The organism is Pseudomonas sp. GW460-LB5, from assembly GCF_059423245.1.
The window spans coordinates 1-50,091 of record NZ_JBWKXT010000005.1 but is presented as its reverse complement, the minus strand read 5'-3'; the positions used below and the strand labels follow the sequence as shown (position 1 = coordinate 50,091).

Genomic DNA, 50,091 nt, shown 5'->3' with positions numbered 1-50,091 from the left:
GCTGAACATCGCGACACAGGGCCGCTCCTTCAGGTGGCCGTGACCCCGTGTGAGAGCAGGCCGAGAAGGAGATGGCCGTGTTCCTGAAGAAACTCTACAAGGCCTGAGATTGCCGGGGCTGCTTTGCAGCCCATTCGCGGGGCAAGCCCGCTCCCACAGAGATAGCGTGACCTTGTGGGCTGTGCTGAACATCGCGACACAGGGCCGCTCCTTCAGGTGGCCGTGACCCCGTGTGAGAGCAGGCCGAGAAGGAGATGGCCGTGTTCCTGAAGAAACTCTACAAGGCCTGAGATTGCCGGGGCTGCTTTGCAGCCCATTCGCGGGGCAAGCCCGCTCCCACAGAGATAGCGTGACCTTGTGGGCTGTGCTGAACATCGCGACACAAGCCCGCTCCTTCAGGTGACCGCGATCCCATGTGGGAGCGGGCTTGTCCCGCGAAAGGGGCGCAAAGCGCCCCCAGAAATCTCAGTACCAGCGCGGCTCGCCAGCCGGGCGCTTCTTGAAGCGTTTCATGCTCCACATGTACTGGCTGGGGTACTCGCGCACATAGCGCTCGACCACCTTGCTCATCGCCGCCGCCGATTCGGTCACATCGGTGCTGTACATCGCTTCCGGCGCTGCCTCCAGAATCACCCGAAAGCCCGAACCATCCGGCAGCCGCAGCGCATGCAGGAACACACCCACCGCCTTGCCACCCGCCAACATGTTCGGCACGAACTTGCTGGTCAGCGCCTGGGTGCCCAGGAACGGCACAAACACCCCTGCCGATTCGGCCGGCTCCGGGTCGGCAGGAATACCCACCTGGCCACCGCGGCGCACTTCCTTGATCACGCTGAGAATGCCTTCCTTGGTCGAAGGCGCCACGCGGTTGCCCATCTGCACACGCTGCTCGCGCAACAGGTCATCCACCGCTTTGAGCTTCGGCGGGCGATAGAAGATGATCGGTTTGCACTGGTTACAGTAAAAGTGGTTCAGTACTTCCCAGTTGCCCAGGTGGCTGGTGATCCCCACCACGCCCTTGCCCGAGGCCAGAGCCTGCTCAAGCACTTCCAGGCCGTGCACTTCCTTGACCAGCTCCAGCGAACGCTGCGGCGGCCAGATCCAGGCACAGGCACTTTCGACAAAGGATTTGCCAATATCCCGCAGCGCCTGGCCAACCAGCTGCTCACGGGCAACCGGGTCCATCTCCGGAAAACACTTGGCCAGGTTGATCCGCACCACGTTGCGCGAACCATTGGGCACTTTCCACATCAGCCAACCGATACCCGCGCCGACGCGCTGTACAGCGCCCCAGGGCAGCTTGGCAAACAGGCGCAGCACCCCGACCATCAGGGCGCCCTTGAACTTTTCCACAGGCGAATTCCTTATTTCAGCAAGGCGCGCATTGTAACCCCTCAGCGCAACAAGGCGGCGTAGCGATCGCAATCGGTGGTGTGGTCCATGACCATGCCGGTGGCCTGCATGAAGGCGTAGCAGATGGTCGGGCCGACAAAGGTGAAGCCGGCTTTCTGCAGGGCCTTGCTCATGGCCTTGGCTTCGTCGGTAACAGCCGGCACGTCGCCGCGCCCGTTGAAGTGGTTGATCTTCGGCTCGCCACCAACGAACGACCACAGCCATTCGGCCGGGTTATCCACAGCCCGCCAGGCCTGGGCATTGCGCCGTGCAGCCTTGAGCTTGAGGCGGTTGCGGATGATACCCGCATCCTGCATCAGTTCTTCGATACGCTCGTCGCTCATGGCGGCCAGCTTTTCCGGGTCGAAGCCGTACAGCACCTCGCGATAACGCCCGCGTTTGCGCAAAACGGTTATCCACGAAAGCCCGGCCTGGAACCCTTCGAGCAAAAGCATCTCGAAGAGCAACGCCGGGTCACGCTGTGGCGTTCCCCATTCCTGGTCATGGTAGGCCTGGTACAACGGATCGTCGGTACACCAAAAGCAGCGTGGCATAAGGCTCCAATGAGTAGAGGGCGAGGCGAATCAGGTTATACTCCCGCTCTTTACATCCGCATCCCCAGATACAGGTGAATTTCGTGAGCCAGCCTACGCCAGCCGTGCGTACCTTCCAAGACCTGATCCTCGCCCTGCAGAACTACTGGGCAGCTCAAGGTTGTGTGGTGCTTCAGCCCTACGATATGGAAGTAGGCGCCGGCACTTTCCATACCGCCACGTTCCTGCGCGCCGTCGGCCCAGAAACCTGGAACGCCGCCTACGTGCAGCCTAGCCGTCGCCCTGCCGACGGGCGGTATGGCGAAAACCCAAACCGCCTGCAGCACTACTACCAGTTCCAGGTCGTGCTCAAGCCCAACCCGGCCAACTTCCAGGAGCTGTACCTCGGCTCGCTGAAAGCCATCGGCCTGGATCCGCTGGTGCACGACATCCGCTTCGTCGAAGACAACTGGGAATCGCCGACCCTCGGCGCCTGGGGTCTGGGCTGGGAAATCTGGCTCAACGGGATGGAAGTCACCCAGTTCACCTACTTCCAGCAGGTAGGCGGTATCGAGTGCTACCCGGTCACCGGTGAAATCACCTACGGCCTGGAGCGCCTGGCCATGTACATCCAGGGCGTCGACTCGGTGTACGACCTGGTGTGGGCCGACGGCCCGTTTGGCAAAGTCACCTATGGCGACGTGTTCCACCAGAATGAGGTGGAGCAGTCGACCTACAACTTCGAGCACGCCAATGTCGACAAGCTGTTCGAACTGTTCGACTTCTACGAAAGCGAAGCCAACCGCCTGATCAAGCTGGATCTGCCGTTGCCGACCTATGAAATGGTCCTGAAGGCCTCGCACACCTTCAACCTGCTGGACGCCCGCCGCGCCATCTCGGTAACCGAGCGCCAGCGTTACATCTTGCGTGTACGTACCCTGGCCCGGGACGTGGCGCAAAGCTATCTGCAAGCCCGCGCACGCCTGGGCTTCCCGATGGCCACCCCTGAATTGCGTGACGAAGTGTTGGCTAAGCTGGAGGCTGCACAATGAGTGCTCAAGATTTCCTGGTAGAACTGGGCACCGAAGAGCTGCCACCCAAGGCCCTCGCCACCCTCGGCGACGCCTTCCTGGCCGGCATCGAGAAAGGCCTGCAGGCCGCTGGCCTGAACTACACCGGCAAGCAGGTGTACGCCGCGCCGCGCCGCCTGGCCGTGCTGATCCGCCAGCTGGACGTGCAGCAGCCTGACCGCAGCATCAATATCGACGGCCCGCCCCTGCAGGCTGCTTTCAAAGACGGCGAGCCGACCCAGGCTGCTCTTGGCTTTGCCAAGAAATGCGGTGTAGATCTGTCGGAAATCGACCAGAGCGGCGCCAAGCTGCGCTTCTCCCAGCATATCCCAGGCAAGGCCACCGCCGGCTTGCTGCCAACCATCGTCGAAGATTCGCTCAACGACCTGCCGATTCCCAAGCGCATGCGCTGGGCGGCCAGCCGTGAAGAGTTCGTACGCCCGACGCAATGGCTGGTGATGCTGCTGGGCGACCAGGTGGTCGACTGCACCATCCTGTCGCAGAAAGCCGGCCGTGAATCCCGTGGCCACCGCTTCCACCACCCGGAAAACGTCGTCATCACCACCCCGGCCAACTACGTCGAAGACCTGCGCAAAGCCTACGTGCTGGCCGACTTCGCCGAGCGCCGCGAGCTGATCAGCAAGCGTACCGCCGAGCTGGCCATGCAGCAGGAAGGCACCGCCATCGTGCCGCCTGCGCTGCTGGACGAAGTGACTGCCCTGGTCGAGTGGCCAGTGCCGCTGGTGTGCTCGTTCGAGGAGCGTTTCCTTGAAGTGCCACAGGAAGCCCTGATCACCACCATGCAGGACAACCAGAAGTACTTCTGCCTGCTGGACAGCGAAGGCAAGCTGCTGCCGCGCTTCATCACCGTGGCCAACGTCGAGAGCCGCGACCCGAAGCAGATCGTGCAAGGCAACGAGAAGGTCGTGCGCCCACGCCTGACCGACGCCGAGTTCTTCTTCAAGCAGGACAAGAAGCAGCCGCTGGAAACCTTCAACGAGCGCCTGAAAAACGTGGTGTTCCAGGCGCAGCTGGGCACTGTGTACGACAAGGCCGAGCGTGTTTCCAAACTGGCTGCGTTCATTGCCCCGCTGATCGGCGGCGACGCCCAGCGCGCCGGCCGTGCCGGCCTGCTGTCCAAGTGCGACCTGGCCACCGAGATGGTCGGCGAGTTCCCCGAAATGCAGGGTGTTGCCGGTTACTACTACGCGCTCAACGACGGTGAGCCGCAGGACGTCGCCCTGGCTTTGAACGAGCAGTACATGCCGCGCGGTGCTGGCGCCGAGCTGCCGCAGACCCTCACCGGTGCTGCCGTGGCCATCGCCGACAAACTCGACACCCTGGTTGGCATCTTCGGCATCGGCATGCTGCCTACCGGGAGCAAGGACCCGTACGCCCTGCGCCGTGCTGCCTTGGGCGTGCTGCGCATTCTGATCGAGAAGCAGCTCGACCTGAACCTGACCGGTGCGGTCGAGTTCGCAGTCAAGCAGTTCGGCGCCAAGGTCAAGGCCGCTGGCCTGGCCGAACAGGTACTGGAATTCATCTTCGACCGCCTGCGTGCGCGTTACGAAGACGAAGGCATCGACGTGGCCACCTACCTGTCGGTGCGTGCCCTGCAGCCAGGCTCGGCCCTGGACTTCGACCAGCGTGTGCAAGCTGTGCAGGCCTTCCGCAAGCTGCCGGAAGCCGAAGCCCTGGCCGCGGTGAACAAGCGTGTATCGAACTTGCTGAGCAAGGCCGAAGGCGCCATCGCCGAACAGGTCGAACCAAAGTACTTCGACAACGCCAACGAGTTCTCCCTGTACTCGGCCATCCAGCAGGCCGACCAGGCCGTGCAGCCGATGGCTGCTGCACGCCAGTACAGTGAATCGCTGGCCCGCCTGGCGGCCCTGCGTGACCCGGTCGACGCCTTCTTCGAAGCGGTGATGGTCAACGCTGAAGATGCCAAGGTACGCGCCAACCGTTATGCCCTGCTCAGCCGCCTGCGCGGCCTGTTCCTGGGCGTGGCCGATATTTCGCTGCTGGGGTAAGCCTTGAAACTGCTGATTCTCGACCGTGACGGGGTCATCAACCATGACTCCGACGCCTACATCAAGACGCTGGAAGAATGGGTGCCGATCCCTGGCTCGGTCGAGGCCATCGCGCAGTTGAGCAAAGCCGGCTGGACGGTGGCCGTGGCCACCAACCAGTCCGGCATTGCCCGTGGCTACTACACACTGGCAACCCTGGAAGCCATGCACGCACGCCTGCGCGAGCTGGTGGCGGAGCAGGGGGGCGAGGTGGGCCATATCGTGTATTGCCCGCACGGGCCGGACGATGGCTGCGATTGCCGCAAGCCAAAGCCTGGCATGCTGGTGGCGATTGCCGAGCATTACCGGGTCGCCCTGCAAGGCGTCTGGTTCGTCGGCGACAGCAAAGGTGACCTGGAGGCCGCCCTGGCCGTCGGTGCACAACCCGTGTTGGTAAAAACTGGCAAGGGCGAGCGGACCCTGGAAAAAAGTGTCCCTGAAACTACACTGATTTTCGACGATCTGGCAGCTATCGCCAGAGAACTAATTTAAACAGTGCGCCTCGGGCGCATTTTTCTCAGGCGGGCATGCCCCGCAATGGTACAAGCCACTATGTCGATCCTGCAGGCGATCAGAATCTTTCTTTTTTACCTGCTGCTGGGCACCAGTTCACTGCTGTGGTGCTCGCTGAGCTTCTTCATCGCGCCGTTCCTGTCGTTCCCCAAGCGCTACAGGTTCATCAACGTGTATTGGTGTCGCTGCGCGCTGTTCCTGGTGCGCACCATTCTCGGCATCGACTACAAGGTCACCGGCGCCGAAAACGTGCCGAAAGAGCCCTGTGTGATCCTGTCCAACCACCAAAGCACTTGGGAAACCTTCTTCCTTTCCCAGTACTTTTCGCCGCTGAGCCAAGTGCTCAAGCGCGAGCTGCTGTACGTGCCGTTTTTCGGCTGGGCCATGGCCATGCTGCGGCCGATCGCGATCAACCGCGACAACCCAAAGGAAGCGTTGCGCCAGGTGGCGAGCAAAGGCGACGAGCTGCTCAAGCAGAAGACTTGGGTGCTGATCTTCCCGGAAGGCACCCGCGTGCCCTTCGGCACCGTGGGCAAGTTCTCCCGCGGCGGTACTGCGCTGGCCGTGAATGCCGGGCTGCCGGTGCTGCCGATTGCCCACAATGCCGGCAAGTTCTGGCCGAAGACAGGTTGGGGCAAGCGTGCCGGTACCATCGAAGTGGTGATTGGCGAGCCGATGTACGCCAATGGCACCGGGCCACGTGCCATCGCCGAACTCAATGACCGCGCAGCGGCGTGGAACGAAGCGACTCAACGGGCCTTGGGTTCGCTGCCGCCAGCTGATGAAAAACCCCAACAGCAGATGGCCTGATCATCTGTGGATAACTTGTGAGCAGTTTTTCGATCAAATGCTTGAAATGATCGCTAAGTACTTGAATTAGAAGTTTATTTCTACTTATGAATTTTTTCTGAAAAGCGTGCATAAGTTTTTCCGCGGCATAAAAAAACCGGCTTTTACAGCCGGTTTTTTTATGCCGGATGAACAGGGTCAGACCTTGTCGAGATCCACATCCTTGGTTTCTTTAAGGCAGAAAATCCCCACCACCAGGCTGATCCCGGTCACCAGCACCGGGTACCACAATCCGTAGAAGATATCCCCGGTATACACCACCAGCGCGAACGATACCGTTGGCAGGAAACCGCCGAACCAGCCATTACCAATATGGTAGGGCAGGGACATTGAGGTGTAGCGGATACGGGTCGGGAACAGCTCGACCATTACCGCTGCCAGCGGGCCATAGGTCATGGTCGCGATCAGGATCATCGCCACGATCAGCACCACCACCATTACCTGGTTGACCTGCCCTGGGTCGGCCTTGGCCGGGTAGCCCGCCTGCTCCACTGCGCTGCGCATGGCCGCTTCGTCGTAGCCATTGATGGTCTTTTCACCAATATTGACTACCACATCGCTGCCGGCCACGTTCACTGAGCTATACGGCAGGCCCTGCTTCACCAGGAATGTCTTGACCTTGTCGCACGGGCTGTCAAAACGAGCCTTGCCCACCGGGTCGAACTGGAAGGTGCAATTTTGTGGGTCGGCCGTAACCACGATAGGCGCCTGCCGGCTGGCTGCGTCGATCTGAGGGTTGGCGTAATGGCTTAGCGCCTTGAACAGCGGGAAGTACAGCACCGTGGCCAACAGCAGGCCGAGCATCAGGATCGGCTTGCGGCCAATACGGTCCGACAGCCAACCGAAAAACACGAAGAACGGCGCACCGATCACCACACTGATGATCAGCAGCGTGTTGGCCTGGGCAGGGTCCATCTTCAGCATTTGGGTCATGAAGAACAACACATAGAACTGCGCCGTATAGAAGGTCACGGCTTGCCCGGCGTTGATGCTGAACAAGGCGGTCAGCACCACTTTCAGGTTAGGCCAAGAGGTGAACGACTCACGAATAGGCGACTTGCTGACCTTGCCCTGGGCCTTCATTTTCACGAAGGCCGGCGACTCGTGCATGCTCATGCGGATCCAGGTGGAGATGGCCAGCAGCACGATCGACAACAGGAACGGCAGGCGCCAGCCCCAGGTTTCGAACTGGTCGCCACTGATGTAGCGGCTGCCCAGCACCACCAGCAGCGACAACAACAGGCCAAGGGTGGCCGTAGACTGGATGAAACCGGTGTAAAAGCCCCGTTTGCCATGGGGCGCATGCTCGGCCACATAGGTGGCAGCACCGCCGTACTCCCCCCCCAGCGCCAGCCCTTGGAGCATGCGCAGGATCACCAGGATGATCGGTGCGGCAATGCCGATACTGGCATAAGTGGGCAGCAACCCCACGGCGAAGGTGGACAAACCCATCAGCACGATGGTGACCAGGAAGGTGTACTTGCGCCCGATCATGTCGCCCAGGCGGCCGAACACCAATGCACCGAACGGCCGCACCAGAAAGCCGGCGGCGAAGGCCATGAGGGCGAAGATGAATGCGGTGGTGTCGTTCACCCCAGCAAAGAACTGCTTGCTGATGACCGCTGCCAGCGCACCATAGAGAAAAAAGTCATACCACTCGAAAACCGTCCCGAGGGATGACGCGAAAATGATCTTGCGTTCTTCACGGCGGCTGGAGCTGCTGGCCGCCGCACCCTGTTCCTGGATGTAATCCGACATCGTTGCTGTCCTCGGCCCGCAGGCCACAGTGATTATTCTTTTTGTTCCACTGTCGGCGGCTTCTGACCGCGAGCCACCGGTGTTGCACGCACCCGGGTCAGGGGGTCGGTATCGCGTCTTCGTTCATGTAGGTCTGGGTAGCAGCTCCTTTGAGGATCAGTTGCGCCGCCTTCTCGGCGATCATCAGGGTCGGTGAACAGGTATTACCGGAGGTGATCTGCGGCATGATCGAGGCATCGGCCACACGCAAACCGGGGATGCCGTGCACGCGCAACTGGTTATCCACAACGTCCAGGGCACCGCTGCCCATACGGCAGGTACCGACCGGGTGGAAGATGGTGGTGCCAATTTTGCCGGCTGCCTCAAACAGCTCTTGCTCGGTTTGCAGGGCTGGGCCTGGCAGGTATTCCTTGGGGTCGAACGCTGCAAGGGCAGGGGCCTGCACGATGCGCCGGGTGAGGCGGATGGCATCGGCGGCCACGCGCAGGTCCTGTGGCTCGCTGAGGTAGTTGGGGTCGATCAGCGGCGTGCTGTTCATGTCGGTGCTGCTGATATCGATACGCCCGCGGCTTACCGGGCGCACGTTGCACACCGATGCGGTAAAGGCCGGGAACGAATGCAGCGGCTCACCGAAGCGCTCCAGTGAAAGCGGCTGAACGTGATACTGCAGGTTGGCGGTGGCCTGGTCCGGGCTCGAGCGCACGAACGCGCCCAGCTGGCTCGGCGCCATCGCCAGTGGGCCGCTGCGGTCATAAAGGTAGCGCAGGCCCATGCCCATCTTGCCCCAGAGGCTATTGGCCATCTGGTTCAAGGTGCGGGTATTGCGGATCTGGTAGATCAGGCGCAGTTGCAGGTGGTCCTGAAGGTTGCCCCCCACGCCCGGCATATCGTGGCGTACACCAATGCCCAGGCTTTCCAGCAGCTGGCGCGGGCCGATGCCGGAGCGTTGCAGAATACCGGGTGAACCAACAGCGCCGGCGCAGAGGATGATTTCGCGACGCGACGCAAACTCGTGCCAGGCGCCTTGCCAAAATGCTTTCACGGCCCGCGCCCGGGTGTTGTTGAGCAGTACCTGGTCAACCTGAACGCCGGTCAGCACAGTGAGGTTGGCGCGGTCCTTTATCGGCCTCAGGAAAGCTTTGGAGGCGTTCCAGCGTACGCCGCTGCGCTGGTTGACCTGAAAGTATCCACAGCCCTGGTTGTCGCCGGTGTTGAAGTCGTCGACCTTGCCGATGCCGCTTTGCTCGGCGGCATCACGGAAAGCATCGAGGATTGGCCAGCTGTAGCGCTGGCGCTCGACCCGCCATTCGCCGTCACCGCCGTGGTGCTCACTGGCGCCGGCGAAGTGGTTTTCGCTGGCCTTGAACAGCGGCAGCACGTCCTTCCAGGCCCAGCCGTCATTGCCTTGCTCGGCCCAGCGGTCATAGTCCGCCGCCTGGCCACGCATGTAGATCATGCCGTTGATTGAAGAACAGCCACCGAGCACCTTGCCGCGTGGGTAGCCCAGTGCGCGCCCCCCCAGGCCTGGCTGCGCCTCGGTCTTGAAGCACCAGTCAGTGCGCGGGTTGCCGATGCAATAGAGATAGCCGACGGGGATGTGAATCCAGGGATAGTTGTCGCGGCCACCTGCTTCCAGCAGCAAAACGCGGCAGGATGGGTCGGCGGACAAACGGTTGGCCAGAAGGCAACCGGCGGGACCGGCCCCTACGACCACGTAGTCGAAGACAGAATCGGCTGATGGCATGTGCAACCTCGCGCCCGTTTTTTATTCTTGTCCCGATCCATCTTAGTGCGTAATTTCGTGAGTGAAACACGAGATTTCGCGCAGCCGTTGTGCGTTTTAGCACAGGGGTAAGCCTATACCGGCCTCTTCGCGGGTAAACCCGCTCCCACAGGTTCGACGCTGCTTCTGAAGGCGGCGCGGTCCCTGTGAGAGCGGGTTTACCCGCGAAAGGGCCGGACGAACAGCCACAAGGATCAGCATGTTCGACTGGAACGATCTGCGGTTTTTCCTCGAGTTGCAGCGCAGCGGCCGCCTGCTTACCGCCGCCAAGCGCCTCAACACAACCCACAGCACGGTGGCCCGGCATATCGAGAGCATCGAGCAAAGCCTGGGCACCGCGCTGTTTGTACAACATGCCCAGGGCTACGAGCTGACCCCCTCGGGCCAAGCCCTGCTCAAGCATGCCGAGGCCATGGAGAACGTCGCGCTGTTGGCGCAGGAAGAAATCACCCAGGCCATCACCCCGTTGGGCAAAATTCGCCTGGGGGTGACCGAAGGCATCGGCATCATGTTCTTCACACCACGCATGAACGCGTTGTTCGAGCGCTACCCGGGCCTGGAGGTGGAACTGGTGGCGGTGCCGCGCTTTGTCAGCATCCTCAACCGCGAAGCGGAGATCAGCATTCACCTGGAACGCCCCAACGCCGACCTGCTGATAACCCGCAAGCTCACCGACTACCGCCTGGCGCTGTACGCCAGCCAGGACTACCTGGACCGGGCACCGCCGTTGCGCAACCGTGAGGACCTGGCCCGGCACAACTGGATCGGCTACGTCGACGACCTGCTGTTCAGCCAGGAACTGCTGTTTCTCAACAGTTTCTGCCGGGCACCGACCGTGGTGTTTCGCAGCACCAGCGTCATTGCCCAACAGGCTGCCGCCCGCGCCGGGCTGGGCATCGCCGTACTGCCCAACTACATGGCTCACGACGACCCGACGCTGGTGCGCGTACTGCCTGGCGAAACCATCCAGCGCAGCTACTGGATCTGCACCCGCCGCGAGCTGCACAAGTCAGTGCGCCTGCGGGTGGTGTGGGACTACCTGCTGGCGCTGTGCGCCGCAGAACAGGACGCGCTGCTAGCCCAATAGTGCCTTGCCAGCCAGCAGCAATGCCGCCGTCCAACCGGCCACCGCAAACATCTGCTGCAAACGCGGCCCGGCCAGCCTGGCCGCCAATGGCCGCGCCAGCAGCAGGCCGAGCACCGCGCCTGATGCAAACGGGGCTCCAACCTGCCAATGCATCACACCCGCCAGGCTGGCGCTGACCACACTGCCGGTGGACACCAGTGCGATCACCGCCAGCGAGGTGGACACGATGCTGGCCATGCGCAGGTTGGTATAGCGGTTCAGGGCCGGGATGATGACGAAACCACCGCCAACCCCCAGCAGACCAGACAGCAACCCAGACAAGGCACCGGTAAATGCCAGGGCACGCGCGCATGGCAGGGTCCAGCGCAAGCGACCTTGCAACGGGTTCAGCACACAGGGTTCGATATAGCGATGGGCGTCATTGGCTTCACCGCGCAGGTCTTTGGCCGCCTTGCGCCAGATACGCAGGCAGGCGTACACCAGCACCCCGGCAAACACCAACTGCAAAGGTGTATTCGGCAAGCGGTGCGCCAGCATCAGCCCGAACGGCGCCGCTGCTACGCCGATCAGTGCGATAAACAGCGCCGCCCGATAACGCACCAACCCCTGACGCAAACCCAGCACTGCGCCAACCGCCGCCGCCATGCCTACGGCCAACAGGCCGACCGGTGCAGCCTCGACCATCGACAGCCCCAGGCCGAACACCAGCAAGGGCACAGCAAGAATGCCACCGCCGGCGCCGGTCAACGCCAGCACCGCACCGATGATCGCGCCCAGGCCCGCCCCCAACAATTGATGTTCGATCACTGCCCACCCTCGGCTACCAACTGCGGGCGCGCCAGCCACTCGCGGCCCTTGAGCATGCCTTGCCAGTACAGCGGCGGCAGCGCCTGCGCCTTGAGCAACCAGGCCAGACGCGTCGGCTTGCGGCCATCCAGCAACCAACTGGGAAAGCTCGGTGCCAGTTTGCCGCCATAGGTGAACTCGGCCAAGACGATCTTCCCGCGCTCTACCGTCAGCGGGCACGAGCCATAGCCATCGTACTGGGCGAGGGTGGGCAGCCGGCCCAGTGCCACCAGCACGTTGTTGGCCACTACCGGCGCCTGCTTGCGGGCCGCTGCGGCGGTCTTGGCATTGCTGGTATTGGCCACGTCACCCAGGGCATGGATGTTGGTGTACTTGCGATGGCGCAGGGTATGCGGATCGACATCGACCCAGCCGGCGTTATCGGCCAACGGGCTTTCGCGAATAAAAGCCGGCGCCACCTGTGGCGGTACCACGTGGAGCATGTCGAACGCCTCGATGCGCGTTTCACTGCTGCCATCGGGCAGCGTGCGTACGAAGGTGGCGCGCTTGTTCGGACCGTCCACAGCGACCAACCTGTGGGAAAAATTGAGGTCCACAGCGTATTTTTCGATGTACTTCATCAACGCAGGCACGTAGTCCGCCACACCGAACAACACTGCCCCGGCATTGAAGAAGCTGGCTTTAACCGCCCCCAGATGGCCGTTGCGCAGCCAATGATCGCAAGACAGGTACAGCGCCTTCTGCGGTGCGCCCGCACATTTGATCGGCATGGGCGGCTGGCTGAATACGGCACGGCCTTGCTTGAGTTTCTGCACCAGCTCCCACGTGTAGGGCGCCAGGTCATAACGGTAATTGGAGGTGACCCCGTTGCGGCCCAAGGTTTCACAGAGCCCCTCAATTGCCGCCCAGTCCAGCGTGAGGCCAGGGCACACTATCAGCTGTTCATAGCTGATAGCACGACCGCCCTCGAGCATGACCAACTGGCCCAGAGGGTCGAAACCCTGCACCCGCGCCTTGACCCAGCGCACACCACGCGGGATGGTCGAAGCCATGGTGCGGGCGGTGCTCGGTGGCTTGAACACACCGGCCCCGACCATGGTCCAGCCGGGTTGGTAGTAATGCACATCGGCGGGGTCGATCAAGGCAACGTCCAGCGACGGGTCACGGCTGATCAGGCTGGAAGCGGTGGCGATACCAGCGGCACCGGCACCGACGATGACCACCTTGTGGTGGTCGGTATTGGCAGGGGACAACAAGGCAGGCATGGCGGTAAATCCTGGAAATCTGATTATGGGGCAGGGCGGTTACAGCTTGTTCAGCGGGATTTTCAGATAGCTCACGCCGTTCTCTTCCGGCGCGGGGAAGTGCCCGCTGCGCATGTTCACCTGCACCGAAGGCAGGATCAGCACGGGCATGTCGAGGGTCTTGTCACGGGCTTCGCGCATGGCGACGAAACTGTCCTCGTCGACACCCTGATGAATATGAATGTTGCTGGCGCGCTGCTCGGCCACGGTGGTGACGTACTGCATGTCGCGGCCACCTGGCAGGTAGTCGTGGCACATGAACAGCTGGGTATGGTCAGGGAAAGCCAGAAGACGACGGATCGAACGGTACAGGGTACGGGCATCGGCCCCAGGGAAATCGCAGCGGGCAGTACCGTAGTCGGGCATGAACAGGGTGTCACCGACGAACACTGCAATCTCGCCCGCATCTTCAATCATGAAACTCATGCACGCGGGGGTGTGCCCAGGTGTGTGAAGTGCCCGGGCGTGCAGGTTGCCGATGCGCAAGCCTTCCTCGTCTTCGAGCAGCACGTCGAACTGGCTGCCATCACGGGCGAAGCCAGGCTCTGCATTGAACAAGGCGCCGAATACTTTCTGTACCTGGGTGATGTGAGCGCCGATCGCGGTATGGCCACCCAGCTTTTCCTTCAGGTAGGCGGCCGCTGAAAGATGGTCGGCGTGTACATGAGTTTCCAGCACCCAGCGCACGCTGGCGTTCAGCTCGGTCACGCGCTCGATCAGGCGATCCGCCGAAGCGCTGCAGGTGCGCCCGGACTTGGGGTCGTAATCCAGCACACTGTCGATCAATGCACATTGCCGGGTTTCACGGTCCATGACCAGGTAGCTGATGGTCGAGGTCGCCTCGTCGTAAAAGGCGTCCACGTGAAGGTTGTTGCCGATGATCATCACGTTCTCCAATTTATCTGCCCCGCCTTGCAAGGCGTAGGCAGTGCCAGGAGGTGTATCAAGATGCATGCCAGGCCTTTTACCGCGCTTGCGCCAATGAAACCGGCCCGGTCGAGACGACTGGCAGCGATACTGGCAAGGCAGGTGGCAGTCGACTGTCAGCCAATGGCAGTGTTTGGCAGTCCTTGTTACGCTGCGCCGTTCATCCAAACGGTGCCGTCATGCCTGAAGCCCATCCCCTCATCCTAGCTCTGGTTTCCTACCTTGAGCACGATGCCCTGCCGGCCATCGTGCTGGATACCGACTACAACATCCTGGCCGCCAATGCCGCCTATCGCCGCCAGTTCGGTCAGCATGATCAGGCGCCGCTGGGTGAAAAATGCCACAAGGTCTCGCACCACTATGCCGTACCGTGCGACCAGGCCGGCGAGCATTGCCCAATGCGCAAGGCGTGGGACAGCAAGGTGCCCGAGCGAGTGCTGCATGTGCATCACACACCACGCGGCCCCGAGCATGTGGATGTCGAGCTGCGCCCGATTCTGGATGAGCAGGGCAGGGTGGTGGCGTTTGTCGAACGCCTGACCACCATCACTCTCGCGTCAGCGCAACCTCAGGAGCAGGGCCTGGTGGGCCGCGCACCAGCCTTCAAGGCTGCCTTGGCCAGCCTGCAACGTGCAGCGCCAGCGCAGATCCCGGTGCTGCTGCAGGGTGAGTCCGGTAGCGGTAAAGAGCTGTTCGCGCGTGCAGTGCACATGGGCAGCCCCCGAGCAAACGGCCCGTTGGTGGTAGTCGACTGCACCGGGTTGACCGAGTCGTTGTTCGAAAGCGAGTTGTTCGGTTATGAGAAAGGTGCGTTCACCGGTGCCCACCAGCGCAAGATCGGCCTGGCTGAGGCGGCACATGGCGGTACCCTGTTTCTCGACGAAATCGGCGAAGTACCGCTGGCGATGCAGGTAAAACTGCTACGCCTGATCGAGTCCGGCAGCTTCCGCCCGGTGGGTAGCCTGCGCACAGTGCATTCAGATTTTCGCCTGGTATCCGCTACCCATAAGCCGCTCAAGCAGATGGTTGCGCAGGGCTCCTTCCGTGAAGACCTGTACTACCGCATCAGCGGCTTTCCGATTCGCCTGCCGGCATTGCGCGAGCGGGTAGAAGACCTGCCGCTGCTCGCGCAAAGCCTGCTGCAGCGCATGGCCACGGCCGGTAAACCAACGCCCACGCTGAGTGACGATGCCTTGCAGCAACTTGGGTTGCATCCGTTTCCGGGCAATATCCGCGAGCTGCGCAACATCCTGGAGAGGGCGCGGCTGTTCGCCGATGACGGGCTGATCCGCCCTGAACACTTGCCGGAAGATATCGGGCCGGTGGCAGCGAACACGGCAGGTGGCCGTCGCACCCACCTGGGTGAGCTGGCGCAGGCGCTGGAAGAGTTCAAGGGCTCGCGTAGCGAACTGGCCAGCCATCTTGGCATGAGTGAACGTACACTGTATCGCCGCTTGAAGGCACTCGGACTGAACTGAATAGGCGGCAGACTTTACCGGACCTTTACCTGCGCCCTGACATTAAACGTAAAAAATCGTGGTCTGATCAGTTAACCGCATCTGGCAGTCAGCACTGGCCAGACGATAACAGGCAGAGGACCGCAGCAAATGAAGAAAACCCTAACCGTGATCTGCGCCGCGCTCATGCTCAGCGCACCGTTGGCCGGCTTCGCGCAGCCGGGCCCACCCGATCGACATGATGGCGGTCCATCGCACCAAGGCAACCCGCCACATGGCCAGCCCAAGCAACAGGGCCGACATGACAATGGCCGCGGCCCTGCTTACCGTGACTCGAACTTCCGCCCACAGCCAGGTATGCCTGTACCGCACCAGCAATGGCAGCGTGGTCATGCAGTTGATCCACATTACCGTGGTGACCGTTACTGGGTGACCGACTGGAAAGCCCGCCACCTGTATGCGCCACCGCGTGACCACCGTTGGCTGTACGTGAACGGCGACTATGTGTTGATGTCGATCGCCAGTGGCAGGATCGTGAACATTCTTACCGGCTACTGATTTTTTGCAGACACTAAAAAGCCCGCATCAGCGGGCTTTTTAGTGTCTGGCGAATTACACCTGATCAGAAGTCCAGGTTCGACACAGACAGCGCGTTGCTTTCGATGAACTCACGACGCGGCTCGACTGCATCACCCATCAAGGTGTTGAAGATCTGGTCAGCAGCGATCGCATCTTCAATCGTGACTTTGAGCATACGGCGAACGGTCGGGTCCATGGTGGTTTCCCACAGCTGGTCCGGGTTCATCTCACCCAGCCCTTTGTATCGCTGGATGGTGTGACGCTTGGTGGTCTCATTCATCAGCCAGTCCAGGCCTTCCTTGAACTCGACGATTGCCTTGCGGCGTTCACCACGTTGTACATAAGCGCCTTCACCCAACAGGCTGGAAAGCTTGGCACCAATGTTGACGACGGTCCGGTAGTCATTGCTGCCGAAGAAGTCACGGTTGAACGTGATATAGCTAGCCAGGCCGTGGGAGGTGATTTCCACTTCCGGCAGCCATACATTGCGCTCTTTATCTTCACGCAGGCTGGCGTTGTATGCCAGGCCAGACTTCTGGCTAGAGTTCAGACGCCCCTGAAGCTTGGCCAGCCAGGCCTGCATCACCGCGTGGTCACCCAACTGCTCCAGAGTCACCTCAGGCAGGTAAACGAAGTGCTCGGTCAGCTCTTCCGGGTACAAACGCGACAGGCGCTTGAGGGTCTTCATGACACTACGGAACTCGTTCACCAGGCTTTCCAGTTGCACACCAGAAACCGCTGGGGCTGACTCGTCCAGGTGCAGGCTTGCGTCTTCCAGGGCCGACTGGGTCATGTATTCTTCCATGGCCTCGTCGTCCTTGATGTACTGCTCCTGCTTACCTTTTTTCACTTTGTACAGTGGCGGCTGGGCAATGTAGATGTAGCCGCGCTCGACCAGTTCCGGCAACTGACGGAAGAAGAAGGTCAGCAGCAGAGTACGGATGTGCGAACCGTCAACGTCAGCATCGGTCATGATGATGATGTTGTGATAACGCAGCTTGTCGATGTTGTACTCTTCGCGGCCGATACCGCAGCCAAGCGCAGTGATCAGGGTGCCCACTTCCTGGGACGAGATCATCTTGTCGAAGCGTGCTTTCTCGACGTTGAGGATTTTACCCTTCAGCGGCAAGATCGCCTGGGTGCGACGGTTACGACCTTGCTTGGCCGACCCCCCTGCGGAGTCACCCTCCACCAGGTACAGTTCGGAAAGGGCAGGGTCCTTCTCTTGGCAGTCCGCCAACTTTCCTGGCAGGCCAGCGATATCCAGCGCACCTTTGCGGCGAGTCATCTCACGGGCTTTACGCGCCGCTTCACGCGCACGAGCGGCGTCGATCATCTTGCCAACGACGGCCTTGGCCTCGTTCGGGTTCTCCAGCAGGAAGTCGGAGAAGTATTTGTTCATCTCTTGTTCCACGGCGGTTTTCACCTCCGAGGAGACCAGTTTGTCTTTGGTCTGCGAGCTGAACTTAGGGTCCGGTACCTTTACCGAGATGATTGCGGTCAGGCCTTCACGGGCGTCGTCACCCGTGGTCGCCACCTTGTTCTTCTTGGCCAGGCCTTCCTGTTCGATGTAGCTGTTAAGGCTACGGGTCAGCGAAGAACGGAAGCCCACCAAGTGGGTACCACCGTCGCGCTGTGGAATGTTGTTGGTGAAGCACAGCAGGTTTTCGTTGAAGCTGTCGTTCCACTGGAGAGCCACTTCAACACCCACGCCATCGTCACGCTGAACGTTGAAGTGGAATACCTGGGAGTTGACCGGCGTCTTGTTGGTGTTCAGGTACTCGACGAACGCGCGCAGGCCGCCTTCGTATTTGAAGAACTCCTCCTTACCGCTGCGCTCATCCTTCAGCAAAATACCAACGCCCGAGTTGAGGAATGACAACTCGCGGATACGTTTGGCCAGGATATCCCAGCTGAAGTGGATATTCTTGAACGTTTCAGCCGACGGCTTGAAGTGGATGTGGGTACCGGTGGTTTCGCTTTCACCGACTACCGCCATCGGCGCTTGTGGAACGCCATGAACGTAGGTCTGTTCCCAGATCTTGCCGCTACGGCGAACCGTCAGTACGAGCTTCTCGGACAGGGCGTTTACAACAGAAACACCCACGCCGTGCAGGCCGCCGGATACCTTGTAAGAGTTATCGTCGAACTTACCGCCGGCGTGCAGTACGGTCATGATGACCTCGGCTGCGGAAACGCCTTCTTCTTTGTGCACATCCACCGGAATGCCGCGACCGTTGTCGCGCACGCTGATGGATTCGTCCGGGTGGATGATGACCGTGATGTCATCGCAGTGACCGGCGAGGGCTTCGTCGATCGAGTTGTCGACCACCTCGAAGACCATGTGGTGCAGGCCGCTACCATCATCGGTGTCGCCAATGTACATGCCGGGACGCTTGCGTACGGCATCCAAACCTTTCAGCACTTTGATGCTGGAGGAGTCGTACGTTTGATTTTCGCTCATGCCTTCACTCCCGATGGTCGTGGGTCTGGGTGATACGGCCTTGTTCCACGTGGAACAAAGCAACTGGCGTTTCCGTCTGCCAGCCTTCCCTCAGTAATTCGTGATCTACACAGGTGATGAACACCTGGCAGCGTAATTCTTCTAGCAAGCGACACAGCGCGCGGCGATGCTTGTCGTCCAGCTCGGACGGCAAGTCATCCACGAGATAAATACAGTTACCGCGACGCGCCTGACTGACGAGGTGGCCTTGGGCGATGCGCAACGCGCACACCACAAGCTTTTGTTGACCACGCGACAGGATGTCGGCCGCGTTATTGGCAGCCAGGCGAAGACGCAGATCAGCACGCTGCGGACCGGCCTGGGTATGGCCCATCTGCTGATCGCGAAGGAGAGAGGATGCGAGTACTTCTTGCAGTTCCCGGTCCTTGTCCCAGCCTCGGTAGTAGCTCAGGGTCAACCCGTCCAGCTCGACCAGTTCGCTCAGGGTTCGCTCGAAGACGGGCTTCAAGGCCTTGATGTAGTTGCGACGGTATTCATCTATTTCCGCACTGGCCAGGCACAATTCCCGGTCCCAGGCGGCTTGCGAAGCTGCGTCAAGTGTACCATGACGCAACCATGAGTTCCGCTGCCGCAGCGCCTTCTGCAGCCGTTGCCAGGCTGGCAAAAAGCGAGGTTCCACGTGGAACACCCCCCAATCCAGAACCTGGCGGCGTATTTTCGGCGCACCTTCCAACAGCCGGAAACTGTCTGGGTTGATGAGCTGCAGCGGTAACAGTTCCGCCAGCTGGGCGGCGCTGCGTGCGTTCTGCCCATCGATGCGAATGGTGAATTCTCCCTGCCGCTCTCGGGAAACACCCAGGTTACTGGTGCCACCTTCAGTCAACTGCACTTCACCAAACACGGTACAGGCAGGCTGTTCGTACTGGATGACCGGATTCAGGCGGGTGCTGCGAAATGAGCGCGCCAGCCCAAGCAGGTGCACGGCCTCAAGCACGCTGGTCTTGCCGCTGCCGTTGGCGCCGTAAAGGATATTGATGCGGGGGGAGGGCGAGAGTGTCACCGGGTGCAAGTTGCGCACCGCGGTGACCATGATCCGTCGAAGGGACATTGCGCCTGCTACAGGTTACAGACGCATCGGCATGACAACGTAGGAAGAATCGTCATTCCCAGCTTCCTGCAGCAGCGCACTGCTGTTGGAGTCGGACAGGATCAGACGAACTTGCTCAGTAGTCATCACGCCCAGCACGTCGAGCAGGTAGCTGACGTTAAAGCCGATTTCCAACGAGCTACCTTCGTAGTCCACGCTGATCTCTTCTTCAGCTTCTTCCTGCTCGGGGTTGTTGGCCTGGATCTTCAGTTGGCCAGCAGCCAGTTGCAGGCGAATACCGCGGTACTTTTCGTTGGAAAGAATCGCAGTACGGCTGAAGGCTTCACGCAGCGCCTGGCGGTCGCCCACCACCACCTTGTCGCCACCCTTGGGCAGCACACGTTCGTAGTCCGGGAACTTGCCATCCACCAGCTTGGAGGTGAAGGTGAATTCACCGGTAGTGGCGCGAATATGGTGTTGGCCCAAAACAATGCTGACCATGCCTTCAGGGTCGGTCAGCAGACGCGCCAACTCCAGAATACCTTTGCGTGGCACGATGACCTGATGGCGATCTTCCTGCTCGATCGGCGCGGTCATGGAGCACAGCGCCAAGCGGTGGCCGTCAGTGGAGACTGCGCGCAGGGTGTTACGTGAAACCTCCAGCAGCATGCCGTTGAGGTAATAACGCACATCCTGCTGGGCCATGGCGAAGCTGGTGCGCTCGATCAAACGGCGCAGCTTGCTCTGTTCCAGGTTACAGGTCAGCGAGCCCGGGCCTTCTTCCACAGTCGGGAAGTCATTGGCTGGCAGGGTCGACAGGGTGAAGCGGCTGCGGCCGGCCTTGACCAACAGTTTCTGCTCGTCGACCTTGATATCGATCAGGGCGTCGTTCGGCAGGCTTTTACAAATGTCCATCAGCTTGCGCGCCGGCACAGTGATTTCGCCAGGCTCGGCCGGCTCTTCCAGTTGTACGCGGCCTACCAGCTCGACTTCCAGGTCGGTACCGGTCAACGACAGTTGCTGGCCTTGTACGACCAGCAATACGTTGGACAGGACCGGCAAGGTCTGACGGCGCTCTACGACACCGGCGACCAGTTGCAGGGGTTTCAACAGGGCTTCGCGTTGAATGGTGAAATGCATGGTCTAGTCCCTTGCCTTCAATTAGCTGCGCAGACGGCCATCAGGTCGTCAGCGTCCGCAGCAGGTTCTTGTAGTCCTCGCGGATGTCCGCGTCGGATTCCTTCAATTCGTTGATCTTGCGGCAGGCGTGCAGCACGGTCGTGTGGTCGCGACCACCGAACATGTCGCCGATTTCCGGCAGGCTGTGGTTGGTCAGCTCCTTGGACAGGGCCATGGCCACCTGACGTGGACGCGCGACAGAACGCGAACGACGCTTGGACAACAGATCAGAGATCTTGATCTTGTAGTACTCGGCAACGGTGCGCTGAATGTTATCCACACTGACCAGTTTATCTTGCAGCGCCAGCAGGTCTTTCAGCGACTCACGGATCAGCTCGATGGTGATATCGCGGCCCATGAAGTGCGAGTGGGCAATCACCCGCTTCAGCGCACCTTCCAGCTCACGCACGTTCGAGCGAATGCGCTGGGCAATGAAGAACGCCGCATCATGTGGCAGCTCGACCTTGGCCTGGTCGGCCTTCTTCATCAGGATCGCTACGCGAGTCTCCAGCTCTGGAGGCTCGACAGCCACGGTCAGCCCCCAACCAAAGCGCGATTTCAGGCGCTCTTCCAGGCCTTCGATCTCCTTGGGGTAACGGTCAGAGGTAAGGATTACCTGCTGGCCGCCCTCAAGCAGGGCGTTGAAAGTGTGGAAAAACTCTTCCTGCGAGCGCTCTTTGCGGGCAAAGAACTGAATATCGTCGATCAGCAACGCATCCACCGAACGGTAGAAGCGCTTGAATTCGTTGATGGCGTTGAGCTGCAGCGCCTTGACCATGTCTGCAACGAAGCGCTCCGAGTGCAGGTACACGACCTTGGCGTTCGGATTCTTCCTCAGCAGGTGGTTACCCACAGCATGCATAAGGTGGGTTTTACCCAAGCCAACGCCGCCATAAAGGAACAGCGGGTTATAGCCATGCTTGGGGTTATCAGCCACCTGCCAGGCAGCCGCGCGCGCCAACTGGTTCGACTTACCTTCGACGAAGGTGTCGAAGGTGAAGGTGCGGTTCAGGTAGCTGGTGTGCTTGAGCGCACCTTCCACCTGTACGGTGCGCTGTTCGGTCCGGGCATTGGCGGCTGGCGGCGAAACGGGCTCGGCCATGGCATCGAAGCTGTCACGCGAGGACGGCTCTGCCAGTTCATTGACCAGCACAGGCTCGTTGGCCGTTACCGCAACGGGTTCGACCGCTGCCGCTACCGGCACAGGCTTTTGTACCTGGCTCTGCGAGCGGGTCTGCGCCAGCGAAGCGGCCACCGCGGCGCTGACAGGCGCGTTGGGCGCGGCGCGTGGGGCCGAGCTGCGGCGGCTGCCTATTAATAAGGAAAGGGCAGGCGCTATGCCGCTGCCGTTTTCACCCAATAGCTCGAGCAAGCGGCCCAGGTACTTTTCATTGACCCAATCGAGAACGAAACGGTTAGGCGCATAAACGCGCAACTCGTCGCCTTCGGCTTCGACCTGTAGCGGACGGATCCAGGTGTTGAATTGCTGGGCAGGCAGTTCATCGCGCAGAAGCTCCACGCACTGCTGCCAAAGTTCCACTGACACGGATATCCCCTGAGTTTGAAAGCCGGATGAGGCAAAAGCAAACCGCCATTGTACCGGTCGAGCGTTCAGTTATCCACATGTGGACACGTTAGGAACCATGACAAAACAGCCATTTATCGACCAAAAAGGCTTTGCCTCACTGTGCATAAGCTCTGTGGATAAGCGACCATGAGGGCTATGCACAACCCTGGGCTCAAATCTGTTGATAACTCTGCTGTGGATAAGCGGCATTTTAATCCACAGGTTTCGACCACGATGAAAACAAGCGCAGCACGGGATGAGAACAAGGTTTTGAAACTCTGTACAGCTCGTGATTACTGGCCTACAGGATGTTATCCACAGAAGGTTATCCACCTAAGATTTATAAGTTATTCAGAAAAGCTTTTTATATGTCTCTTCTTTTTTTTCATGTTGTCCCCGATTCGTGTGTCCGATCAACCACCCTCTGGAGGATGACCGAGCAGGCACCGTCCATCACACGCCCTATAGGGAATAGCTGGTTGGAAATTGACCTATGGGCTTGCTTTCTCTAGAATCGCCGGTCTCTTAAAAAGGGGGCCATCCCGGCCCGTCGTCGACAAACCAGGTAACACGCCATGAAACGTACTTTCCAACCAAGCACCATCAAGCGCGCCCGCACCCACGGTTTCCGTGCCCGTATGGCTACCAAGAACGGCCGTGCTGTTCTGTCGCGTCGTCGTGCCAAAGGCCGTAAGCGTCTGGCCATTTGATTTTTCGGCACAGGTGGTGAGTCAGGACTTCAGTCGGGAAAAGCGACTGCTTACACCCCGACACTTCAAAGCGGTCTTCGACTCCCCAACCGGCAAGGTTCCAGGGAAAAACCTGCTGATCCTTGCTCGCGAGAACGGTCTCGATCACCCACGTCTAGGCCTGGTGATTGGCAAGAAGAGCGTCAAGCTCGCCGTTCAACGCAACCGCCTCAAGCGCTTGATGCGCGATTCCTTTCGTCTGAACCAGCAATTGCTTGCCGGGTTGGACATCGTGATCGTCGCGCGCAAGGGATTGGGTGAGGTAGAAAACCCGGAATTGCACCAACACTTTGGCAAACTCTGGAAACGCCTGGCACGTAGCCGGCCGACCCCAGCAGTCACCGCCAATTCCGTAGGGGTAGACAGCCAAGATGCGTAAACTGGCGCTCGTTCCGATCCAGTTTTACCGTTACGCCATTAGTCCTCTGATGGCCAGTCACTGTCGTTTTTTCCCCAGTTGCTCCTGTTACGCGTATGAAGCCATCGAAAACCATGGCCTCTGGCGTGGTGGGTGGCTGGCCGTTCGTCGCCTGGGGCGTTGTCATCCGTGGAATGACGGCGGTTTCGACCCCGTTCCCCCCGCTCCTTCCTCCCGAACTTCTTCGATAGCCGAGTAATCATGGATATTAAACGCACGATCCTGATCGCCGCGCTGGCAGTCGTGTCCTACGTCATGGTCCTGAAGTGGAACGATGACTACGGTCAGGCTGCCCTGCCGACTCAGAATACTGCTGCCAGCACTGTTGCTCCGGGTTTGCCTGATGGCGTGCCGGCTGGTAACAACGGCGCCAGCGCCGATGTACCAAGCGCCAACGCCGAATCGAGCCCCGCCGAACTGGCACCGGTTGCACTCAGCAAGGACCTGATCCGAGTCAAGACCGACGTCCTGGAACTGGCTATCGATCCGGTCGGTGGTGACATTGTCCAGTTGAACCTGCCGAAGTACCCGCGCCGTCAAGACCACCCGAACATTCCATTCCAGTTGTTCGACAACGGTGGTGAGCGCGTTTACCTGGCACAAAGCGGCCTGACCGGTGCCAACGGCCCGGATGCCCGCGCCAGCGGCCGTCCGCTGTATGCCGCCGAACAGAAAAGCTACCAGTTGGCCGACGGCCAGGAACAACTGGTGGTCGATCTGAAGTTCAGCGACAACGGTGTCAACTACATCAAGCGCTTCAGCTTCAAGCGCGGTGAGTACGACCTGAACGTCAGCTACCTGATCGACAACCAGAGCGACCAGGCCTGGAGCGGCAACATGTTTGCCCAGCTCAAGCGCGACGCCAGCGGCGATCCGTCCTCGAGCACTGCCACTGGCACTGCCACCTACCTGGGCGCAGCCCTGTGGACAGCTTCCGAGCCTTACAAAAAGGTCTCGATGAAGGACATCGACAAAGGTAGTTTGAAAGAAAATGTGTCCGGCGGCTGGGTTGCCTGGCTGCAGCACTACTTCGTGACCGCCTGGATTCCGGCCAAGTCGGACAACAACGTTGTCCAGACTCGCAAGGACAGCCAGGGCAACTACATCATCGGCTACACCGGCCCAGCCCTCAGCGTCCCTGCTGGTGGCAAGGTCGAAACCAGCGCCATGCTGTACGCCGGCCCGAAGATCCAGTCCAAGCTCAAAGAGTTGTCCCCAGGCCTGGAACTGACCGTCGACTACGGCTTCCTGTGGTTCATCGCCCAGCCGATCTTCTGGCTGCTGCAACATATCCACAGCCTGCTGGGTAACTGGGGCTGGTCGATCATCGTGCTGACCATGCTGATCAAAGGCCTGTTCTTCCCGCTGTCGGCTGCCAGCTACCGCTCTATGGCGCGCATGCGTGCTGTGGCGCCCAAGCTCGCTGCGCTGAAGGAACGCTTCGGTGACGATCGCCAGAAGATGTCCCAGGCGATGATGGAGCTGTACAAGAAAGAGAAGATCAACCCGCTGGGCGGCTGCCTGCCGATCCTGGTACAGATGCCGGTATTCCTGGCCCTCTACTGGGTACTGCTGGAAAGCGTGGAAATGCGCCAGGCCCCATGGATGCTGTGGATTACCGACCTGTCGATCAAGGATCCGTTCTTCATCCTGCCGATCATCATGGGCGCCACCATGTTCATCCAGCAGCGCCTGAACCCGACGCCGCCGGATCCGATGCAGGCCAAGGTGATGAAAATGATGCCGATCATCTTCACCTTCTTCTTCCTGTGGTTCCCGGCTGGTCTGGTGCTGTACTGGGTTGTGAACAACTGCCTGTCGATTTCGCAGCAGTGGTACATCACTCGCCGTATCGAAGCAGCCACCAAAAAAGCTGCTGCTTGACGGGCTAGTACGCTAGCCTGTGAATAAAAAACGCCCCCTAGTGGGGCGTTTTTGCTATCTGTCGTTTTTGTCGTAGAGGCTTTCGAGCATGAACACTGTGCGTGAAACCATCGCCGCCATCGCTACCGCCCAAGGCCGCGGTGGTGTGGGTATTGTCAGGTTGTCCGGCCCTTTGGCTGGCAAGGCCGGGCAGTTGATCACCGGTCGTACGCTGACCCCTCGCCATGCCCATTACGGCCCGTTCCGCGACGATGAAGGGCTGGTGCTTGACGAGGGGATTGCGTTGTTCTTCCCTGGGCCGAACTCGTTCACCGGCGAAGATGTGCTTGAACTGCAGGGCCACGGTGGCCCGGTGGTCCTGGACATGCTGCTGCAGCGCTGTGTACAAGTTGGCTGTCGCCTGGCCCGCCCAGGTGAATTCAGCGAACGCGCGTTCCTCAACGACAAGCTCGACCTGGCCCAGGCCGAAGCCATTGCCGACCTGATCGAGGCCAGCTCCAGTCAGGCGGCACGCAACGCCCTGCGCTCACTGCAAGGGGAATTCTCCAAGCGTGTGCACAGCCTGACCGAGGCGCTGATCGCCCTGCGCATCTACGTCGAGGCAGCAATCGACTTCCCCGAAGAGGAGATCGACTTCCTCGCCGATGGCCACGTCCTGTCGATGCTCGATGCAGTGCGCGGCGAGTTATCCACCGTGCAACGTGAGGCCGGGCAGGGTGCTTTGCTGCGTGACGGCATGACTGTGGTCATCGCCGGGCGGCCGAATGCCGGCAAGTCGAGCCTGCTGAACCAGCTGGCTGGCCGCGAAGCGGCCATTGTCACCGATATCGCCGGCACCACCCGGGACATCCTGCGCGAACATATCCACATCGACGGCATGCCGCTGCACGTGGTCGATACTGCCGGGTTGCGTGACACCGACGATCATGTGGAAAAGATCGGCGTAGAACGCGCCCTGAAGGCCATTGGCGAGGCTGATCGTGTGTTGCTGGTGGTCGACTCCACTGCGCCCGAGGCCAGCGACCCGTTCGCCTTGTGGCCCGAGTTTCTCGCTCAGCGGCCGGACCCGGCCAAGGTCACGCTGATTCGCAACAAAGCCGACCTGAGTGGTGAGCGGGTAGCGCTGGAACAGTGCGATGATGGCCATGTGACCATTACTCTCAGCGCCAAGGGCGACGACACAGGGTTGCAACTGCTACGTGACCATCTGAAGGCCTGCATGGGTTACGAACAGACCTCAGAGAGCGGTTTCAGCGCCCGCAGGCGCCATTTGGATGCTTTGCGCCAGGCCAGCGAGCACCTGGAGCATGGCCGTGCTCAGCTGACATTGGCGGGCGCAGGGGAGCTTCTGGCTGAGGATTTGCGCCAGGCACAGCATGCGCTGGGGGAAATCACAGGAGCATTCAGCTCGGATGACCTGCTGGGGCGGATTTTCTCCAGTTTCTGCATCGGCAAGTAATCCACAGCCCGGCAAGACCAAGCGCCGCTCCTTCGGGAGCGGCTTTTTTTTGCCTGAAATTCGTTGCAGGAGATGACCTCGGCCAAGCGAACGAAGCACTTGTGGGGAGCGCGCATGCCCGTGAAGAGGCCATTACAAGCCTGACCTCTGTGGATATAACCCCCCTTTAGCGGGCTTGCCCGCTCCGCCTTGACCCTCTCTGGTCGCTGGCTCGACAAAATTTTCCTGCTCAGCCTGAAATGTGTACTCAGGAGCCCTGTGGAAAACTCCCCTTCAGCTCAGTTGATAAACAGGCTTTTTTTCTGAGGACAAACCCGCCTGTGGGTAAAAGGCCATTTAATCCACAGGCTAAATGACGTTATCCATAGCCCTCATGGCACTCCAGACACAGGGTTTAATTTCTCTCTACACAGCGATATTCAAGGGATAGAAAGCTTTATCCACAGATATCGTTGTGCATAAGAATAAACATAAAAACAAAGCTTTTATAAATTTCTTCTTGTTGATTTCTGTTGTCTGCCACTCATCCACAGACTGGTCAAAATTTGCTCAGACGGTTTCTTTAAAGGGGGTGAAGTCCCTATACTTGTCGGCTTACCTTCTCTATTCGCAAAAACAGGCACGAGGTGCGTGGTGGATTTCCCTTCCCGTTTTGAAGTGATCGTCATCGGCGGCGGCCATGCCGGTACCGAGGCTGCGCTTGCGTCCGCACGCATGGGTGTGAAAACCCTGCTGCTGACCCATAACGTGGAAACCCTCGGTCACATGAGCTGCAACCCCGCCATCGGCGGTATTGGCAAAAGCCATTTGGTCAAAGAGATCGATGCCCTTGGCGGCGCCATGGCAATGGCTACCGACAAGAGCGGCATCCAGTTCCGCGTTCTGAACAACCGCAAGGGCCCGGCGGTACGTGCCACCCGTGCACAGGCCGACCGCGCCATTTACAAGGCGGTCGTGCGTGAAATCCTGGAAAATCAGCCGAACCTGTGGATATTCCAGCAGTCCTGCGACGACCTGATCGTCGAGCAGGATCAGGTCAAGGGCGTGGTTACCCAGATGGGTTTGCGTTTCTTCGCAGAATCCGTAGTACTGACCACCGGCACCTTCCTGGGCGGGCTTATCCACATTGGCCTGCAAAACCATTCCGGTGGTCGCGCCGGTGATCCGCCTTCGATCGCCCTGGCCCACCGCATGCGTGAACTGCCGCTGCGCGTCGGCCGCCTGAAAACCGGGACGCCGCCACGCATCGATGGCCGCTCGGTGGACTTCTCGGTGATGACCGAACAGCCAGGTGATACGCCGATCCCGGTCATGTCGTTCATGGGCAATGCCCAGATGCACCCACGGCAGGTGAGCTGCTGGATTACCCACACCAATGCGCGTACCCACGAGATCATCGCCTCGAACCTTGACCGCTCGCCGATGTACTCGGGCGTGATCGAAGGCGTCGGCCCGCGCTATTGCCCATCGATCGAAGACAAGATCCACCGCTTCGCCGACAAGGAAAGCCATCAGGTGTTCATCGAGCCGGAAGGCCTGAACACCCATGAGCTGTACCCCAACGGTATTTCCACTTCGCTGCCGTTCGACGTGCAGCTGGAGCTGGTGCGTTCGATCCGCGGCATGGAAAATGCCCACATCGTCCGCCCGGGTTACGCAATCGAGTACGACTACTTCGACCCGCGTGACCTCAAGTACAGCCTCGAGACCAAAGTCATCGGCGGCCTGTTCTTCGCCGGGCAGATCAACGGCACCACCGGTTACGAAGAAGCCGGTGCCCAGGGCCTGCTGGCCGGGACCAACGCCGCATTGCGCGCACAGGGCCGCGACAGCTGGTGCCCGCGCCGCGACGAGGCGTACATCGGTGTGCTGGTCGACGACCTGATCACCCTGGGTACCCAGGAGCCGTACCGCATGTTCACTTCGCGCGCCGAGTACCGCCTGATCCTGCGCGAAGACAACGCCGACCTGCGTCTGACCGAGAAAGGCCGTGAACTGGGCCTGATCGACGACCAGCGCTGGGCCGCTTTCTGCGCCAAGCGTGACGGCATCGAGCGTGAGGAACAGCGCCTGAAGTCGACCTGGGTTCGGCCGAACACCGACCAAGGCCAGGCCATTGTGGATAAGTTCGGCACGCCACTCAGCCACGAGTACAGCCTGCTCAACCTGCTGGCGCGCCCGGAGATCGACTACGCGGGGCTGATCGAGGCGACCGGCGGTGAAGCGATCGATCCACAGGTCGCCGAGCAGGTCGAGATCCGCACCAAGTACGCGGGCTACATCGACCGCCAGCAGGATGAAATCGCTCGCTTGCGCGCCAGTGAAGACACCCGTCTGCCTGTGGATATCGACTATTCGACGATTTCTGGCTTGTCCAAAGAGATCCAGGGCAAGCTTGGCCAGACCCGCCCGGAAACCCTGGGCCAGGCTTCGCGCATTCCCGGCGTGACCCCGGCGGCGATTTCCCTGTTGCTGATTTACTTGAAAAAACGCGGCGCTGGCCGCGAATTGGAGCAAAGCGCTTGAGTTCCCTGGTCACCCCGCAACACGCTGAAGAGTTGTCCACAGGTGCGCGCCAGCTTGGTGTAGAGCTGAGCGCAGAGCATCACGAGAAATTGCTCGGCTACCTGGCCCTGTTGATCAAATGGAACAAAGCCTACAACCTCACTGCTGTGCGCGACCCGGACGAGATGGTGTCGCGCCATCTGCTCGACAGCCTGAGCGTCATGCCGTTTATCCACAGCGAGTGTCAAAACTGGCTGGATGTCGGCAGCGGCGGTGGCATGCCGGGTATCCCGTTGGCTATCCTGCATCCGCACAAGCGCGTGACGGTGTTGGACGCCAACGGCAAGAAGACCCGCTTCCTCACCCAGGTGAAAATGGAACTCAAACTGGACAACCTCACGGTTATCCACAGCAGGGTCGAAGCCTTTCAGCCGGCTCAGCCGTTCGACGGAATCATCTCCCGCGCCTTCAGCAGCATGGAGAACTTCACCAACTGGACCCGCCATCTGGGCGACACCGGGACGCAATGGCTTGCAATGAAGGGGCTGCATCCTGCCGATGAACTGGTAGCATTGCCCGCAGACTTCACAGTGGAAAGCGAACAGGCCCTGACCGTTCCGGGTTGCCAGGGCCAGCGCCATCTGCTGATACTGCGCCGCAAGGCATGACTGGGAACACGCGCATCAATGGCTAAGGTATTCGCAATCGCGAACCAGAAAGGTGGTGTAGGCAAGACCACCACCTGTATCAATCTCGCCGCCTCGCTGGCCGCGACCAAGCGTCGTGTCCTGCTGATCGACCTCGATCCGCAGGGCAACGCCACCATGGGCAGCGGCGTGGACAAGCACGAGCTCGAGCACTCGGTCTACGACCTGCTGATCGGGGAGTGCGACCTGGCTCAGGCCATGCATTACTCCGAGCACGGCGGGTTCCAGTTGCTGCCGGCCAACCGCGACCTGACCGCCGCCGAGGTGGTGCTGCTGGAAATGCAGGTCAAGGAAAGCCGTCTGCGTAACGCCCTGGCGCCAATCCGCGAGAACTACGACTTCATCCTCATCGACTGCCCGCCGTCGCTGTCGATGCTCACGTTAAACGCCCTGGTCGCTTCCGATGGCGTGATCATCCCCATGCAGTGCGAGTACTACGCACTGGAAGGTCTTAGCGACCTTGTGGATAACATCAAGCGCATCGCCGCCCGGTTGAATCCGGAGCTGAAGATCGAGGGCCTGTTGCGGACCATGTACGATCCTCGCCTGAGCCTGAACAACGATGTTTCGGCGCAGCTGAAAGAACACTTTGGCCCGCAGCTGTACGACACGGTCATTCCGCGCAACATTCGCCTGGCCGAGGCCCCCAGCTTTGGCATGCCGGCCCTGGCTTACGACAAGCAATCGCGCGGCGCGCTGGCTTACCTGGCCCTGGCGGGGGAACTGGTTCGCCGTCAACGCCGTCAATCACGCACTGCACAAACAACTTAAGGAATCCGTATGGCCGTCAAGAAACGGGGTCTCGGACGTGGGTTGGATGCACTGCTCAGTGGTCCTTCCGTCAGCGCGCTCGAAGAGCAGGCTGTGAAGATCGACCAGAAAGAACTGCAACACCTGCCGGTCGAGCTGATTCAGCGTGGCAAGTACCAGCCACGTCGGGACATGGATCCGCAGGCGCTGGAAGAACTCGCGCACTCGATTCGCAGCCATGGCGTGATGCAACCGATCGTGGTCCGCCCGATTGGCGACAACCGCTATGAGATCATCGCCGGTGAGCGCCGCTGGCGCGCGACCCAGCAGGCTGGCCTGGACACGATTCCGGCCATGGTCCGCGAAGTGCCCGATGAAGCCGCCATTGCCATGGCGCTGATCGAGAACATCCAGCGCGAAGACCTCAACCCGTTGGAAGAGGCCATGGCCCTGCAGCGTCTGCAGCAGGAATTCGAACTTACCCAGCAACAGGTGGCTGATGCCGTTGGCAAGTCGCGGGTAACCGTGGCCAACCTGCTGCGCCTGATCACCTTGCCTGAGGCGATCAAGACCATGCTCGCCCACGGCGACCTGGAGATGGGGCACGCACGCGCATTGCTCGGCCTGGACGAGAATCGTCAGGAGGAGGGGGCGCGTCATGTTGTCGCACGTGGCCTCACTGTGCGCCAAACCGAGGCACTGGTTCGTCAGTGGCTCAGTGACAAGCCTGATCCGGTCGAACCGAGCAAACCTGATCCGGATATCGCACGCCTTGAACAGCGGCTCGCAGAGCGCCTGGGCTCGGCCGTTCAGATCCGTCATGGCAACAAGGGCAAGGGGCAGTTGGTTATTCGTTACAACTCGCTTGACGAGTTGCAAGGCGTGCTTGCTCACATCCGCTGAAACAATTCCTGTTGTAGCGCGCAGTCGGAAATCACTACGAAGAGTTGAATAGGGGTTAATCCACCCCTATACTCTGCGCGCATTTTGTCGGCACAAATTATGCCAAGTCATAGCTGACTTGTTGGTCGACTTCCGAGGAGCAGTTGTGATGGAAATCCGCACGCCAAACCGCCTGCCTTTCCATCGCTGGGCGGTTTTTCCGGTACTGCTGGCTCAATTCGTCGTACTGCTGCTGGCAACCCTGGTGTTGTGGCAGTGGAAAGGGGCGGTCAGTGGATATTCAGGCCTTTGCGGAGGTTTGATTGCGTGGCTGCCCAATGTGTATTTCGCCTGGAAGGCTTTTCGCTTCAGCGGAGCTCGGGCAGCACAAGCCATCGTCAAGTCGTTTTACGCTGGCGAGGCAGGCAAGATGATTTTGACGGCAGTGCTTTTTGCACTGACCTTCGCAGGAGTGAAGCCACTGGCGCCGTTAGCAGTATTCGGCGTCTTCGTGTTGACCCTTTTGGTCAGCTGGTTCGCGCCCCTGCTGATGAATAAAAGACTTTCGAGACCTTAGGGCGTTTGAGGCAACCATGGCAGCAGAAACCGCTTCGGGCTATATCCAGCACCACTTGCAGAACCTGACCTACGGTCAACTACCAGACGGCAGCTGGGGCTTTGCCCATTCGGCTGCAGAAGCCAAGGCAATGGGCTTCTGGGCGTTCCACCTGGACACCCTGGGTTGGTCCGTCGCGCTGGGTCTGATCTTCCTGTTCATTTTCCGCATGGCGGCAAAGAAGGCGACTTCCGGCCAGCCTGGCGGTCTGCAGAACTTCGTGGAAGTGATGGTCGATTTCGTCAACGGCAGCGTGAAGGACTCCTTCCACGGCCGTAGCCCGGTAATCGCACCGCTGGCGCTGACCATCTTCGTCTGGGTATTCCTGATGAACGCCGTCGACCTGGTACCGGTCGACTGGATTCCTCAGCTGGCCATCCTGATCTCCGGTGATCCGCACATTCCGTTCCGCGCCGTGTCGACCACCGACCCGAACGCGACCCTGGCCATGGCCTTCAGCGTGTTTGCCCTGATCATCTTCTACAGCATCAAGGTCAAGGGCCTGGGCGGCTTCATCGGTGAGCTGACCCTGCACCCGTTCGGCAGCAAGAACATCTTCGTGCAGATCCTGCTGATTCCGGTCAACTTCCTGCTGGAATTCGTCACCCTGATCGCCAAGCCGATCTCGCTGGCACTGCGTCTGTTCGGCAACATGTATGCCGGCGAACTGGTGTTCATCCTGATCGCTGTGATGTTCGGCTCCGGCCTGCTGTGGCTCAGCGGCCTGGGTGTGGTGCTGCAATGGGCGTGGGCTGTGTTCCACATCCTGATCATCACCCTGCAAGCTTTCATCTTCATGATGCTGACCATCGTCTACCTGTCGATGGCGCACGAAGATAACCATTAAGACCGCCTGGCGTGTCTGATAGCCTTCCCCGCCCGTTCGGGGGGAGGGCTTAAAAAGTCCGCAAGGGCATGCTGTACCAAACGATTTGTTTTACCGCTTCAAACTAAAAACCTAACCAATACGACGTAAAAGTCGGGAGGAAAGATGGAAACTGTAGTTGGTCTGACCGCTATCGCTGTTGCTCTGCTGATCGGCCTGGGTGCTCTGGGTACCGCCATTGGTTTCGGCCTGCTGGGCGGCAAATTCCTGGAAGGCGCTGCTCGTCAACCAGAAATGGTTCCGATGCTGCAGGTTAAAATGTTCATCGTTGCCGGTCTGCTCGACGCCGTAACCATGATCGGTGTTGGTATCGCTCTGTTCTTCACCTTCGCGAATCCGTTCGTTGGTCAGATCGCCGGCTAATCACTCGTCACCACGAGTTGATGGCTGTATGAATTAAGACCGAGCGAGGTGTTGGCGTGAACATTAATGCAACCCTGATTGGCCAATCCGTTGCTTTCCTGATTTTTGTACTCTTCTGCATGAAGTATGTATGGCCTCCGGTCATCACTGCCCTGCAAGAGCGCCAAAAGAAGATTGCCGACGGCTTGGACGCTGCCAACCGCGCAGCTCGCGACCTGGAGCTGGCCCAAGAGAAAGCGGGCCAGCAACTGCGTGAAGCTAAAGCCCAGGCAGCCGAAATCATTGAGCAAAGCAAGAAACGCGCTGCTCAGCTTGTCGAGGAAGCCCGTGAACAGGCCCGCGTCGAAGCTGACCGTGTGAAGGCTCAGGCTCTGGCCGAGATCGAACAGGAACTGAACAGCGCTAAAGACGCCCTGCGTGCCCAAGTGGGTGCTCTGGCCGTTGGCGGTGCTGAAAAGATCCTTGGCGCCACAATCGATCAAAACGCGCATGCGGAGCTGGTTAACAAACTGGCCGCTGAAATTTAAGCGAGGGCGATCATGGCAGAACTGACCACGTTGGCCCGACCTTACGCTAAGGCTGCCTTTGAGCATGCCCAGGCCCATCAGCAACTGGCCAATTGGTCAGCCATGCTCGGCCTGGCTGCTGCGGTGTCGCAAGACGACACCATGCAGCGCCTGCTCAAGGCCCCGCGACTGACGAGCGCAGAAAAGGCCGCCACGTTCATTGACGTGTGCGGTGACAAGTTCAATGCACAGGCACAGAATTTCATTCATGTTGCCGCGGAAAACGACCGTCTCCTGCTTCTGCCGGAGATTGCCGCTCTGTTTGACCTGTACAAGGCAGAACAAGAGAAATCCGTGGACGTGGAAGTCACCAGTGCCTTCGCGTTGAACCAAGAACAGCAAGACAAACTCGCCAAGGTTCTCAGTGCACGGTTAGGCCAGGAAGTGCGCCTGCACGCGTCGGAGGATGCCAGCCTGATTGGCGGCGTCGTCATCCGCGCTGGTGACCTGGTAATCGATGGCTCTGTTCGCGGCAAAATCGCGAAACTGGCCGAAGCATTGAAATCTTGAGTTTGAAGGGGCAGCAGAGCAATGCAGCAACTCAATCCTTCCGAAATTAGTGAAATCATCAAGGGCCGCATCGACAACCTCGATGTGAGCTCCCAAGCCCGTAACGAAGGTACCGTCGTTTCGGTTTCCGACGGTATCGTGCGGATCCACGGTCTGGCCGACGTCATGTACGGCGAAATGATCGAGTTCCCGGGCGGCGTCTACGGCATGGCACTGAACCTGGAGCAAGACTCCGTAGGTGCAGTGATCCTGGGTGCCTACGACACCCTCGCCGAAGGCATGAGCGCCAAGTGCACCGGCCGCATCCTGGAAGTTCCGGTTGGTAAGGAACTGCTGGGTCGCGTCGTCGACGCACTGGGTAACCCGATCGACGGCAAAGGTCCTCTGGGCAACACCCAGACCGACGCAGTCGAGAAAGTTGCTCCAGGCGTGATCTGGCGTAAGTCGGTAGACCAGCCTGTACAGACTGGCTACAAATCCGTCGACGCCATGATCCCTGTCGGCCGTGGCCAGCGTGAGCTGATCATTGGCGACCGTCAGATCGGCAAGACCGCCATGGCCATCGACGCCATCATCAACCAGAAAGACTCCGGTATTTTCTGTGTTTATGTAGCTGTCGGCCAGAAGCGTTCCACCGTTGCCAACATCGTTCGCAAGCTGGAAGAAAACGGCGCCCTGGCCAACACCATCGTGGTTGTTGCCAGTGCTTCGGAATCCGCCGCACTGCAATTCCTGGCGCCATACGCCGGTTGCACCATGGGCGAGTTCTTCCGTGACCGCGGTGAAGACGCACTGATCGTTTACGATGACCTGTCCAAGCAGGCCGTTGCCTACCGTCAGATCTCCCTGTTGCTGCGCCGTCCACCAGGACGTGAAGCGTACCCAGGCGACGTGTTCTATCTCCACTCCCGTCTGCTGGAGCGTGCATCGCGCGTTTCGGAAGAGTACGTCGAGAAGTTCACCAACGGTGCTGTCACTGGCAAAACCGGTTCCCTGACCGCTCTGCCGATCATCGAAACCCAGGCAGGCGACGTTTCCGCGTTCGTTCCGACCAACGTGATTTCCATCACCGACGGTCAGATCTTCCTGGAATCGGCCATGTTCAACTCGGGCATCCGCCCTGCAGTGAACGCCGGTGTTTCGGTATCCCGTGTGGGTGGTGCCGCTCAGACCAAGATCATCAAGAAGCTGTCCGGTGGTATTCGTACCGCGCTGGCTCAGTACCGTGAACTGGCTGCATTCGCCCAGTTCGCGTCCGATCTGGACGAGGCGACCCGCAAGCAGCTGGAGCATGGTCAGCGCGTTACCGAGCTGATGAAGCAGAAGCAGTATGCGCCGATGTCCATTGCGGACATGGCTCTGTCGCTGTACGCCGCTGAGCGTGGCTTCCTGACTGACGTAGAAGTCTCCAAGATCGGCAGCTTCGAGCAAGCACTGATCGCCTTCTTCAACCGTGATCACGCTGAACTGATGGCGAAGATCAACGTGAAGGGTGACTTCAACGACGAAATCGACGCAGGCCTGAAAGCCGGTATCGAGAAGTTCAAGGCCACCCAGACCTGGTAAGCCGCAGCGGGGGCTCAGGCCCCCGCTTGCTAACCTGATAGGTGATACATGGCAGGCGCAAAAGAGATTCGCAGTAAGATTGCGAGCATCAAAAGCACGCAAAAAATTACCAGCGCCATGGAGAAAGTGGCGGTCAGCAAGATGCGCAAGGCACAAATGCGCATGGCTGCTAGCCGTCCTTACGCGGAGCGTATCCGCCAGGTGATCGGTCATCTGGCCAACGCCAACCCGGAATACCGCCACCCATTCATGATCGAGCGCCCTGTAAAGCGCACCGGTTATATCGTGGTGAGCAGTGACCGTGGTCTGTGCGGTGGCTTGAACACCAACCTGTTCAAGGCCCTGGTCAAGGACATGAACGCAAACCGCGAACAGGGCGTGGAAATCGACCTGTGCGTGATCGGTAGCAAGGGTGCGACTTTCTTCCGCATCTTTGGCGGTAACGTCGTAGCAGCGATCAGCCACTTGGGTGAAGAGCCATCGATCAACGATCTGATCGGCTCCGTCAAAGTGATGCTGGACGCCTACCTGGACGGCCGTATCGATCGCCTCTCCGTGGTTTCGAACAAGTTCATCAACACCATGACCCAGAAGCCAACGGTCGAGCAATTGGTACCGTTGGTGGCAACCCCGGATCAGGATCTCAAGCATCACTGGGATTACCTGTACGAACCCGACGCAAAAGAGCTGCTGGACGGCTTGATGGTGCGTTACGTGGAGTCGCAGGTGTACCAGGCGGTGGTCGAGAACAACGCTGCTGAACAAGCGGCCCGGATGATCGCGATGAAGAACGCCACAGACAACGCCGGTGATTTGATCAAAGAGCTTCAGTTGATCTACAACAAGGCGCGTCAGGCTGCGATCACCCAGGAGATCTCGGAAATCGTCGGCGGCGCTGCCGCGGTTTAACGGTTCAAATATTCAGAGGATCCAGCTATGAGTAGCGGACGTATCGTTCAAATCATCGGCGCCGTCATCGACGTGGAATTCCCACGTGACGTCGTGCCGAGTGTATACAACGCGCTGAAAGTACAAGGCGCGGAAACCACCCTCGAAGTCCAGCAGCAGCTGGGCGACGGCGTGGTTCGTACCATTGCGATGGGCTCGACCGAAGGCCTGAAGCGCGGTCTGGATGTCGTCGACACCGGTGCTGCCATTTCCGTTCCTGTTGGTAAGGCCACCCTGGGCCGCATCATGGACGTACTGGGCAACCCGATCGACGAAGCCGGCCCGATCGGCGAAGAAGAGCGTCGCGGTATCCACCAGCCAGCGCCTTCGTTCGCTGACCAGGCAGGCGGCAACGACCTGCTGGAAACCGGCATCAAGGTTATCGACCTGGTTTGCCCGTTCGCCAAGGGTGGTAAGGTTGGTCTGTTCGGTGGTGCCGGTGTAGGCAAGACCGTAAACATGATGGAACTGATCCGTAACATCGCCATGGAACACAGCGGTTACTCCGTGTTCGCTGGTGTGGGTGAGCGTACTCGTGAGGGTAACGACTTCTACCACGAGATGAAGGACTCCAACGTTCTCGACAAGGTAGCGCTGGTCTACGGTCAGATGAACGAGCCACCAGGAAACCGTCTGCGCGTAGCGCTGACCGGCCTGACCATGGCTGAGAAGTTCCGTGACGAAGGTAACGACGTTCTGCTGTTCGTCGACAACATCTATCGTTACACCCTGGCCGGTACCGAAGTATCCGCACTGCTGGGCCGTATGCCTTCGGCAGTAGGTTACCAGCCGACCCTGGCTGAAGAGATGGGCGTTCTGCAAGAGCGCATCACCTCCACCAAGGAAGGTTCGATCACCTCCGTACAGGCCGTATACGTACCTGCGGACGACTTGACCGACCCGTCGCCAGCGACCACCTTCGCCCACTTGGACGCCACCGTCGTTCTGTCCCGTGACATCGCCTCCCTGGGTATCTACCCAGCGGTCGACCCACTGGACTCGACTTCGCGCCAGCTGGACCCGAACGTGATCGGCAATGAGCACTACGACACTGCTCGTGGCGTTCAGTATGTTCTGCAGCGCTACAAAGAGCTGAAGGACATCATTGCGATCCTGGGTATGGACGAACTGTCCGAGACCGACAAGCAACTGGTAGCCCGCGCTCGTAAGATCCAGCGCTTCCTGTCGCAGCCGTTCTTCGTGGCCGAAGTCTTCACCGGTTCGCCAGGCAAGTACGTTTCCCTGAAAGACACCATCGCTGGCTTCAGCGGCATCCTCAAAGGTGACTACGACCACCTGCCAGAACAAGCGTTCTACATGGTCGGCAGCATCGACGAAGCGATCGAGAAAGCCAAGAAACTGTAATTCCTGCGCCCCGCAAGGGGCGCTATCAGGTTGAGGCAAGCAGATGGCTATGACAGTCCATTGCGATATCGTCAGCGCGGAAGGAGAAATTTTCTCCGGTCTGGTCGAGATGGTGGTTGCGCACGGTAACCTGGGTGATCTTGGTATCGCTCCAGGCCACGCGCCGCTGATCACCAATCTGAAGCCAGGTCCGATCACGCTGACCAAGCAGGGTGGCGCCCAAGAGGTGTTCTACATCTCTGGTGGCTTCCTCGAGGTTCAGCCGAACATGGTCAAGGTGCTTGCCGATACCGTGCAACGTGCTGCAGACCTGGATGAAGCGCAAGCTCAGGAAGCCCTCAAGGCTGCTGAGAACGCCCTGAATCTGAAAGGCGCGGATTTCGACTACGGTGCCGCCGCCGCACGTCTGGCCGAGGCCGCAGCCCAGCTGCGTACCGTCCAGCAAATGCGCAAAGGCAAGTAATCGGCCTCGGCTGATAACTTCTGTTGCGATTGAGTAAAAGGGTAGCCTCGGCTACCCTTTTTCTTTTTCTGATTTTTCTCCCCTCGGTCTTTCACTGACCGCCCAGGATTGGTAGCCAGTAATGTCACTCGATATCGTTATTCTTGCCGCGGGCCAAGGCACTCGCATGCGCTCGGCGCTGCCCAAGGTGCTGCACCCGGTAGCCGGCAACTCCATGCTTGGCCATGTTATCCACAGTGCGCGCCAACTGCAGCCGCAAGGCATCCACGTGGTCATTGGCCATGGTGCGGAGCTGGTTCGCGAGCGTCTGGCCGCTGACGACTTGAACTTCGTCATGCAGGAAAAACAGTTGGGCACCGGCCATGCGGTAGCTCAGGCTCTGCCAGCCGTGACCGCCGACACCGTGCTGGTGCTGTACGGCGATGTACCATTGATCGAAGTGGAGACCCTGCAACGCCTGTTGGCCAAGGCCAATGACCAGCAGCTGGGCCTGCTTACGGTCACGCTCGACGACCCGACCGGCTATGGCCGCATCGTGCGGAACGAGCAAGGCCAGGTGACTGCCATCGTTGAGCACAAGGACGCCAACGATGCGCAGAAAGCGATCAAGGAAGGCAACACCGGTATTCTGGCCCTGCCAGCCGCGCGCCTGGCCGACTGGATGGGCCGCCTGTCGAACAACAACGCCCAGGGCGAGTACTACCTGACCGACGTCATCGCCATGGCAGTGGCTGACGGCCTGGTGGTGGCCACTGAACAGCCACACGACCCGATGGAAGTGCAGGGCGCCAACGATCGTCGTCAGCTGTCCGAGCTTGAGCGTCACTACCAGCTGCGTGAAGGCCGCCGCCTGATGGCTCAGGGTGTGACCCTGCGCGATCCGGCCCGCTTCGACGTACGGGGTGAAGTGACCGTTGGTCGTGATGTGCTGATCGACATCAACGTGATTCTCGAAGGCAAAGTGGTCATCGAGGACGATGTGCAGATCGGCCCTAACTGCGTCATCAAGAACACCACCCTGCGCAAAGGCGCGGTGGTCAAAGCCAACAGCCACCTTGAAGGCGCCGTGATGGGCGAGGGCAGCGATGCCGGCCCGTTCGCCCGCCTGCGCCCGGGCAGCGTGCTGGACGCCAAGGCCCATGTGGGTAACTTTGTCGAACTGAAAAACGCCCACCTGGGTGAAGGCGCCAAGGCAGGTCACCTGACCTACCTGGGCGACGCTGAAATCGGTGCACGCACCAATATCGGCGCTGGCACCATCACCTGCAACTACGATGGCGCCAACAAGTTCAAGACGGTAATGGGCGAGGACGTGTTTATCGGCTCGAACAACTCGCTGGTGGCGCCTGTGGAAATCAAGGCCGGCGCGACCACCGCAGCCGGTTCAACCATCACCCAGACCGTCGAAGCTGCCGACCTGGCTGTAGGCCGTGCGCGCCAGCGCAATATCTCGGGCTGGAAGCGGCCGGAGAAAATCAAGAAGAGCTGAGTTACCCACAGCTGCTTCGATCGAAAGCCGACTTATGCGAATAAGTCGGCTTTTTTATTGGCCGATCGGTAATCCAGTGGGACCGCGCCAAATCTGACAAAACTATCCACAGGGCAGCAACTGCTTGACGAAACGGGCGTGTTAGGTTTTGATTGCAACCATTATCTTTCGAAACGAAACTTAAGAGCAAATGTCGAAACGAAATACACCCCAGCGGCGGCACAATATCCTGGCTTTGCTCAGCGAACAGGGTGAGGTGAGCGTGGACGCCTTGGCCAAGCGTTTCGAAACTTCGGAAGTGACCATTCGCAAAGACCTCGCTGCCCTCGAAACCAATGGCCTGTTGCTGCGGCGCTATGGCGGTGCGGTACCGGTGCCGCAAGAACTGCTCGGTGAGCCGGCCCAGCCTGTGTCTTCCTACAAGAAGGCCATTGCGCGTGCCGCTGTCGGGCGTATCCGCGAACATGCGCGCATCATCATCGACAGCGGCAGCACCACCGCCGCGATGATCCCCGAGCTAGGGCGTCAGCCAGGCCTGGTGGTGATGACCAATTCGCTGAACGTGGCCCGTGCCATCTGTGACCTTGAACACGAGCCTGTGCTGCTGATGACCGGTGGCACCTGGGACCCTCATTCTGAATCATTCCAGGGGCAGGTCGCCGAGCAGGTATTGCGCTCCTACGATTTCGACCAACTGTTCATCGGTGCGGACGGCATCGACCTTGGCCGGGGGACCACCACCTTCAACGAGTTGCTTGGGTTGAGCCGGGTCATGGCCGAAGTCGCCCGTGAAGTGATCGTAATGGTCGAGTCGGACAAGGTGGGGCGCAAGATCCCTAACCTTGAGCTGCCCTGGAGCAGCGTGCACACCCTTATTACAGATGAACGCCTGCCCGCCGCGGCACGCGAACACATTCAAGCTCGCGGCATCAACCTGATCTGCGCCGCGATCAGCCAGGAGAAATAAAACATGTGTGGAATCGTTGGTGCTGTCGCCGAGCGCAATATCACAGCCATCCTGATCGAGGGCCTCAAGCGTCTTGAGTACCGTGGTTACGACAGCGCCGGCCTGGCCGTTCTGACCCAGGCGGGTGAACTTGAGCGCCGTCGCCGTATCGGCAAGGTGAGCGAGTTGCAAGCTGCTGTCGCCGCTGACCCGCTGGTAGGTCAGCTGGGTATTGCCCACACCCGTTGGGCGACCCACGGTGCGCCGACCGAAGGCAACGCCCACCCGCACTTCTCGGGCGATGAAGTGGCTGTGGTGCACAACGGCATCATCGAAAACCACGAAGAGCTGCGCGAAGAGCTGAAAGGCCTGGGCTACGTCTTCAGTTCGCAGACTGACACCGAGGTCATCGTCCACCTGATCCACCACACCCTGAAGAGCATCCCGGACCTGACCGATGCCCTGAAAGCCGCGGTGAAACGCCTGCATGGCGCCTATGGCTTGGCACTGATCAGCGCCGGGCAGCCTGACCGCCTGGTAGCTGCACGCAGCGGCAGCCCGCTGGTCATCGGCCTGGGCCTGGGCGAGAACTTCCTGGCCTCCGACCAGCTGGCGCTGCGCCAAGTCACCGACCGCTTCATGTACCTGGAGGAAGGCGATATCGCTGAAATCCGTCGTGACCAGGTCACCATCTGGGACCAGCAAGGCAACAAGGTTCAACGCGAAACCGTGCAGTACCATGAAGGTGCTGAAGCTGCCGACAAAGGCAACTATCGCCACTTCATGCTCAAGGAAATCCACGAGCAGCCAAGTGTGGTCCAGCGCACCCTGGAAGGCCGCCTGGGCAAGGGCAACGTGTTGGTACAGGCCTTCGGCCCGCAGGCCGCCGAACTGTTCGCCAAAGTGCGCAACGTGCAGATCGTTGCCTGTGGTACCAGCTACCACGCCGGTATGGTTGCCCGTTACTGGCTGGAAAGCCTGGCTGGCATCCCGTGTCAGGTGGAAGTGGCCAGCGAATTCCGTTACCGCAAGGTCGTGGTGCAGCCGGATACCCTGTTCGTCTCCATCTCGCAGTCGGGCGAAACTGCTGACACCCTGGCCGCGCTGCGTAACGCCAAGGAGCTGGGCTTCCTCGGCAGCCTGGCAATCTGCAACGTGGGCATCAGCTCGCTGGTGCGTGAGTCGGACCTGACTCTGCTGACCTTGGCCGGCCCGGAAATCGGTGTGGCCTCGACCAAAGCCTTCACCACTCAGCTGGTGTCGCTGATGCTGCTGACCCTGGCCCTGGGCCAAGTGCGCGGTACTCTGGAAGAGGGCGTCGAAGCCGAGCTGGTTGAAGAGCTGCGTCGCCTGCCGACCCGCCTGGGTGAAGCCCTGGCCATGGACGCTACTGTCGAGAAAATCGCCGAGCTGTTCGCCGACAAGCACCACACCTTATTCCTCGGCCGGGGTGCACAGTACCCGGTGGCGATGGAAGGTGCGCTCAAGCTCAAGGAAATCTCCTACATCCACGCTGAAGCGTACCCGGCAGGCGAGTTGAAGCACGGCCCGTTGGCATTGGTGGATAACGACATGCCGGTGGTTACCGTTGCCCCGAACAACGAACTGCTGGAGAAGCTGAAGTCCAACCTGCAGGAAGTGCGTGCCCGTGGTGGCGAGTTGGTAGTGTTCGCCGACGAGCACGCTGGCATGACCAATGGTGAAGGCACTCACGTGATCAAGGTGCCGCACATCGCCGATGCGCTGGCGCCGATCCTGTACACCATTCCACTGCAACTGCTGTCGTACTACGTGGCCGTGCTCAAAGGCACCGACGTGGATCAGCCGCGTAACCTGGCCAAGTCGGTGACTGTTGAGTAAGAGGCTGTCATGACCGGTAAAAATAGATTTAGGGAATTAAACCTGTCGCAAGGGAAATAAAGCTGTCGCGGGTAACCCTGTTCGTGACCAATCCGGGTTGGCGGGGTGCAGTGATGCACGCCGTTGTCCCGACTTGGAATTACGCCTCAGAATCTAATTGACAGGTGTGTCACGCTGTATAGGCTTGTAGTCGAGGACTGCAACTGCGCATCCGTTGGGACTGGGTACCAGCAAGGCCCCCCCGCAATTTCGGCAGCAGAGAATGCTGGTTTCTCTGAAGTAGTGACGACGGGCATAGCCGGTCGGATTCTGAACCCAAGGTCGCAAGGCTGGGAGTTAAAGGATCGCTGCGACTACTCCTCGAACCTTCCGAAAAGGCACCTTTGGGTGCCTTTTTTACACCTTATTTCTGGCAATGTTTGCTCAACCGCAACCTTTGAACGATGACGCGGGATCAGTCGCTGAGGGGCCAACCCATCCATGCTGTTGCGTATCCAACCTGATGAATCTTTGCGCTCATATGTTGACCGCAATTTGCTCGTGAATTTTATGGACTGGAGGGTAGACAGGTTACGATGGCTTTCTGAAGGGGAGATTACTCACCAAGCAGTTAAGGTGATCGCCTCAACGATGGGTTGGCAAGGATGCTATGGCTTCAACCGCTTGCTGCACGAACACACTCAATTGCCCCTGCAGTTTGTTATCAGGGATACCCGAGATGCCAGTTATTCTCGAACGGCGTATCTCAAACCCCGAATGGCGATTACTAATTCCGACTTGCACGCCTACTGCCCGGAATGCGTCAGGCAGGACGTGCAGGATTTGGGCTTTTCCTACTGGCGACGAAATTTCCCTGATCATGTGAGCGTGTGTGCCACACACAATGTGGTGCTGCTGTCCACTTGCCCATATTGCGATCAACCTTTCTCATCAAAAGGCCACAATCTCGATGTGATGTGGAGAAAGTGTTCTGGGCGACACCTCGGTAACGCAGAGAGCGTAATGAACTTGGATGAAGATGCTCTCAAACATGCTCGCTTCGTAGAAGCGCTATGCGCTTATGAATTCTCCATTTCAATCCATTCTGCAGTGGCCATTCTCTCCGATAAGTTGCGCAGCCTCAAGAAACTGACGAAGCGGATGAAATCTGAGCGGACAGCCATGATTGAGTATCTCGATCGGATTTCAAATAATTTGGAAGAAAAAAGATTTGAGAGTCCTGTTGTAAAGACGGAATTTTTCCCCGAAGAAATTTTGAAAATCGTGGTTTATGCCTATGAGACTTTCGATGAATTTGTTGTTGATTTGTACGAGTATGATAAAGATTTGATTCCTATTGAGTCTCTATGGCGAAATTATGGTAATGGTAGGTATGCGACCACTTGTCGGGAATAGCTGACTGAGCGTTGCTGCACTTGCATGTTAAGTCTTGGTCGATTGGGTAACAATTTCTAGTAGGTTTCGTGCTTCTGGGTAGCGATTCCTTTTTTCTAGGCACCGATGCAGTGTGGGCACCAACGCGAAAATATGACTAGCTCGAACAGGGAAATTCGTGGCCGAGTATTTCAGTCTTTGAATGCTCAATTCAATTGATTCGCATAGTTGCCTGTCGCGAGCACTCCAATCGATTTTTTGATTGTTGCCTACGCGACCACTTGGCATCCGCTTAGTTTGAGCCATCAACCAGTCATTATCGTTCCGGTATAGCCATTGATAGACCTTGGGGAGCATTGATCTCAGGCTTTTCGGACTGGCGTCTGGATTCATGCCGATGGCGCTAACCCACTCCGCACGGTGATTGTGTAGCAGTAGCTCCCTGCGCTGAGTTGTCCAAGCAGCCATCAGTAGAGGATCAGCACTTAGGATCCTGTTTATTGTAGAAACCGAAACGTCATATCGTTCCGCTATGGAATGTTTCTCCACTCCTTTGCCCAAGCAACCCAAGATTTGTTCCCGAAGCTCGGGTTTCAGCTTTTTAGGCTTCAGTTTTTTGAAGGCTCTATCCCTGATTTCCTGACCTTTAAATCGGTGTGCTGCTTTATCGCCTACTGCTCGTCTTCCGTGGTCTGGAGACTGTACTGGGGTTTCCTGATCCCCTGGCGACTGAAATCTTTTTAACGCACATAAAAACGGCGCAAACTCGCCGAATATACAGGTGATCAAAATCAGATGTTTGAGCGGATGGGAGTAAACGCGCGGTGTACGGGTCAGACTCTGTATAAAAGTTTCAGCTCTCTTTGGAGTGGTCGGAAGCGAGGCCAGTGGAAGATACGGTTGCAGTTGTGAAGCGAACGAAGCTAGGTCTGCTTGGGCATCAAAGCATGCTTCTGTATTGACTGAGAGGCGACGAATAGCTTCGTTATAAGCAGCCGTGACATTTTCTGGACGAAATTGCTCAGAAATGCCTAGCTTGGCTAACTCAATCACTGAGTGTCCTAAACGCTTGAGGGTTTGTACCACTGTCGGGCATACGGGCTGCTCTGCAACGCTCGCTATTAGGTGCTCGGCAGGTAATACCCAGTGCGCAGAGTCCGACCACTGCCGGTTGGCCGAGCAAATCCTGATGAGAGTTCCGTGCTTAGGGCATAACGTGACGCCTGGATACTGATGGGACAGGTGCCAGTAGGCGACCCCATGATTGATACGGTCTTCCCTTAAACATTCGAGGCATGCTTTCAATGGGTGCTCTGCGCCAAAGCGACCGGTCACCAGACCCAGGCGATATTTTAAGGTGCCCAAAGAATTGTTTGAAACTGTATGAAAGACGTCGTCAATTCTTTCCTTGGATTGAAAAGGAAAAAACAACGGCAATATCGTATGTTCTGTAATGATGTTGAATGGGCTTCCCCATACTTCTTTGGCTTTTTGGGGCAAAGAGTTTAGTCTGCTAGGAAAGTCATGCTGCACACTACTTGATCCCTCACCAAATAGCCATGCAGTGGTGCTAGCCTTAGTAACGTGGCACATAAAACGATGCTGACGACAACAAATACTGAAAAAGGTCTCATCCGGTAGCCATCGAACGACAGGGACAGATGCATTTGCAGAATCAGCCATTTCCCTCACCAAACGCTTGTCGTTTTCAACATTTTATTTGATTGGGGCTAAACCCTTAAATTATCAGTTGAGATAAGGGGGTGAAGATATATATCCGATGGGTGTGAGGCGCACGGTTGATCTAGATAATGACCCAAGCTGGACAATTTTGAATCCAGTCGCGACCCAGAGAGGGATGACTTTTCAGTTGTCACCCTGTTAACCACGGCGGTAACATACCCTGCTAAGCGAAGCGCTTTAAAATGTGCACACAGATACGTGTACACCCAGCGAATCCATTGCAGATAGCTGCTAACTATGTCCTAGATTCTTAACACGTATGAATAATAAGGAAGTATTGAATGAAATCTGACTAGTTAATTAGCGCTAGAATTCAGATAGACAAAGGCCCAAGTGCGACCTTGGGCCTCTGTGGATAAGTCAGAATTTAGCGACCTGACCTTTCCATTGTCTATTCCGAACATGCGGGACGTCAAGTCCTGCAGGGCTTCGTTCATCCACAAGAAGGTGAGCGTTATCCACAACCCGCACTCTTGGGTACGCCCGGGAGGCAAGGGCTATAGGGGCATCCAGCAAATTATCCCCAGGCTGGATGACGATCCTAGGTCCGTAGACATTGGACTGTATTGATGACTTTGCAGGAGAGATTTGCCCTCATCAGGAGCCGACAAGCTCACTTCGCGTGGGGCGATATCTACACGCCTTCGATTTTAGCGGTTCCACGAGAAGCCCCTAAGGGCTCTCGTATCAGCAGAATGAATAGCCGGAAGCTCGGCCGTGCGATTCACTCGCTGTCCACCCCAGAAGCGGTGTTCGCACAGCTCGCGCTCTTCCATCCTCAGCTGCTCGATATTCACGAGCAGAAGATGCTGTGGCCATATCACGCCCCGCATCCATTGCACGGGCATCCACTCACCAAAGGACATTTTTCTCATCCTGTCACTGGGACGATGGAAATTGCCAAGCAAATTGGCTTCAAGCATCACCAGGTGGTGATTACCACTAAAGCTGGTAGCCGACAGAGAATGCCCTTTCCCTATCAGGGGGACCTTTTACTGTATTTGATGGGTTCAGATGGGAAACCCTACGCGGTCAATTGGACGGTGAAGGATCAAGCTCATGCCTTCAGCGAGAGGCGCTACTCAGCAGCCAAGACCCCTAATCAGCAAAAAAAGGACCGTGATCATGCTGAGCTACGCACAGCCCTAGAGCAACTGCATTACGCAAGCGGCGGTATCAGGACCGTGCAAATGTCTTTGGATCGTCTGGACCCGATCGTCATGGGCAATCTCGATCTGCTATTTCCGATGCATGGCTTGCCGCTGACCCACGACCCCGAGCTGCTCAGGGAGTTTAGCGCTGAGATTGAGGGCGCTGTGCATGCTGGGGCCTTGATCCACCCCATCATTTACCGGTATGCAGCCCGATGGGGTAAGCGTGACCAGTTTATTGCGAAGGTCTACCAAGACATCTGGGACCGAAAGCTGCCAGTAAATTTCTTCAAGCCGATTCTGATCGACCATCCTCTCGATACCGACGGTGGTGATCTGCTGGCAGCCTACGGCAAATTTTTCTTGGAGATTGAGCCGTGATCACGGGCGCTAGGTTATTTGCGCCTGAAGGTTATCGGAGCCTTGTCAAAGGCCACTATTACCATTTCCTGAACAGTGATGCGGTCCACAACCGGGTGCGCTTGGTGGAGTTCAGTGATCTAGCGAAAGACGTGCGCACCACCTTGATCACCCTCACAAGGTTCGAGTTCGAAGAAGCGCTCGAAGCGGGTGCGCTGCTGGCGTCAGGGGAGACGGACAAATTTCCGCCATGGCTGGAACCGATTAAGGGGATCGCAATTTCAGATCGTGAAACGAAGCGGGTTTCTGCTAAGGAAACCTACGACCAAAAGGTCAACCGCCGTTTTCTGGCTATCTCAGGCCTGATGGTTCGTCTCCAGGAGGTTCTAGCCAGTGACGATCCGGACGCTGTAATTAACGCTCATGCCAAAAGCCAGTCGCCTCAGCAAAATGCAGCTCGCTTGAGGTTGTGGTTCTACACTTACATTACTTTTGGACAAAACAAGTGGGCTCTCATGCCTCCCCTGCACCGCATCGGGAGGTGGGACAGGGAGGGGCCGGGGAAATTACGCAGGCTGGGCCGGCCATCACCCAATGGCAAAGAGTGGGGTTACCGGGCCGATAGCGCCATGAGGGAAAGAATCCTTTCTGCGTATCTTAGGTTCCGTTCCGCTGACAAAACATATAGTCAAGTTTACCGAAAAATCCTTACAGAGGAATTTGGTTGCGTTTCCGTTGAACGAAATGGAGTAGCATTTTTCATCAATCGTAAAGGGCACCCATTTCCAACTATTGACCAAGTGCGTTACTGCATCGAACAACAAGTTAGCGCTAAAGAGAAATCTATTGGCGTAAGAGGTAAACAAAAGACCCGCGACCAGAGCGGCAGTTTGGGCAGTTTCTCAGAACGCTTGACGAATCTAAATCAGCAGGTCGAGTTTGATGGTTACTACATAGTTGAAAAACTTTCGGGCCTGACAGAGGGTAGCCCCGTTGACGGATTTTGCGTCGTTCGTGCCGTGTGTGGATTGTCCGGAATGGTGGTTGGCATTGGATTTGCCGAAGGTAAAGAAACCAAAGAAGCTTATCGGATGTGTCTGTTTTCCATGGCTGTCGACAAAGTATGGTTTTGTGGGCTTTTCGGAGTAACCATCAAACCGGACTGGTGGCCCTGCGAAGGCTTGGCAGGTGGGCTGGTGTTTGATCGAGGTCCTGCAGCAGCCCTGGACACGGAGCCTGAGATCCACTGGCTAGGCACACTTGAAAATACGCCAGTTTTTTCTGGCCAGTCTAAAGCTACGGTTGAGTCATCGCACCCGCGAGCAAAATCCGACCTCGATCAACCCACCTATGTTCATAGCACACTGAATTTTGTCCAAATGGCCCGCAGGGAGATTCACCAAGTCCTGAAAGACAACCGGTCGTCTGACGCAAGTGGCCGCATGGAAACCGAAATGTATTGGTGCGGAATAAAGCCCACCCCGCTGGGTATCTGGAATTACTGGGACAGCCGCTTCCGTAATTCTGCAATCGGGATGCAGCAAGAGGTTGCCATAAAGAGCTTCCTGTCTGTGCACCCGGCCGTTGTACGTCAAGACGCAGTCTATCTGTACGGGCGCAAGTATAGGTCTGTTGATTTGATCAATACCGGGATATTTGATCGAGTTGCTAGGAGCAGCGTTATTGAAGTTGATGTATATGTACTGACTATGTGCGTTCGGCATATATGGATTGAGGTAGGAGGCACACTGTTCGAACTGGACTTTGTAACGACGCAAAGGACCGTTGACGGTGATCGGGACATATCATTACGTGATCTTCAGTCACTAGATGCCTTAAGGCGAAAATCTCAAACTTTGCTTCGTAATGAGATGCCGGCAATTCATCAATTTCACGATGATAGATTCAAAGAAGATACCGGTGAAGAGTGTAAAGGTGGCGTGAGAAGAATTGGTCGACCACCTAAATCGGCATCTGCGCAGCGAGATACAGATGACTATGATCGATTCCGAGGTAAAGCCAAATGAATGTAAGGGATCCATCATCCCCACATTCCAACCGTCCACCTGATTCCCGATGCTGTGCTCCCGATTTCTTTCTGGAGCC

43 protein-coding genes are annotated in these 50,091 nt (G+C 58.5%); 31 read left to right on the top strand and 12 right to left on the bottom strand.

Going from position 1 to position 50,091, the window contains the following annotated elements; genetic code table 11:
- Positions 1 to 465 precede the first annotated feature (465 nt).
- On the bottom strand, positions 466 to 1,353 hold the full coding sequence (locus AC07XM_RS05545; protein WP_016489937.1) for a lysophospholipid acyltransferase: 888 nt from the start codon (positions 1,351 to 1,353) through the stop codon (positions 466 to 468).
- A gap of 41 nt (positions 1,354 to 1,394) precedes the next feature.
- Positions 1,395 to 1,946, bottom strand: coding sequence for a DNA-3-methyladenine glycosylase I (locus tag AC07XM_RS05540; protein ID WP_102689819.1), 552 nt, complete (start codon positions 1,944 to 1,946; stop codon positions 1,395 to 1,397).
- Positions 1,947 to 2,029: 83 nt separating this feature from the next.
- Here AC07XM_RS05540 and glyQ point away from each other — a divergent pair, with 83 nt between their 5' ends.
- Genes glyQ through AC07XM_RS05520 form a run of 4 tightly spaced genes read left to right on the top strand, consistent with a single transcriptional unit; the run spans position 2,030 to position 6,387 of the window.
- Entirely contained in the window at positions 2,030 to 2,977 is a 948-nt protein-coding gene (gene glyQ / locus AC07XM_RS05535; protein ID WP_012269869.1) for a glycine--tRNA ligase subunit alpha, read from the top strand.
- On the top strand, positions 2,974 to 5,025 hold the full coding sequence (gene glyS, locus AC07XM_RS05530) for a glycine--tRNA ligase subunit beta (RefSeq protein ID WP_023048058.1): 2,052 nt from the start codon (positions 2,974 to 2,976) through the stop codon (positions 5,023 to 5,025). Before glyQ ends, glyS begins: the two co-directional genes overlap by 4 nt.
- 3 nt (positions 5,026 to 5,028) lie before the next feature.
- Positions 5,029 to 5,556 carry a D-glycero-beta-D-manno-heptose 1,7-bisphosphate 7-phosphatase gene (gene gmhB, locus AC07XM_RS05525; protein WP_016489933.1) on the top strand — a complete coding sequence of 176 codons (528 nt, stop codon included), beginning with the start codon at positions 5,029 to 5,031 and terminating at the stop codon, positions 5,554 to 5,556.
- A 45-nt stretch (positions 5,557 to 5,601) separates the two neighbouring features.
- Complete coding sequence (locus tag AC07XM_RS05520; protein WP_016489932.1) at positions 5,602 to 6,387, top strand: lysophospholipid acyltransferase family protein; 786 nt, start codon at positions 5,602 to 5,604, stop codon at positions 6,385 to 6,387.
- Positions 6,388 to 6,564: 177 nt separating this feature from the next.
- Here the strand turns inward: AC07XM_RS05520 and AC07XM_RS05515 are convergent, their stop codons facing one another.
- Positions 6,565 to 8,184: an MFS transporter gene (locus tag AC07XM_RS05515; RefSeq protein WP_016489931.1), complete on the bottom strand. Its 1,620-nt coding sequence runs from the start codon at positions 8,182 to 8,184 to the stop codon at positions 6,565 to 6,567.
- 97 nt (positions 8,185 to 8,281) lie between these two features.
- Complete coding sequence (locus tag AC07XM_RS05510; protein WP_102689820.1) at positions 8,282 to 9,928, bottom strand: GMC family oxidoreductase; 1,647 nt, start codon at positions 9,926 to 9,928, stop codon at positions 8,282 to 8,284.
- A gap of 238 nt (positions 9,929 to 10,166) precedes the next feature.
- On the opposite strand from AC07XM_RS05510, the gene AC07XM_RS05505 reads away from it, so the two are divergent.
- A complete protein-coding gene (locus AC07XM_RS05505; protein WP_060519805.1) occupies positions 10,167 to 11,054 on the top strand; it encodes a LysR family transcriptional regulator in 888 nt (295 codons plus the stop codon).
- On the opposite strand, the gene AC07XM_RS05500 is transcribed toward AC07XM_RS05505, so the two are convergent.
- From AC07XM_RS05500 to AC07XM_RS05490, 3 genes are read right to left on the bottom strand one after another with little or no spacing between them, the layout of a single operon-like run.
- Positions 11,043 to 11,861 (bottom strand): sulfite exporter TauE/SafE family protein, encoded by an 819-nt coding sequence (locus AC07XM_RS05500; RefSeq protein WP_016489928.1) that lies wholly within the window; start codon positions 11,859 to 11,861, stop codon positions 11,043 to 11,045. The two genes, AC07XM_RS05505 and AC07XM_RS05500, sit on opposite strands and share 12 nt — an antisense overlap.
- Positions 11,858 to 13,126: an NAD(P)/FAD-dependent oxidoreductase gene (locus tag AC07XM_RS05495; protein WP_102689821.1), complete on the bottom strand. Its 1,269-nt coding sequence runs from the start codon at positions 13,124 to 13,126 to the stop codon at positions 11,858 to 11,860. The genes AC07XM_RS05500 and AC07XM_RS05495 overlap by 4 nt, the downstream gene beginning before the upstream one ends.
- A gap of 39 nt (positions 13,127 to 13,165) precedes the next feature.
- Positions 13,166 to 14,050: an MBL fold metallo-hydrolase gene (locus AC07XM_RS05490; RefSeq protein ID WP_016489926.1), complete on the bottom strand. Its 885-nt coding sequence runs from the start codon at positions 14,048 to 14,050 to the stop codon at positions 13,166 to 13,168.
- A 221-nt stretch (positions 14,051 to 14,271) separates the two neighbouring features.
- Between AC07XM_RS05490 and AC07XM_RS05485 the strand changes: the two genes are divergently transcribed.
- Both AC07XM_RS05485 and AC07XM_RS05480 read left to right on the top strand, forming a co-directional pair.
- On the top strand, positions 14,272 to 15,570 hold the full coding sequence (locus AC07XM_RS05485) for a sigma-54 interaction domain-containing protein (RefSeq protein ID WP_060519819.1): 1,299 nt from the start codon (positions 14,272 to 14,274) through the stop codon (positions 15,568 to 15,570).
- Positions 15,571 to 15,699: 129 nt separating this feature from the next.
- Positions 15,700 to 16,107, top strand: a complete 408-nt coding sequence (locus tag AC07XM_RS05480; RefSeq protein WP_016489924.1) for an RcnB family protein — start codon at positions 15,700 to 15,702, stop codon at positions 16,105 to 16,107.
- A gap of 64 nt (positions 16,108 to 16,171) precedes the next feature.
- On the opposite strand, the gene gyrB is transcribed toward AC07XM_RS05480, so the two are convergent.
- Genes gyrB through dnaA form a run of 4 tightly spaced genes read right to left on the bottom strand, consistent with a single transcriptional unit; the run spans position 16,172 to position 22,404 of the window.
- On the bottom strand, positions 16,172 to 18,592 hold the full coding sequence (gene gyrB, locus AC07XM_RS05475; RefSeq protein ID WP_016489923.1) for a DNA topoisomerase (ATP-hydrolyzing) subunit B: 2,421 nt from the start codon (positions 18,590 to 18,592) through the stop codon (positions 16,172 to 16,174).
- Between the two features lie 4 nt (positions 18,593 to 18,596).
- On the bottom strand, positions 18,597 to 19,700 hold the full coding sequence (recF, locus tag AC07XM_RS05470) for a DNA replication/repair protein RecF (protein WP_102689822.1): 1,104 nt from the start codon (positions 19,698 to 19,700) through the stop codon (positions 18,597 to 18,599).
- A 15-nt stretch (positions 19,701 to 19,715) separates the two neighbouring features.
- On the bottom strand, positions 19,716 to 20,819 hold the full coding sequence (gene dnaN / locus AC07XM_RS05465) for a DNA polymerase III subunit beta (protein ID WP_016489921.1): 1,104 nt from the start codon (positions 20,817 to 20,819) through the stop codon (positions 19,716 to 19,718).
- A 40-nt stretch (positions 20,820 to 20,859) separates the two neighbouring features.
- The gene (gene dnaA / locus AC07XM_RS05460; protein WP_016489920.1) at positions 20,860 to 22,404 is read right to left on the bottom strand and encodes a chromosomal replication initiator protein DnaA; all 1,545 of its coding nucleotides are present in this window, start codon (positions 22,402 to 22,404) and stop codon (positions 20,860 to 20,862) included.
- Positions 22,405 to 23,000: 596 nt separating this feature from the next.
- Between dnaA and rpmH the strand changes: the two genes are divergently transcribed.
- The 22 genes from rpmH to AC07XM_RS05350 all read left to right on the top strand — a co-directional run bounded on the left by rpmH (position 23,001) and on the right by AC07XM_RS05350 (position 44,752).
- Positions 23,001 to 23,135, top strand: coding sequence for a 50S ribosomal protein L34 (rpmH, locus tag AC07XM_RS05455; RefSeq protein ID WP_003253163.1), 135 nt, complete (start codon positions 23,001 to 23,003; stop codon positions 23,133 to 23,135).
- Between the two features lie 13 nt (positions 23,136 to 23,148).
- On the top strand, positions 23,149 to 23,553 hold the full coding sequence (gene rnpA / locus AC07XM_RS05450) for a ribonuclease P protein component (protein ID WP_016489919.1): 405 nt from the start codon (positions 23,149 to 23,151) through the stop codon (positions 23,551 to 23,553).
- Positions 23,546 to 23,791 (top strand): membrane protein insertion efficiency factor YidD, encoded by a 246-nt coding sequence (gene yidD / locus AC07XM_RS05445; protein ID WP_075046823.1) that lies wholly within the window; start codon positions 23,546 to 23,548, stop codon positions 23,789 to 23,791. The genes rnpA and yidD overlap by 8 nt, the downstream gene beginning before the upstream one ends.
- A gap of 2 nt (positions 23,792 to 23,793) precedes the next feature.
- Positions 23,794 to 25,476 carry a membrane protein insertase YidC gene (yidC, locus tag AC07XM_RS05440; RefSeq protein WP_016502301.1) on the top strand — a complete coding sequence of 561 codons (1,683 nt, stop codon included), beginning with the start codon at positions 23,794 to 23,796 and terminating at the stop codon, positions 25,474 to 25,476.
- Between the two features lie 88 nt (positions 25,477 to 25,564).
- Positions 25,565 to 26,935: a tRNA uridine-5-carboxymethylaminomethyl(34) synthesis GTPase MnmE gene (gene mnmE / locus AC07XM_RS05435; protein ID WP_102689823.1), complete on the top strand. Its 1,371-nt coding sequence runs from the start codon at positions 25,565 to 25,567 to the stop codon at positions 26,933 to 26,935.
- Between the two features lie 633 nt (positions 26,936 to 27,568).
- Positions 27,569 to 29,461, top strand: a complete 1,893-nt coding sequence (gene mnmG, locus AC07XM_RS05430; RefSeq protein ID WP_024717851.1) for a tRNA uridine-5-carboxymethylaminomethyl(34) synthesis enzyme MnmG — start codon at positions 27,569 to 27,571, stop codon at positions 29,459 to 29,461.
- A complete protein-coding gene (gene rsmG / locus AC07XM_RS05425; RefSeq protein WP_016489915.1) occupies positions 29,458 to 30,108 on the top strand; it encodes a 16S rRNA (guanine(527)-N(7))-methyltransferase RsmG in 651 nt (216 codons plus the stop codon). Before mnmG ends, rsmG begins: the two co-directional genes overlap by 4 nt.
- A gap of 18 nt (positions 30,109 to 30,126) precedes the next feature.
- Positions 30,127 to 30,918, top strand: a complete 792-nt coding sequence (locus tag AC07XM_RS05420; RefSeq protein ID WP_016489914.1) for a ParA family protein — start codon at positions 30,127 to 30,129, stop codon at positions 30,916 to 30,918.
- A gap of 9 nt (positions 30,919 to 30,927) precedes the next feature.
- Positions 30,928 to 31,800 carry a ParB/RepB/Spo0J family partition protein gene (locus AC07XM_RS05415; protein ID WP_016489913.1) on the top strand — a complete coding sequence of 291 codons (873 nt, stop codon included), beginning with the start codon at positions 30,928 to 30,930 and terminating at the stop codon, positions 31,798 to 31,800.
- A gap of 148 nt (positions 31,801 to 31,948) precedes the next feature.
- Positions 31,949 to 32,356 (top strand): F0F1 ATP synthase subunit I, encoded by a 408-nt coding sequence (locus AC07XM_RS05410; RefSeq protein WP_008092225.1) that lies wholly within the window; start codon positions 31,949 to 31,951, stop codon positions 32,354 to 32,356.
- Positions 32,357 to 32,372: 16 nt separating this feature from the next.
- The gene (atpB, locus tag AC07XM_RS05405) at positions 32,373 to 33,242 is read left to right on the top strand and encodes a F0F1 ATP synthase subunit A (RefSeq protein ID WP_016489912.1); all 870 of its coding nucleotides are present in this window, start codon (positions 32,373 to 32,375) and stop codon (positions 33,240 to 33,242) included.
- A 144-nt stretch (positions 33,243 to 33,386) separates the two neighbouring features.
- Positions 33,387 to 33,644 carry a F0F1 ATP synthase subunit C gene (gene atpE / locus AC07XM_RS05400; protein WP_003097235.1) on the top strand — a complete coding sequence of 86 codons (258 nt, stop codon included), beginning with the start codon at positions 33,387 to 33,389 and terminating at the stop codon, positions 33,642 to 33,644.
- 56 nt (positions 33,645 to 33,700) lie between these two features.
- On the top strand, positions 33,701 to 34,171 hold the full coding sequence (locus AC07XM_RS05395; protein WP_003253189.1) for a F0F1 ATP synthase subunit B: 471 nt from the start codon (positions 33,701 to 33,703) through the stop codon (positions 34,169 to 34,171).
- A 12-nt stretch (positions 34,172 to 34,183) separates the two neighbouring features.
- The gene (locus AC07XM_RS05390) at positions 34,184 to 34,720 is read left to right on the top strand and encodes a F0F1 ATP synthase subunit delta (RefSeq protein ID WP_003253191.1); all 537 of its coding nucleotides are present in this window, start codon (positions 34,184 to 34,186) and stop codon (positions 34,718 to 34,720) included.
- 21 nt (positions 34,721 to 34,741) lie between these two features.
- Positions 34,742 to 36,286 carry a F0F1 ATP synthase subunit alpha gene (atpA, locus tag AC07XM_RS05385; protein ID WP_012274911.1) on the top strand — a complete coding sequence of 515 codons (1,545 nt, stop codon included), beginning with the start codon at positions 34,742 to 34,744 and terminating at the stop codon, positions 36,284 to 36,286.
- Between the two features lie 48 nt (positions 36,287 to 36,334).
- The gene (gene atpG, locus AC07XM_RS05380; protein WP_016489911.1) at positions 36,335 to 37,195 is read left to right on the top strand and encodes a F0F1 ATP synthase subunit gamma; all 861 of its coding nucleotides are present in this window, start codon (positions 36,335 to 36,337) and stop codon (positions 37,193 to 37,195) included.
- 27 nt (positions 37,196 to 37,222) lie between these two features.
- Complete coding sequence (atpD, locus tag AC07XM_RS05375) at positions 37,223 to 38,599, top strand: F0F1 ATP synthase subunit beta (RefSeq protein ID WP_016489910.1); 1,377 nt, start codon at positions 37,223 to 37,225, stop codon at positions 38,597 to 38,599.
- A 43-nt stretch (positions 38,600 to 38,642) separates the two neighbouring features.
- Positions 38,643 to 39,062, top strand: coding sequence for a F0F1 ATP synthase subunit epsilon (locus AC07XM_RS05370; RefSeq protein ID WP_016489909.1), 420 nt, complete (start codon positions 38,643 to 38,645; stop codon positions 39,060 to 39,062).
- A 121-nt stretch (positions 39,063 to 39,183) separates the two neighbouring features.
- On the top strand, positions 39,184 to 40,551 hold the full coding sequence (glmU, locus tag AC07XM_RS05365; protein WP_060519796.1) for a bifunctional UDP-N-acetylglucosamine diphosphorylase/glucosamine-1-phosphate N-acetyltransferase GlmU: 1,368 nt from the start codon (positions 39,184 to 39,186) through the stop codon (positions 40,549 to 40,551).
- Positions 40,552 to 40,741: 190 nt separating this feature from the next.
- Positions 40,742 to 41,518, top strand: a complete 777-nt coding sequence (locus AC07XM_RS05360; protein ID WP_023048579.1) for a DeoR/GlpR family DNA-binding transcription regulator — start codon at positions 40,742 to 40,744, stop codon at positions 41,516 to 41,518.
- A 3-nt stretch (positions 41,519 to 41,521) separates the two neighbouring features.
- A complete protein-coding gene (glmS, locus tag AC07XM_RS05355; RefSeq protein WP_102689824.1) occupies positions 41,522 to 43,357 on the top strand; it encodes a glutamine--fructose-6-phosphate transaminase (isomerizing) in 1,836 nt (611 codons plus the stop codon).
- A 480-nt stretch (positions 43,358 to 43,837) separates the two neighbouring features.
- The gene (locus AC07XM_RS05350; RefSeq protein ID WP_110765414.1) at positions 43,838 to 44,752 is read left to right on the top strand and encodes a TniQ family protein; all 915 of its coding nucleotides are present in this window, start codon (positions 43,838 to 43,840) and stop codon (positions 44,750 to 44,752) included.
- Positions 44,753 to 44,779: 27 nt separating this feature from the next.
- Here the strand turns inward: AC07XM_RS05350 and AC07XM_RS05345 are convergent, their stop codons facing one another.
- Entirely contained in the window at positions 44,780 to 46,414 is a 1,635-nt protein-coding gene (locus AC07XM_RS05345) for a TnsD family Tn7-like transposition protein (protein WP_102689825.1), read from the bottom strand.
- A gap of 629 nt (positions 46,415 to 47,043) precedes the next feature.
- Here AC07XM_RS05345 and AC07XM_RS05340 point away from each other — a divergent pair.
- Positions 47,044 to 48,006, top strand: a complete 963-nt coding sequence (locus AC07XM_RS05340) for a PDDEXK family nuclease (protein ID WP_060519787.1) — start codon at positions 47,044 to 47,046, stop codon at positions 48,004 to 48,006.
- Positions 48,003 to 50,012, top strand: a complete 2,010-nt coding sequence (locus AC07XM_RS05335; protein ID WP_165961575.1) for a TnsB C-terminal domain-containing protein — start codon at positions 48,003 to 48,005, stop codon at positions 50,010 to 50,012. The genes AC07XM_RS05340 and AC07XM_RS05335 overlap by 4 nt, the downstream gene beginning before the upstream one ends.
- Positions 50,013 to 50,091: the final 79 nt, after the last annotated feature.

What these genes read in the sequence shown, in the direction of transcription:
- glyS (WP_023048058.1), top strand. Translation starts at nt 2,974, where the DNA reads ATGAGTGCTCAAGATTTCCTGGTAGAACTGGGCACCGAAGAGCTGCCA.
- atpA (WP_012274911.1), top strand. Translation starts at nt 34,742, where the DNA reads ATGCAGCAACTCAATCCTTCCGAAATTAGTGAAATCATCAAGGGCCGC.
- AC07XM_RS05540 (WP_102689819.1), bottom strand. Translation starts at nt 1,946, where the DNA reads ATGCCACGCTGCTTTTGGTGTACCGACGATCCGTTGTACCAGGCCTAC.
- AC07XM_RS05510 (WP_102689820.1), bottom strand. Translation starts at nt 9,928, where the DNA reads ATGCCATCAGCCGATTCTGTCTTCGACTACGTGGTCGTAGGGGCCGGT.
- glmS (WP_102689824.1), top strand. Translation starts at nt 41,522, where the DNA reads ATGTGTGGAATCGTTGGTGCTGTCGCCGAGCGCAATATCACAGCCATC.
- yidC (WP_016502301.1), top strand. Translation starts at nt 23,794, where the DNA reads ATGGATATTAAACGCACGATCCTGATCGCCGCGCTGGCAGTCGTGTCC.
- atpB (WP_016489912.1), top strand. Translation starts at nt 32,373, where the DNA reads ATGGCAGCAGAAACCGCTTCGGGCTATATCCAGCACCACTTGCAGAAC.
- AC07XM_RS05390 (WP_003253191.1), top strand. Translation starts at nt 34,184, where the DNA reads ATGGCAGAACTGACCACGTTGGCCCGACCTTACGCTAAGGCTGCCTTT.
- recF (WP_102689822.1), bottom strand. Translation starts at nt 19,700, where the DNA reads ATGTCCCTTCGACGGATCATGGTCACCGCGGTGCGCAACTTGCACCCG.
- AC07XM_RS05410 (WP_008092225.1), top strand. Translation starts at nt 31,949, where the DNA reads ATGGAAATCCGCACGCCAAACCGCCTGCCTTTCCATCGCTGGGCGGTT.
- glmU (WP_060519796.1), top strand. Translation starts at nt 39,184, where the DNA reads ATGTCACTCGATATCGTTATTCTTGCCGCGGGCCAAGGCACTCGCATG.
- yidD (WP_075046823.1), top strand. Translation starts at nt 23,546, where the DNA reads ATGCGTAAACTGGCGCTCGTTCCGATCCAGTTTTACCGTTACGCCATT.
- AC07XM_RS05490 (WP_016489926.1), bottom strand. Translation starts at nt 14,050, where the DNA reads ATGATCATCGGCAACAACCTTCACGTGGACGCCTTTTACGACGAGGCG.
- AC07XM_RS05340 (WP_060519787.1), top strand. Translation starts at nt 47,044, where the DNA reads ATGACTTTGCAGGAGAGATTTGCCCTCATCAGGAGCCGACAAGCTCAC.
- gyrB (WP_016489923.1), bottom strand. Translation starts at nt 18,592, where the DNA reads ATGAGCGAAAATCAAACGTACGACTCCTCCAGCATCAAAGTGCTGAAA.
- AC07XM_RS05480 (WP_016489924.1), top strand. Translation starts at nt 15,700, where the DNA reads ATGAAGAAAACCCTAACCGTGATCTGCGCCGCGCTCATGCTCAGCGCA.
- AC07XM_RS05415 (WP_016489913.1), top strand. Translation starts at nt 30,928, where the DNA reads ATGGCCGTCAAGAAACGGGGTCTCGGACGTGGGTTGGATGCACTGCTC.
- dnaN (WP_016489921.1), bottom strand. Translation starts at nt 20,819, where the DNA reads ATGCATTTCACCATTCAACGCGAAGCCCTGTTGAAACCCCTGCAACTG.
- AC07XM_RS05505 (WP_060519805.1), top strand. Translation starts at nt 10,167, where the DNA reads ATGTTCGACTGGAACGATCTGCGGTTTTTCCTCGAGTTGCAGCGCAGC.
- AC07XM_RS05495 (WP_102689821.1), bottom strand. Translation starts at nt 13,126, where the DNA reads ATGCCTGCCTTGTTGTCCCCTGCCAATACCGACCACCACAAGGTGGTC.
- atpD (WP_016489910.1), top strand. Translation starts at nt 37,223, where the DNA reads ATGAGTAGCGGACGTATCGTTCAAATCATCGGCGCCGTCATCGACGTG.
- AC07XM_RS05485 (WP_060519819.1), top strand. Translation starts at nt 14,272, where the DNA reads ATGCCTGAAGCCCATCCCCTCATCCTAGCTCTGGTTTCCTACCTTGAG.
- AC07XM_RS05515 (WP_016489931.1), bottom strand. Translation starts at nt 8,184, where the DNA reads ATGTCGGATTACATCCAGGAACAGGGTGCGGCGGCCAGCAGCTCCAGC.
- atpG (WP_016489911.1), top strand. Translation starts at nt 36,335, where the DNA reads ATGGCAGGCGCAAAAGAGATTCGCAGTAAGATTGCGAGCATCAAAAGC.
- AC07XM_RS05360 (WP_023048579.1), top strand. Translation starts at nt 40,742, where the DNA reads ATGTCGAAACGAAATACACCCCAGCGGCGGCACAATATCCTGGCTTTG.
- rpmH (WP_003253163.1), top strand. Translation starts at nt 23,001, where the DNA reads ATGAAACGTACTTTCCAACCAAGCACCATCAAGCGCGCCCGCACCCAC.
- AC07XM_RS05420 (WP_016489914.1), top strand. Translation starts at nt 30,127, where the DNA reads ATGGCTAAGGTATTCGCAATCGCGAACCAGAAAGGTGGTGTAGGCAAG.
- AC07XM_RS05520 (WP_016489932.1), top strand. Translation starts at nt 5,602, where the DNA reads ATGGTACAAGCCACTATGTCGATCCTGCAGGCGATCAGAATCTTTCTT.
- AC07XM_RS05370 (WP_016489909.1), top strand. Translation starts at nt 38,643, where the DNA reads ATGGCTATGACAGTCCATTGCGATATCGTCAGCGCGGAAGGAGAAATT.
- AC07XM_RS05345 (WP_102689825.1), bottom strand. Translation starts at nt 46,414, where the DNA reads ATGGCTGATTCTGCAAATGCATCTGTCCCTGTCGTTCGATGGCTACCG.
- mnmE (WP_102689823.1), top strand. Translation starts at nt 25,565, where the DNA reads ATGAACACTGTGCGTGAAACCATCGCCGCCATCGCTACCGCCCAAGGC.
- AC07XM_RS05350 (WP_110765414.1), top strand. Translation starts at nt 43,838, where the DNA reads ATGCTGTTGCGTATCCAACCTGATGAATCTTTGCGCTCATATGTTGAC.
- atpE (WP_003097235.1), top strand. Translation starts at nt 33,387, where the DNA reads ATGGAAACTGTAGTTGGTCTGACCGCTATCGCTGTTGCTCTGCTGATC.